Below are 57,671 nucleotides of genomic sequence, written 5' to 3' on the forward strand. Positions count from 1 at the left end.
TATAGCGCCAAGGGGTATCATGCGCAAGTATGCAGGCATTGGAAGCGTTGGACAATCCTGCTTGCCGCGATAGCGACAAGCGCCCAGGCTGGCCAAGAAGCCGGCACAATCTTTTCGGTCGCGGGTGCGCTTGCGCGGATGCTTTGCGCGTTCGACCAACCCAAGCGCGAGCACTCTGCGTGCCAAAGGAGACGATCATGCTGCATGAACTTCGACACCGTTTCGCCCGCTGGGTTGCCTATCGCCAGACGCTTGCGAGCTTGAGGCGGGTCTCGGACAGCACATTGGCGGATGCCGGCATTTCTCGCGAAGAGATCCGCGAGCGTGCCCGCCACGCCAGCCTGCGTCGTTGAGATCACGGAGGCGGGCATGCAGATGAAGCTTTGGGATGGTCGCTCGGTACCGCGCATCGGGATCGGCACCTGGGCGGCGGGGGGCGCCGCACGCTGGCGTGACACGGCGACCTTTTACGGCGAGGTCGACGACATCAGGTCGCAAACTGCGCTGGCCATGGCCTATGACATCGGCGCGCGGGTGTTCGACACGGCTGCCGCCTATGGCGCCGGCAATGCCGAGCTGATCCTCGGGCGGGCGTTGAAGGGCAAGGACGAAGCCGTCATCATCACCAAGGTCGGCTATTTCGGCGATCCCGAAACGCGCAAGATCGCTCCCGAGGATGCCTCGGCTGCCGCGATCCGGGCATCGATCGACAATTCGCGGCAGCGCCTGCAGCGCGATTGCATCGACGTCGCGCTGCTGCATATCAACGAGTATCCGATCGAGCGAGCCGGCGAGGTGTTCGATACGCTCGGCCTGCTGCAGCAGGAGGGCAAGATCGGCGGCTTCGGCTGGAGCACCGATCATCCCGAACGGCTCGCCGCCTATGCGCCGCGCGTGGGTTTCATCGCCGTGGAGAACGACTTCAATGTGTTTACCCCGGCCAACGAGCTGATGGCCGTTGCGGCGCGCGAGAACCTCGTCTCGTTCAGCCGGCTGCCACTTGCAATGGGGCTGCTCACCGGCAAATACACGCCGGGCTTGAAGGTGCCGGCAAATGACGTGCGCGGTGGGAACGCCGAATGGATGGTTTTCTTCAGGGATGGCGCCGCCAACCCGCACTATCTGTCAAGGCTCGAGGCAATCCGCGACCTGCTCACCTCGGGCGGACGCACGCTTGCGCAAGGCGCGCTCGGCTGGATCCTCGCCAAGTCGGCGATCGCCTTGCCGATCCCCGGCTTTACGCGGCCCGAGCAGGTCGAGGACAATCTCGGTGTGCTGGAAAAAGGGCCGCTGCCGGCAGCGGTGATGGCTGAGATCGACGGCGTGCTGAATATTGCCGAGACCGCCTAATGTGGCGAATCCGAAATCCGCATCACGTCGGCAGCAGAACCATAAACGCAATCCCGTTTCGTTCGAACTGGCTGACCGTGCTCTCGACCGATTTCGTGAACCGGCTGGGCGGTGCTGCGAAACTGTCGCAAGCGCTCGGCAAGCGCTGCCCCATGCACGAATATCCCGGAGGCGTCATCCTGCAGGCAGGTGATAAGCCTCAGCTCGGCGACGTCAACCGGGGCATCGTGCTGGATGAATACCGGCGTGTTGCATCCGCCGTGAAGCGGCTTCGCTTCGAGGATTACGCGATCGGCCTTTTCCCGGTGCCCCAGCCCTTGGATGCCCGGGACGAAACCGTGAAGTGGATACGGCGGTTCGATTAGCCCCAAGCTGCGCGAGGTTATCGTTTCCAACTGCCTCTGACGCTATGCCTTGACGGGCCGCGAAGCGGCAGGGATCCATCACTATTCAGTCAGCCTGCCACTGCGGTGCCCAAGCGCCTGCCTGGCCGCGTACATGGTCGGCGAGCGCTTGCCGGGAAGGTTTGCCTCAAGAACAAGCTGTTCGACAAAGCCTTGGTTCATTTCGAACTCGACACACTCATCGAGTTTGTCTACGATCCAGAGCACATATTTGTCCCGGGTCTTTGAGTTATACTTTTCTGAATATCCGCAATCATCTTCCGGTATCGGACATGGAACTGTCGGAAGAAGCATGATCTTCGGCTTGGGAAGATCATAGCAATGGCCCTCGTACGAGTATCCAACAATTATTCCACACGAAACCCCTCTATCTTTACTAAGGCGTAAGGACATTATCGAAACATATCCAAATGCCTGCTTGGTGTCTATCAATATTTGACTACGGTATAATATAGGCGGAAATCCTATTTCTGTACCGTACTTTTCTATTATCCTTCGATAAATTTCTTCCTCACTTAGTTTATTATCTTTCCTTAGTCTCTTTACCTCTAAATCGGCGTCATTGCTATGCGGGTTGTCAGATTTGAGAGTTGTTTTAACTGTGACATTCCCGCCGACAATCTTTGATTCTCTTGGCTCGCCGGTGCTAAGAACCGATGTATCTTGAATTATTCCATAAAGTCTAACCTGCGTTGCATTATAGGCACCACCTGGGAAAGTCAGCGTGGGCCGGTGATGACAGTCGCTCATGTTAATCCTCCTCGCTTTGACAGTTCAGTTCATGAAATTTCTCGCCACATGAAGTTTTCTTCGAACTTAGCGCCCAGCGCCGGCGAGATGCGGCTGCCGGCTTCGGCAACGGCCATCGCGGCATTCTCAAATGTCAGATCGTCGGCGTCGAGGCTGGACCAGGTCCGGGCAAGGGTCAGCGCCACATCGTCGCGCGCCCGGGTCAGCGCGCTCTTGAACAGGAACGGCCTGGCACGGAAGGCCAGTGCCGTGAAATCCGAGATGCGGTGCAGGGCGGCCTCGTCGATATCCCTGATGTCGATAGCGAGAAGCCGCTCGTCAGCCAGTCCATCACCCACGAGATTCGCGTGATAGGCGTCGACGATCGTGTCGAACACGGCGCCAGTAAAGGGCCGCGACCTGTCATGGATTTCGTCGGTGACGTCAGACATGCGGCGCGAATTGCTGGCGAGGCGAATCTGCCGATCACCGATCAGTTCGGCGATGCGGTTGAGTTCGTTCAGGATGAGCAGATTGCCCTCGCAGTGGCGGAGCAGCCGGTCGAGACCGCTGTCGAAATGCAGGAAGGACAGAAGCGACGTTATGTCGGCGCTTGCCTCATGGAACGACGCGAAGTCGCCGGTCCTCAAGCCGTTTGCCGGCACCCCAAAAAGGGAAAACAGAATTGCGTGGCCGACCTCATGGGCAATCGTATCGAAGTTGAGGGCATAGGGATAAGTTCGACCGTCGGGCGCCCTGTCCACGCCGAGTTCCAGGTAGCCGTAGCCGGACTGGGCGTTGTGCCAGTCGACCCACGGAATGATCTCCAGCCGCTCATAGGTTTCGGCGAAGTACCAGGTAATCGGCCGCCCGAGGTAGCTTTCCCAGATGTCCAGGACCCGGCTGACTGCCCCGAAGGCGTGTGCCGCCAGGAACTGACGTGAATTCAATGAAATCTGGTCGAAGTGACCGTCGTAGGCGGGTTCCGCCGGCGGGAAGATCTCGCCAACGAAGGGCGGCAGATAGGGATACTCGTAAGGTTCCTTGTCGAGGAGCGGATCGCGGACATAGATGCGATGGTCCTCCGGACCGGGGCCTAATCGGCTCGGCGGGGTCGATATCCAGACGGTCTCGGGTGTGCCGTAATCAGCAAGGTGGGGCACCTGGGGAAATAGCAGGAATCGCGTGCCGACTGAGCGACCTTGGTCGCTGGATCGATCGAGCGTCCCCAGTAGCTCAGCCCCTCTCATTTTAATACATTAGCAAAATGGCATACGTATTGTAAATTGAGATTGAGAACTCTCGCCCTGATGCTTTCAAACCTCTAACCCGGCGTCGTCGAGATCCTTGAAGAAAGCCGCCGTCAATTGGAAATCCGGCAGGGGTACGGACTCCTTGAATAGACCGTGATGCAACAGCCGGAGCGCATCACGCGCATCCTGCTTCTTTTGCTGAACGAAAGCTGCCGAGAGGATCTCCTGATATTTCTCGACAACGAGATCACCTTCACATGACAAGGCGTCGCCGACCATGCGGGCGAGCGTGCGCTCGCGAAAGTTGAGAGCTTGCGCGGCGCGCTCCAGCCTGGTCCTGTATTCATCCGAAACGATGCCTCGACGGCTGGCCCTGCGAACCGTCATGCGAAGATCGATCAGCGCGTGGGTTATGGGCGCGTAGTTTACCTGCCATGGTCCGTGCAGCACGGCCACTGCATCGTCAGGCGCGAGCGCGAAACGACGATACCACCGGTAGATCAGCCCCACTCCCTGCATGTATGGAAAAAGGTCCGCGGCGCGAAGGGCCCCCATGCTCGCCGCGCCTATTACCGGAATACCTTTCGCTATTGCCCAAAGGATTTCCTTGTGCCTGACCGCCGGCTCAGACTGAAAGCCGCCGTCGATGATGACTATCGCACTCGGATCAAATTGCTGCACAGCCGCGATGATCGAACCCTGCACAGCCGGCGGAAGGCAGATCGCCTCCGCCACTTCCTGAACTTCGCCCTGTGACAGGGTGGGACCGGCAAAGACCAGCTTGGGACGCATCTGCCTAGCCATGCAACAGCGGCGTCAAGGCCGGTATGACGATCCTGACGACCGACAGGTCGCCGAGCGGTCTTGTATCGAGCTGAACCCTGTACACTGTATCGATCCCTGCGCCCTCGATCTGCGCGAGAAGAGCGGACATCCTATTTTCCGCGCTGGTGCAATTCTGCCTGGCAATCGCATGGAAATGTACGTCGCGAGGGCCGTCGGACAGGAGGCGTCGGTGCGCCGCAATTTTTTGCCAATCCGGATATTTAGGATAGAACGCGCGTGTCAGGTCATCACGGGCGCCGGAGATCGCCGTCAGTCGCGACTGCGCCGCCTCGTAGATTGCGTGAACGATCGCGGACGCGGCATCGAAACCTGCTGCCGAGCCTTCTGCCGGATGGTGAAGAATTGCCGTTTCCGGCGGCCGATCCTCCATGAGATGGCACCAGATCACCGGCAGTCCCAGCGGTGAGGGGGCGTGCCAAAGCCCCACCAGCAGGCCTTTGGCTTCCAGGCTTTCGAGAAGGCTCGCCACTGTCGGATCGTCGATCGTTCTCGGGTCAATTCGATGGCGCTGGAAAAAGCCGTGGATTCGCTCCGACCGCGTGAGTGCGTCGCGCTCGATGCATTCCATTATCCCGTGCAGGATAGAGTCCGTTTCCTCGAAGGAGGCCGCCAGGCCGGACGTCGATGAAGCGAAGATTTGCTCATGGGGCAATGGCGGGAACACGTAGGCAGTGTGTACAAGCTCGAATGGGACCCAATCCTGCAGACCACCCTTGAGAATATTCTCGGCATGGATCCAAGCTATCTCCCTGCTGCGCCAGCCTGGGTCGACACCAGGCTGGAGATGAGCTTCGAATCTTTCAGGAGGAATATTCAGGGAGTCTGCGGAAGCCGCGATGGGGTCGTAGTGCGCCAAGCGCTCGGCAAAGTAGGACTCCGCGGTCTCAAGAATGGCCGACACCGCAGCTTCGGTTCTCGTCGGCCCCTTGCCTTGCGAAACGGAATTCAAAAGGGAGAAAGGCCTGACCGCCTGAACCACGGGTATGTCGAGCACGTCGAGACCTGTGATGTCCGCAATCCGCGTGATGCCCAAGAGTTCGCGCATCGTCATTAGTCGCATGAGCGCTTCGTGCGGCGGAGGACCCGAGCGCTCGTATCGTTCCAGCATGGAGGCTTCCTGATCTCCCGGTCGCGCGGACTAGTGACGCAGGCTCGGTTCTCGATTGACGAACAACGCCGCGCCTTGCTCGATGGTTGATTTCGCCAGGCCGACGCGCTTGCGGTACTGCCGGGATAGATCCTCTGATACGCCCCATGTCCTGAGCATCTCGTACGCATTGAGCAGGATTGGAACCGCGTTCTGCTCATCGGCGATGGCCAGGCTTTTGGAGAGCGCGGCAACAACATCCATGGCTGAGGAACCGCTAAGCAGAAGGAGATGGGCCTTTCGCCGATAAAGTTCGGCGAGCCAAGAAAGACTGCCGCCTGCTTCGGCTTCCGCAGCCGCGGAAGAGACAAGCGTAAGCGCCTCCTCAGTCTCGCCTGTCCGGGCCAGAAGCTCCGCCAGCATGCCGTAGTAGACAGGATAGTCTTCCGGTGTCTGGAGTTCGCCGTGGATGGCGAGACCCTGCTTGATCTGGTCCCTGCCTTGCTCTACCCGAGCCGCATTTCCTTCGCACCAGCCTTCGAGAATTTGCGCCAAGGCGGCAAGGGAGGGCAGATGGTGGCGTTTGGTCAATTCGCGGATATCGGCGATGACGCCCCGGAGCGCCGAGAAATCGCGGCGATAGCAATCAAGCATCGCCTCGTTGATGTAGACATGGGCGATGCTGCCAACATGCGCCGTTTGCATTGCCCAGCGCCTGGCTTCAGCCAATGACCGAACTGCGCTTGCGGCCCGGCCGGTAAACCATTGAGAGAGCCCCCTGTGCGACAGGCCGCAAACCCTGGCGTCATGACCGCCGAACAGAGTGGCATTCCCTGGCCTTTGGCCCGTACCATAAAGCGCAAGTCCTTCGTCGACCGCCGTTATGCAGTTCTTGTGATGCCCAAGATTGAATTCGATTGCCCAAACACAATGTCTGGCCTGAAACTGCACTTCGGGGTCGTCGACTTCCCTCAGGTCGGCGAGGACGGTCCGAGCGCGTTCCCCGTCGATGGTGGGGCCGGTGAACCACCAACCCCAGTAGATCGGAAACCACTTCGCGCGCTCGGCGAGTGGCCGCCGCCTGGCGATCTCTACCCCGTCCTCGTAAAGTTTGCGTGCCGGCAGCGAGTTTGGACCTTCCGTGGCTGTAAGTATCGGCCCGAGCGGCATCATCGCGGCGAGGCGCAAAACATCCTGCTTGTCCGGCCTTCTCACGTGCTGGCAAAGGATCATGGCATGGTCGAGAACCTGTCTCGCCTCGGCCATTGCAGAGCGGGCGTAACTTTCCCGGCCGGCTGCGATGTACTGATCGATCGCTTCCTCGATAAGGCCGGCGCGTTCAGCATGTTCCGCCAGTTCAGCCGTACCTATCCACGGGCCTAGATTTCGGTCGCGGCCGACCGCGGAGAAAAGCGACTGATGGAGGGCCTGTCGTCTCCTCCGCAGCAATGCATTGTAGATTGTCTCCCGGATCAGGGCATGACGAAATCCATAGTCGGGCTCGCCGGAAGGCCTGATCCGGATCAGGAATCCCGCCTCGCTGAGGGCGTCCAGTGCATTCCCGAGGGTCTCGTCGCTGTATTCCGGCAACAGCTTCCGGAGCAATTCCAGATTGAAACGATTGCCGGCGACGGCGGCCGCTCGTGCCACATCCTTTGCAGGGCCCAAGGCTTCCAACCTAGCTTCAAGGATCCCTTCAAACACCGATATTCGGCTTGATGAGCCGGCTGGCGCAAGGCGATCCGTTATGGAGGCTGCATTCTCGGCGATCCATTGGCAGATTTCCTCGATGAAAAGAGGCACGCCCCCGGTTACTTCCTCCACCATGGTAATGAGTTCCGAACGCGCGGCTGACCCGATTTCCGGCCGCATCGCCATGACCGCCTGTCGCGTTTCCTCGCGATCGAGCGGCTTCAGAATAATATGCGGCAAGTCCTGGAACCCTGAATAAATCTCAGACCCGGGTCGCGCAGTCATTATGAGAAGCACGGGCACCCGATGAATGAAGAGTGCAAGCTCCGCCAGCAATTGCCTCGACGTCAGGTCGATCCAGTGTATGTCTTCGACCACGAGGATGAGTGGTCCGCGTTCGCATATGGCTTCGATGCTTCTGCGAGCTGCCCAGATCGCTTTCTCCCGGATGACCTTGAGATCAGCCTCCTTCAGAGCGGGATTCGATCCTTCAGCCCCAAGCAGAAACGAGAAGATGTCGACCACTTCGTTATCGTGCACGCTTTGATTTGCGAAGACCTCCGCTACGTCTGAAGTCTCCAGCCGACCGTCTTTGCCAGCCAGGTCACCCCGAACATTTTGCAGCAGGGGATAAAGAGCCGAGTGGGAGCCGCCGGGCTGACATTGAAAAAGCAGCAATTTTGCCCGCTGAAAGCGTGTCCTCTTGCGGACTTCATAAAGCAGGCGGGACTTGCCGATACCGGCCTCGCCTTGAACTAAAATGGCGCTGCCCTTGCCTGCGACGGCATCATGCCAACATGCCGCGATGGTGGCCAGTTCGTCCCCGCGGCCTATAAACGTGTTGTTCAAGCGCCCGAAGGCGAAGAAGCGGTCAACGTCCCGCTTGTGGCTGATGGCACGCCAAGTCCGCTCCGGCTCCGCGAAACCTTTAACAACGTGAATGCCGCCAAAACTGAAAACGTGGGACCGTCGCGCCAGATTTCGGGTCTCGTCGGACACCAATACTGCATCCGGCTGGGCCATAGCCTGGAGCCGCGTCGCCATGGCCAAAGCAGGGCCGGTGACGCTGGCATCCGCCAGGTTACCGCCATCCCCGTGAACGAGGATCATGGATGTAGCAATCCCGACCCGAACATGCAGGTCCGTATGGTCTTTCTCCAGCCCGACCCGCTTGCACGCTTCAATGATTTCGAGTCCTGCCCGGATCGCTTGCGAAGCCGCGTCCTTTGCCTCCATCTCTGTTGGAAAAAGTGCGACACCGCCGTCGCCGGCCTCGCTCACGATAACGCCCGAGTACAATGCGATTGCCTGTCTTGCCTCACGCCGAAAGGCCGACATCAGTTCTTCATGGTCCTCGATATCCAGAACTGCGAGCAGGTCGGTTGATCCGACCAGATCATAACAGAGAGCTGTCATAACGCGCCGCTCGCTGCGAACTTCGGACACACCACTGTCGTCCTTGCTCGAAACGCCCTTGGCAAGGGCCACGATTGGAGGCTGTACCCGAGGCTCTTCCGACATGCTGCAGTGCCTTGGCTGGCGGGGTGGGAGCGATACTATCAAATGCGCTAATATTCACCAGAGCGCTCGGACGACCCCGCATCTGATCATAAGCGATACTTCGGATGATGTGCGTCACGGAAGGAGGTCTGACCTGTGCCCACGAAAAAGGCAATTAAATCAACTATTTTACGACGCCCTCAGGGCCCAGGGCTCTAAGCTCCGGAAGGCCGTCCGTCGGTTCCGCTTCCTGATTGGCCTTCCGCGTTCGCCAAACCGACCTCCAGGCGCTCCATCAGCGCCCGATAGCGCGGATGATCGCGCAGAGGGTTCATATCCACGTCCTGCGCCATCCAGTGCACTTGCTGCAATCCAAGCTGCGGCACGCAGTGCTCCAGCGTGTCGATCGCCTTTTCGACAGCGCCGATCGCCGCCAGGAAACACGCGACATTGTAGTGGCTGTTATAGTCCTCCGGGTCGATCGTGATCGCGCGCCCGGCCCACTGGAGGGCGCGTTCCTCGAGGCCGAGATTGTGGAGGATGTAACAACCATAGGCATAGGCTGCCCCATCGTCCGGATAGAGCTGCATGGCTTTCTCGATGCGGGTCAGCACCTCCCTTGAAAGCCTGTGGGCTTCCTCCTCGTCGCCCAGGGTCTTGCGGCAATCCCACAGCATGCACATCGCACCATAGCTGTTGCGATCAACCTCCGCCGCCTTCTCATAGGCGGCCGCGGCCTCTGCAAACTTGCGCTCCATGCGCAGCACGTCGCCCAAGGTCCTGTGCGCCTCGTAGAGATCGGGATCGAGCGCGATTGCTCGCCGGCAGGAGGCGCTTGCGAGTTCGATTTGCTCCTTCTGGAAATGCGCCATCGCGTCGGCCACGTGAGCTTCCGCCAGTGTCGCGTCCAAGGCCAGCGCGCGCTGCGCCTCGGCGCTCAAGGTGACAAGGTCTGCGCTGGGATCTCCGGATCTCAGCAACATGCCTTCAGCCAGCGCCAGCCCGGCCCGGGCCAGCGCGTATTCGGGATCGATCTCGAGCGCCCGCTGGTAGAGGCGTCGGGCGGAAAGGTGATTGCGACGGCCCAGGCGCAAGAAATGCTGCCGCCCCATCAGGTAATATTGATAGGCTTCGACGTTCTCGGTCGTGCGCTTGCCGATGGCAGCGTGCTCGGCCGGCATCAGCCGGATCTTCAGGGCATCGACGATGGCCCGCGCGATCTCGTCCTGGAGCGCAAATATGTCGTTGAGATCACGGTCGTAGCGCTCGGCCCACACATGATGCCCACTCATCCCGTCGATCAGCTGCGCGGTGATGCGAACGCGGCTACCCGCCTTGCGCACGCTGCCTTCCAGCACATGCGAAACGCGCAATTGCCGCGCCGCTTCGCTGACGTCCATCGACTTGCCTTTGAGGGCAAAGGTCGTGTTGCGTGCGGTGACTGCCAGCGCCCCGACCTTGCTGAGGTCCGTAATGATGTCCTCGGTGATGCCGTCAGAGAAGTATTCCTGCTCCGGGTCGCCGCTCATGTTGGTGAAGGGCAGCACGGCGATCGATGGTCGGTTGCGAAACGGGAGAGCATCCTTGGCCGACGGCACGGCTGAGCTGGCGGGGGACTGCTCAACGGACACGACACGGTAAGCGCGTACCGGCTCCGCAATGTTGTGGACCCGTTGCTCGCCGATATCCGCATAGCCGTATTCAAGCTTGCCTTTTACTTGATCGTAGATGGCGCGCCCGATGCAAACACCGCCAGGCTCCGCGAGCTTTTCAAGCCGGGCCGCGATGTTCACACCGTCTCCGTATATCGTGTCGTCTTCGACGATCACGTCGCCGAGGTTTACGCCCATACGGAACGCCATACGCCGGCTTTCGGGGAGCCCGGCGTTCTCGCCTCCCAGCTCGCGCTGCAGCTCGACCGCACACTCCACGGCGTTAACCGCGCTCCCAAACTCGACCAGCAGGCTGTCCCCGGCCGAGCCGACGATGCGTCCACGGAACCGAGCGATTTTGGGCTCGAACACTTCAGCGCGGAGCCGTCTCAGCCGGCGCAGCGTTCCCGACTCGTCGGCTGTCATCAGCCGCGAGTAACCTGCCACGTCGGCAGCCAAGATCGCCGCAAGCCTGCGGTGCTCTTCTCGCAAGGGACGGACCTCCTGCCAGTTGGAACAATCTTAGCCTAAGAAACGGCGCGAGCGAGCCCCTGTTCGGATGCTTGAAAGCCGAAATTGGCGTTGAGGAGCATATCCTAGCCTTTTCACACGGCCAGCAGTCGAGCCAATGATGCTGCCGCTTGCGTGCCGGCCAGGCCGAGGTCACGGACGCTGCTCATGTGATTGGCCGCTGCAAGGCTCGTGCGCGAGACGGTCAGTCCCTGCTTTTCGAGATTTTCAGCGAATGTCGCGGCCTGGTCGTGGAAAGGCCGCGTCTCATGGGCTCCGACGGAGAGCTCAACCTCCACCGATGGATCGAAGCGATGGTCGATCGGGGAAAATTGCTCGACTTCTTCGTCGGTGATCGCGATCTCGGCGGCGAGAAACGAGTCCTGCAACGGCTTCAGATCGTAAATTCCCCCAAGCAGAAAAGTGCCTTTGATGCCCGATGGTCGGCTGCCGTCGTTGAAAAGCATCGTCGCAAGATGGGCACCGGCAGAATGGCCGCTAACGGTCAGCTGGCCGGGATCGCCGCCGTGGTTTGCGATGTGGTCATGCACCCATTGCCTGGCGCGGCGCACCTCGTCGACAATCGTAGCCAGCCTCACCGCGGGCATCAGCGCGTAGCCGACGATTATCGCGATCGCTCCTGCACTCGTGACGGTCTCGGCGATATAGGAATAATCGTTCTTCGAAAACATGCGCCAATAGCCGCCGTGAATGAACATGTGCACCGGCAGGCGGTCCCGTTTGCCTTCCGGGAAGAACAGGTCGACGGTTTCGGCGCTGTCCCGCCCATAGGCGACATCGGCGACCATCGGGACTTTTGCCTGGGTTTCCGCGCTTCTGCGGCGGATCTCGGCAACGATGTCGTCGAACTCGACGACATGATCACGGGTGCGGAACGGATCTTTCGCCATCTGTCTGCTCAGATCGTCACGGCGATGTACTTCGCCTCCATGAACTCGGCTATGCCATGTTTCTGGCCGCCTTCGCGACCCAGCCCGCTTTGCTTGACGCCGCCGAAGGGCGCCGCCGGATCCGACATCAGGCCGCGATTGAGCGCGATCATGCCGGACTCTATCTTCGACGCCACACGCATGCCCTTGGCCAGGTCGCGCGTGTAGATATAGGCGGCCAGGCCGTATTCGGTATCGTTCGCCCTTGCGATTGCTTCCGCCTCGTTTTCGAAGCGGCTGATAGGAGCCACGGGGCCGAATATCTCCTCATGCGCCATTGCCGCGTCAGCCGGCACGTCGCGAAGCACAGTCGGCGGATAGAAGTAGCCTCTGCCTTCAGAGGCAGCTCCGCCGCACAGAAGCTTCGCACCGCGGGCGACTGCGTCCTGGACGAGCCGATCGATCTTGTCGACAGCCTTCCTGGTGATCATCGGCCCGCATTCGGTTTCTGAGTCCGTGCCCGGGCCGATATTGAGCGCCGCCATGCGTTTGCGCAGTCCTTCCGCGAAAGCGTCATGGATGCCCGCCTGCACGTAGAGCCGATTGGCGGCCGTGCAGGCCTCGCCGGCATTGCGCATCTTGGCGATCATGGCGCCATCGAGGGCGGCCTCCAGATCGGCGTCGTCGAAGACGATGAACGGCGCATTGCCGCCAAGCTCCATCGAACAGGAGATGACGTGTTTTGCTGCTTCGGCAAGAAGCACCCGGCCAACGCCGGTCGAGCCGGTGAACGAAAGCTTCCGCACCCGCGCATCAGCCAGCATAGCCGCGGTCAGCGGCCCTGGTTTCGAGGTGGTGATGACGTTGACGACGCCAGGCGGCACGCCGGCCTCTTCGTAGAGAGCGGCAAGCGCGTAGGCCGTCAGCGGCGTCTCGCTGGCGGGCTTCAGGATCACCGTGCAGCCGGCTGCGAGCGCCGGCGCGATCTTGCGTGTCGCCATTGCCGCCGGGAAGTTCCACGGCGTTATCAGAACGCAGACGCCGATAGGCTGGTAGTCGACCACGATGCGGTTTGCGCCCGACGGCGCAAGGCCGAACTCGCCGCCGATACGAACCGCTTCCTCGGCGTTCCAGCGGAAGAACTCAGCCGCATAGGCGACTTCGCCGCGCGCATCGCGCAGGGCCTTCCCGTTCTCCAGGGAAATCAACGCAGCCAAGATCTCCGCACGTTCGGTCATGAGCTCGAAGCAGCGCCTCAGGATCTCGGATCGCCTGCGCGGCGCGGCCTCGCGCCAACTCGTCGCTGCCTCGGCCGCCGCCTCGACCGCGGCTGCGGCGTCGGCGAGCGTGGCGTCGGGAACCGCCGCGATCACGGCCTCGGTCGAAGGATCGACCACTTCGATGACAGAGCCGTCGGATGAGGGTCGCCATATCCCGCCGATGTAGAGCCCATGCGAAAACGCAGCGTATTCAGACATGTCAGAATCCTGGTCGATCAGGTCTATCGAAATGTTCATGGGGTTCAGGCTCCATCCCTCACATCGTCGCGGCGGCCATGTCGCCGTCATAAGCAGCCCTGACCAGGCGCCGCATCGCGGCCGAGTCGAACGGGCGGGGATTGTTCTTGATCAGTCGGTCGATGCCGAGCGCCTGCTCGGCCGTCCAGTCGATCTTGTCCTCGGGAAGGCCGAGGTCGGCCAGCGTGGGTGTAATGCCGATGGCCTTGAAGAGTCGCGCAACTTCCTTGATCGTGGCATCCGCCAGCTGATCGGCGTTGCGATCCTGGCGTGGCACGCCGAGGGCGCCGCCGAGTTCGGCAATCTCTCGCGTTGCGGCCGCAAGATTGTAGCTCATCACATACGGAAGCATCGTCGCGACGCCCAGTCCGTGCGGCGTGTGGGTGAGCGCGCCGACCGGATACTGCACGGCGTGGGCAGCGGCGGTCCCCGCGGTGCCGAAGGCGCAGCCTGCGGCCAACGCCCCCATCATGACATCTGCGCGCGCGTTCTCGTTCGACCCGTCACGATAGGCCGCCTCGAGGCTGCGGCCCAAAAGCCTGATTGCCAGCAGGGCGAAATGATCGCTCAGCGCGTTCTTTCCGATGAAGACATGTCGCTGCGGCAGATCGGCATCGGCACCGCGTTTTGCCGCAGTGAACGCTTCGATCGCATGCGTCAGCGCGTCGGCACCGGCGATGGCTGTCAGGGAGGGCGGGCAGCTCGCCGTCAGGTCCGGATCGCAAAGCGCAACCGCGGCAATGAGATGCGGGCTGGAGATGCCGACCTTGAGCGTCCGCTCCGGGTCCGAGATCACGGCGACCGGGGTCACTTCGGAGCCGGTGCCGGCCGTGGTCGGCACCGCTATCAACGGTAGGGTAGGGCCCGGCACCTTGAATTCACCATAGTAGTCCTGGAGCTTGCCGCCATGGCTGAGCAAAAGCGCGGCGCATTTGGCCATGTCGAGGCAACTGCCGCCCCCAACGCCGATCACCACATCCGGCTTGAAGCTCCTTGCCTCCGCGATGCAGGCGCCGACGCTGTCGCGCGGCACGTCGGGCAAGGTCCGATCGTAGACGAGCGTGGCGACCCGGGCAGCTTCCAATCCAGCGAGGATTTCGGTGAACTCGGACGTCCTGGCCAAGCGTTCGTCGGTGCAGATGAATGCGCGCCGGCCATGGCGGCCGGCAACCGCGGGCAGGGCGTGGCGCTGGCCTTTGCCGAAGAGAATTTCGCGCGGCAGCCGCGCGGCTGCAAACAAGGTCATGGACTGCGGCCTTTCGAAAAAGGTGGCTGGCTGAGCTTTCGTTCGTTGCAGAGCCTCACCCAGCTGAGAGAGGCCCGGTTTCCCAGAACTTCGCTTTCGTGCCGATCTGAGCCGGTAAGGCGCCGCTGGCGTTACAAGGTGTTAGCTCATCCATATCCTCTATAAAATCGTATAGGATATAGTATTGTATCGGCCGAACCATCGTGTTAAGGCTTGCTCCTGTCAAGAGGCAAAACGATGCAAGACACCGGTCTGACCGTTGCCAACGCAGCCCGTCCGGGCGGCCGCATCCAGCGGGCCAACAGTCTGGCCGGGGATGTCTATGAGGCGATCTTCGCGCAGTTGATGTCGCTGAGGATTCCCCCGGGATCGCGGATCACCGTCGACAATCTGGTCAGGGAATTCGACGTCTCCCACACGCCTATCCGCGAAGCCCTCGGCAGGCTGGAAGGTGAAGGGCTGGTGGTGAAGACGCATCTGATCGGCTACCGCGCCGCCCCGCAGATCACCCGACGCCGGTTCGACGAGCTCTACGAGTTGCGCCTTCTGTTGGAACCCGCCGCTGCGGCCAAGGCCACGGCAACCCTGGATGAGGAGCGCCTCGCGATCCTGCGGGAAGCGGCCGGCGTCATGGTGCGGGGGGTAGGAAGAGATGAGCGCCTGCGCTATTCCAACTTCGCGCGGCAGGATGCGATCTTTCACGACAAGATCATGGAGTTCGCTCAGAATGAACTCATCCGCGAGACGCTGAGCCACCAGCACACCCACTTTCACATCTTCCGCCTGATGTACCACTCGCGGGTCACCGAAGAGGCGCTGGATGAGCACGAGGCCATTCTCGCTGCCTTCGCGGCGGGCGATGCGGGCGCCGCCGGGAAGGCGATGCGCGTGCATATCGAGAATTCGCGGGACCGGCTCCTGCCGGCCTTCGAGTGATCTTCATGCCCATTTCCGCTCGCCTTGATAGGAACCGCGATGTTGCGCCGGCCTGCCGGTTGCGCCCGTGCGGCGCGCCGAAGGCGTTTCCAGGCAGTGCGGAATCGGCGCCTTGGCATCTCCAGAATCGAAAGGAAAAGTCATGCCAGCCAAGAAGATATTGATGCTGACCGGTGAGTTCACCGAGGAATACGAGATCTTCGTATACCAGCAGGCGATGGAGGCAGTCGGCCACACCGTCCACGTCGTCTGCCCGGACAAGAACGCCGGCGACCTGATCAAGACCTCGCTCCACGACTTCGAGGGCGACCAGACCTACACCGAGAAGCTCGGTCATTACGCGCTGATCAACAAGACGTTCTCCGACGCGGAGAAGCAGCTCGACCAGTACGACGCCGTCTATTGCGCCGGCGGCCGCGGACCAGAGTACATCCGCACCGACAAGCGCATTCAAGCGATGGTGCGCCATTTCCACGAAACCAGGAAGCCGATCTTCACGATCTGCCACGGCGTGCAGATCCTGATCGCGGTCGACGGCGTCGTACGCGGAAAAAAGGTCGGCGCGCTCGCGGCCTGCGAGCCGGAAGTGACGCTCGCCGGCGGCACCTACATCGACTTGTCGCCAACCGAGGCCTATGTCGACGGCACAATGGTTTCGGCCAAAGGCTGGACCGCTCTTGCAGCCTTCATCCGGGAATGCCTGAAGGTGCTCGGCACGGAAATCCGGCACGGCTAGAAAAGAGGTCGTGAGTGCTTGGACCGGATCTCATTCCTGGAACCCATCAATCCAAGCACGGCACCCCGGTCGAGACGCTCTTCACGTCAGATCCGGATCGACAGGTGAAGAGTGTCTTAGATGGCTGGAAATGGTGGTCCGCTCCAGCTTTGATGCCGTCACGGCCTTGTCGAGCGCCGGCGCCAGGAAATATCCCGGGGAAGGAGACGCCGGCGTCTTCGACTGGACAATCCTTCCTTCGCTACGCCACGCGAACCACTTCACCGGCCGCAGCTCCTGAAGCATGTCGCGACGCAGCGGATTCAGGCGACGCGCTTTAAGCCATTGATTTCAAGCATGTCGTTATCCCGAAACCGGCCCCACTTCGGGAGACATGCTCTAAATATTTGTTTTTACGCATTCCGGACGGAAAACCGTTACACACTTTTCCTGGAATTGCTCTAGAGCGTTTCAGGTTTTGACGGAAGCGTATCCGGCGTTGTTGAAGTAGTTTGAGCATTCGTCGGGTTCTATGGTGGCGACGAGGTGTCCGATGTGTCGCCAGGTGTCGTCGATGGTTCGCTTCTGGGCAGTTCGCATCCAGTGCTTGATCTTGGCGAAGGCCTGCTCGATCGGGTTGAGATCTGGCGAGTATGGCGGCAGGTACCAGAGCCTGGCGCCTGCGGCGCGGATCATCTGCCGGATGGCTGCCGACTTGTGGGAGCCGAGATTGTCCATGACGACGATGTCGCCCGGCTCAAGCACTGGCACGAGCTGCTGCTCGACATAGGCGCGGAAACACTGGCCGTTGATCGGCCCGTCGAAGACGCAAGGTGCAGTCAGCCGGTCGCAGCGCAGCGCGCCGAGGAAGGTCAGCGTGCGCCAGTGGCCGTATGGAGCCAAGCCGCGCAGGCGTTTGCCCTTCGGCCCCCAACCGCGCAGCGGCGCCATGTTGGTCTTGATCCAGGTTTCGTCGATGAAGACCAACTGCCGTGGGTCGAGACCGGACTGCCAGGAACGCCAGCGTTGTCGCCGTCGCGCGATGTCAGCGCGGGCTTGCTCAAGGGCCAACAGAGTTTTTTTTGAACCGCAAACCCTCGCGCCGCAGGAACTGCCACACCGTATCGTGCGATACCTTCACACCGCGCGCCGCAAGTTCGTCCTTTAGCCGATGCAGCGACAGATGCGGCGTCTGATTGATCCTCTCCACGATGAAGGCCCGGTGCGGCTCCAGAACCCGCTTGCGATGGCCGCCCATCTTGCCGGGCGCGACCGACCCACTCGCTCGATAGCGCTGCGACCACTTCACCGCCGACGACACCGCTATGCCAAAACGAGCCGCAACCGTGCGGCAGCTCTCACCAGCCGCGATCGCCACAACAACACGCTCACGAAGATCATTCGAAAGAGGTCGCGTCATCCGATGCTGGCCTCCGATCCAGCCAGCATCTTGAATCACAAAATCAGCCTCTCCGGAATCCCTCTTCGATTCTGTCAAAAGCTGAACCGCTCTAGGTCTTTGTGAGTTCCAATTGGCGAACCGGACCATGGTCACAGGAGCTTTTTCCGATCGGCGGCACGGTGCGCCCGCAAGCCAGGTAAGTTCCAGAAATCAGGAACACCATCAGCGTTGAATCGAGAATGTCGTGGCCGACAAGGATGCCACTCAGCCCACCAACAAGGTACACTATGACGGTGACGACGATCATCGTCGCCCCGAACCGCTCCAGCGGATCGGCACTGAAACGCAGCACTCTTGTCGCGTTCCAGATCGCGACGACGAAGATCGCCGCCAGTGCAGTTGCGCCTAAAAGTCCAGCCTGCACCAACGCAGTCAGAAAGCCGTTGTGAAAATGGTTGAAACCTTGGCTCAGCCCAAAGTGCTTCTTGAATCCCTGCCTTGAAAGCCCTCGACTCGCGGAAATGCCGTGGCCGAAAAGCGGGGCCTCGCGAAATGCCTCGAGCCCTATGTCCCAGAGCCCAACGCGCAGTCCGAGCGGGGTGGAATGATCGCCTTTGATGACAAGGGCATCCCAGTCGTCAAAAAGGACATGAGTGCGATCCACGATGATCGGGGACGTCATTGCGGCGGTCAGCAGGCTCGCGGCTCCGGCCACCACCAGAAACCGCCTCATATTCGCCCGAGCGAACCTTTGGCGATTGATTGCGAGCACGGCAACAACCGCGATCAACAGGGCCACCCAAATCATGCGCGAGCCCGAATAGAGGGTCGCCACGACGCCGGCGAGCGCGGCGACGATGAGTGGTCCCCAGGCTTTCTCCAACCCCGACAGGGCGCCTGCAAGGCATATCACCACGGCAAGACAGGTGACCGTCGCAAACACGATCGGATTTCCGGCTCCGCCTTCGGCCCGGAGCATGCCGATCCAGTAATATTGGACGACGGCCAGCACCAGCGCGCCCGCACAGGCCGCCGCGCTGGCGAGCACGGCAATGCGCGCAAGGGCCGCCTTATCGGTGATGCTCCAGGTCGAATAAGAGATCGGGAACAACAACAAGGTGATCAGCGGCAGGAAATACGCAACGTCGACCCGCAGCGTACCATTGACGATCGACGCCAAAACCATCGCCGCGCAGTAGGCATAGACTGCAATGGTCATGGCAACCATCGGCCGGTCGATGTTCAAGCGGCGTCGCCCGGCGGCCAGCAGCACCACCGACCAGAGGGCGCCGCCATGAAAAATGAAGCTCACCACCGATCCGAGCACCGGCGGCGAAAAGAAACAGACCATCGAGAAGTAGAGGTTGATCTTTTCGGCCGTGGGGTGGCGCCGGAGCGATGTAAACGGATTCAATGCCTTGCTTTGCAATCTCTTAGGTTGCGTGCAGATCGATTCAATGATCCCCGCTTACCCTGGCCCCTGTCCCGGAGCCGGTATAGCCTCTAGTTCCGGCATCCGATAGTGCGATTCCATTGCGCTCGCCATCTGGCCGCAACGGGCGGACAGTGCAAAAATGAAACCGTTTGAGCTTGCGCTTGCTCAAGCCGCGGCAGCAGCCGAGGCTCCCTGGTGCGCTTCCCGCCATGATTGGAACATCAGCACGTCCCAAAGCAGATACTGGTTGTTGCGGTGTCCGGAAAGATGCTCGGACCAGGCGCGCCGGATCGGCTTCGACCGGAAAAAGCCATCCTCCTGCAATCGGCGCTCGTCCAGCAGCGCCTCCGCCCAGTCGCGGAGGGCTCCGCGCAACCAGGCATCTATAGGCACGCCGAAGCCCATCTTTGGACGTTCGACAAGCGCCTGAGGAACATGTCTGTAGAGCAGTTGCCTGAGCGGCCACTTGGTTTGCCCGCCGGTCCGCAGAACGGAAAGCGGCAACGAAAGGGCAAAGCTTACAAGGCGATGGTCGAGAAGCGGCACGCGGGTTTCAAGGCCGATGGCCATTGCCGCGCGGTCGACCTTTACCAGAATGTCATCCGGCAGATAGCTCATCGTGTCGAGATACATCATCCGCTCGACGTTGCCCGGTAAATCCGGAAGGGGTTCAAGCCCCGTCAGCATCGTCGGCGGCTCAGCCGCACCGAGAACGATATCCGCGGGCTCCCAGTGCGAGCAAAGGCGACGATAAACATCGTCTAAGCTTCGCAGCGAAAGGACCGAGGCGGCCTTGTGGATCTTGTCGCCCACACGCTGGCGGCGCATGCGCCGCGGCAAGAGCGGCATGATCCCGCCTGCGACATTGTCATAGAGACCCGCGGACGGCAGCTTGGCCAAGCTTGCCGACACAAGGCGCAACCCGATCGGGACGCGGGAAAGCCTGTTCCAGAAAGCATCGGCAAGCGCGTAACGCGTGTAGCCCGAAAACAGCTCGTCTCCGCCGTCGCCCGACAGCGCGACCTTGACACTGCCACGCGCCAACTTGGACACCAGGAACGTCGGGATCTGCGAGGAGTCCGAGAAAGGCTCGCAATAGATGCCGGGCAGCTGCGGCACGACGTCGAGCGCGTCGCGCTCGCTAAGATAAAGTTCGGTATGATCGGTGCCGAGTCGGCGCGCCACCTGCTGGGCGTGGTGCGCCTCGTTGTAGCCTGCCTCGTTGAATCCGATCGTGAACGTCCGCACCGGCCGCGAGCTGATCGACTGCATGACCGCCACGATCGCCGAGGAATCGATGCCGCCCGAGAGGAAGGCGCCGAGCGGCACGTCGGCGATCATCTGCCCTTCGAGCGCCTGGCGAAGATGACGCTCGAGGCCGTCGACCGCCTCTTCGGGGCTCCCTTGAAAAGGATCACGCCGGCCCCGTTCGGCGACTTCCCTGGCGCTCCAATAGCTCTCGACGCGCGGCTCGCGCATGGGGTCGGAAAGGACGAGAAACTCACCGGGCCTTAGTTTGCGGATGCCCTGATAGATGCTGTAAGGCGCGGGGATGTAGTTGTGGCGCATCAACAACGCCAGCGCATTGCGGTCGATCTCCGGGCGCCAGTTGGGGAGCGGGCTGAATGCCTTGATCTCGGAGGCGAAAGCGAACGCCTTGCCGACACGCCCGTAGTACAAGGGTTTTTCCCCCAGGCGATCGCGGCCGAGGACGAGCGTTCTCTCCAGCCGGTCCCACAAGCCGAAAGCGAACATGCCGACGGCCAGTTCGAGGGCCTTTTTCAGGCCCAGCTCTTCGATCGCAGCCAGCAAGACCTCGGTGTCGGAATGCCCGCGCCAGGCATGAAGGCCATGCTTGCGATCGAGGAGCGTGCGCATCTCGGCGTGGTTGTAAATTTCTCCGTTGAAGACAATGACGTAGCGACCACCATGCGAGGTCATCGGCTGCGCGCCTGCCGACGACAGATCGATGATCGCCAGTCGGCGCTGGCTGAGAGCGACGCCGGCCTCGGCATCGGTCCAGACGCCGTCTCCATCCGGACCGCGATGCCGGATCATGTCGGCCATGCGGCGCACGGTGGAGGCGCCGCTGCCCGTCGCCGCCGCTCCTCCTACAATGCCGACGATACCGCACATACGGCGTCACTGCTCCATGATGGCCAGCCCGAGATTTGCTCTCTATGCCGCGAGATCAGATAGAGGAAAACCAAGTATCTATAAATCGATTCGCTCGAAACACCATTCACCGCAGCCGGTGCCGAAAAGACCAATTCCAGGCGTTACATTGAAGCGCTGCTTCATGCGAAACCCAAGTTTTCCGACGGTGGTCTCCAACTCGTCGGCCGAAGTGGATTGATAGGGATATCCACCGAGCCAATCGTCGACATCTGCCAGGAACTCCATGCCGCGGCGCGCGCGATATTTCTTTACAAAAGAGATCGGGTCCCCGTGACGCAACGTTCTCGCCAGGATGTAGGCGGGAACAAAGAGAGCCTTTACGGGAGCGCGCAGCCACCGATGGGAGGAGTACAGCCGTTTTTCGACGGTCCACAGTCCGCAAAGAGGTGTCTTCAGGTAGATCGCAAGGCCAAACCGTCCCCCGCGGCCGACGAAACCGGTCGCGTTGCGGATCGCTGCCCACATGTCCCCGGTGTGATGCAGGACGCCCCAGGAATAGACGATGTCGAACGTCCCTGATGGAAGCGATCCCTTGTCGAGGATATCGGCTCGCTCCACGCTCCATTCGGCTTCCGGCGCGAACCGGGAAAGGACGGCTTTTGTCGTTTCGACGCAGTCGGTGTCGTAGTCCAGCGCCAGGACCTTGGCCGCTCCAAGCCGAAGGGCGGCCGCCGAGTGCAAACCCGACCCGCAGCCGATATCCAGAAAGGTCTTGTCCTTCACATCGCCGACGAGGCGGCGAAGGTCCTGGCAGGCGCGGTCCAGGTGCTCCTGCTCGAAGCGCGCGGCGAGCTCCGACCAGTTGCGGCCGAAATCATAGCGCGCGTTCATGGACCTTCACCTGCCGTGCCGCCGAAGCTGCCGATCATACCCGATAGAATTCCCGATACCATTTCACGAAGCGCGGGACCCCGATCTCGATCGGGATCTTCGGTTTGAATCCAGTCGCCTCCTCGAGCGAGCTGACATCGGCGGACGTCGACGGAACGTCGCCCGGCTGGATCGGCATCAGGTTGCGGTTTGCCTTGCGCCCGAGCGCGTCTTCCAGCACCTCGATCAGCCGGTTCAGTTGAACGGGCGAATTGCCGCCGATGTTGTGGATCCTGAACGGCGCGTTGCTGGTTGCCGGATCCGGCGCGGCGCTTTTCCAATCCGGGTTGGGCGTCGCGGGCTGCCGCATGACGCGGACAATGCCTTCAACAATGTCGTCGATATAAGTGAAATCCCGCTGCATATTGCCATAGTTGAAGACGTCGATCGGCTCACCGGCGAGGATGGCCCTGGCGAAGATGAACAGAGCCATGTCCGGCCGTCCCCAGGGACCATAGACGGTGAAGAAACGCAGTCCCGTCGTCGGCAGTGCGAACAGATGGCTGTAGGTGTGCGCCATAAGCTCGTTGGCCTTCTTGCTTGCCGCATAGAGGCTGAGCGGATGGTCAGCCGAATCGTGAACGGAGAACGGCATTCGTGTACTGCCGCCATAGATCGAACTGGAGGAGGCATAGACCAGATGGCCAACCGAGGCGTGCCGGCATCCTTCGAGGACATTGAGAAAGCCGCTGAGATTGCTTTCCACATAGGCGTGCGGATTGGTCAGCGAATAGCGCACGCCGGCTTGAGCCGCGAGATTGACGACGATCTCCGGCGCGGTCGACAGAAGCAGCGCCGAAATACGGTCGCGCTCCGTGAGATCGACATGCTCGAACCGAAAGTTCGGGAACCTGTTCAGCCGGTCGAGCCGCGCCCGCTTCAGGGTGACGTCGTAGTACTCATTCATGGAATCCAATCCAACGACCTGCCGGCCGTCGGAGAGCAGTCTCTCGCAGAGATGAAAACCGATGAAACCGGCCGCGCCGGTGATCAGAATTGGCCTGCTTGATGTCACGGCTTATCCCCAGCGTCGATTTCTGGCCGAGCCCTCACAGGCTCCAATATTTTATCGTGCCAGGAATTTCATTCGGCTTGAAGGCAGACTTGATGTCGAACAGCGTTCCACCTGGTCTGATCATCTCAAAAATGCGGGACTTCCCACCCTCGAGATAATGCTTGTGAGGAACCGCCAGAACAAGCGCCTGCAGATCTTTTATTTCCTCGATCGGCAGGATTGTTTCGCCATGGTCGCGTCGAGCGGTTTCGGCATCGGCAAGCGGGTCGTGGACTTTGGGGACAATGCCGAATTGCCGCAGTTCCCTGACCATGTCGAAGACGCGGCTGTTGCGCAAATCCGGCACGTCCTCCTTGAAGGTCAGCCCGAGAACGCCGATGGAAGCTCCTTTGACGGGCATGTCCGAGCGGATCAGCTGCTTGACGACCTGTTGGGCAACGAATGCTCCCATGCCGTCGTTGATGCGACGGCCGGCCAGGATGATCTGCGGGTGGTATCCCTCAGCCTCAGCCTTGGCGGTCAGATAGTATGGATCGACGCTGATGCAGTGGCCACCCACGAAACCCGGCTTGAAGGGAAGAAAGTTCCACTTTGTCGACGCGGCATCGAGAACATCCTGGGTCCGGATGTCGAGCCGCTCGAAGATCATTGCCAATTCATTCATCAGTGCGATGTTGAGATCGCGCTGGGTGTTCTCGATCACTTTCGCTGCCTCGGCCACCTTGATCGAGGGGGCGCGGTAGACACCGGCATCGATGATGCGACCATAGGTATCCGCCACGCGCTCCAGCGTCTCGGTGTTCTCGCCGGAGACGACTTTGACGATCCGTTGCAGCGAGTGTTCCCGATCGCCAGGGTTGGCTCGTTCGGGCGAATAGCCAAGCGTGAAGTCATCAGGGTGCCTAAGGCCCGAAATCCGCTCGATGATCGGCCCGCAGAAATCTTCCGTCACGCCTGGATAGACCGTCGATTCGAAAACGACGACCGCGCCCTTCTCGACCGCTTCCCCGACAAGTTCGGAGGCCAACCGCAGGGGCGCGAGATCGGGGGCGCGGTTGTTGTCGATAGGGGTCGGCACGGCGACAATGAAGAACGTCGCGCCTTTCAACATCTGTCGGTCGGCGGTGAGGACGATCGACGTTTCCTTGAGCGACGTTGCGTCGACCTCTCCCGTGCGATCGATGCCGTCGCGCAGTTCGTTGATGCGACGTTCGCTGATGTCAAACGCAATCGTTCCCGGGAAAACCTTTCCAAACGCGACAGCTACCGGCAAGCCGACATAGCCTAATCCGATTACAGCAATGCGTTCGGACATCCGCGGATTTCCTCAGGTCATCGATCAGTCGAGGCGCTTTTATGGCAGGCGGAGTTTCAATTCAACGATGCGCCGTTGCGAAGGCAGAAGTCTCCACTCAAAAATGGTCCGCGACCATGCTTGCGCCGCTCATGCGCTCTCATGCCGATCGATGTTGTGGATAACATGCGTCAGCATTGGGTTTCGGGCGTCGAAAACCTACAAGGGGCGAATGGCCTGAAGCGATCAGCCCAAGAATTGAACGCATGAACCGTATCGTCGTTGTTGTCAGCGAACCAAGGTCCCTTGCAACCACGCGGGGGCATTTTCTTCTTGCGCTGCGCCTTGCAGGATACGAAGTTCACGCCCTGGCCCCATTCGATGCGATGACCGTTCGTTGGCTGACAGAAAACGGCATCCGGTTCCATCCATTGCCGATGGAGCGCGCCGCTGTTGCGCCGCTCGGCGACACGCTTTTGGCCTTTCGGCTCTACAGGAAGATACGAAAACTCAAGCCTCGGATCGTGCTGAGCTGCGCGATCAAGCCAATCGTCTACGGCGTACCCGCGGCATTGATCGCACGGGTGCCGCGCCGGCACGCGCTTGTCACCGGTCTCGGCTATGCGTTCACGGACCGGCACAGATCGCTGCGCTGGCGGGCCGTCAACGCCGTGGCTCGGCTGCTTTATGCCGCCAGCCTGCGTGCGGCCACCACGGCCACCTTCCAGAATGACGACGACCGCGATGATTTCCGTCGACTGGGGCTTCTCGGACGGACACCAGCCAACGTCGTCAACGGTTCAGGGGTCGACCTGGAGCGCTTCCAGGTGGCGCCTCTCCCGCACAAGCCGCGATTTCTGATGATCGCGCGCCTGCTTCGCGACAAAGGCCTCGCGGAATATCTGGCCGCAGCGAGACTGGTGAAGGCGGTCCGGCCGGACGCTCGTTTCGACCTGGTCGGTGACACGGATCCCAACCCCGCGGGATTTCCGGTTTCGGAGGTTGAAGCAGCCGTGGCGGACGGAACGATTCACTATCACGGGGCCGTCGAAGACGTTCGCGGGGTGATCGCCGATTCGCGTGTTTACGTGCTTCCGTCCTACCGTGAGGGCACCTCGCGCTCGGTTCTGGAGGCGATGGCGATGGGCCGCCCGGTGATCACGACGGATGCGCCGGGTTGCCGCGCGCCGATTGTTCCCGGGGTGAACGGCCTGCTGGTGCCGGTCGGCGCCACGGCCCCCCTGGCGGAGGCGATGATCCGCCTGATCGATAACCCGGACGAGGCCGAGCGCATGGCCAAGAACAGCCGGAGGATCGCCGAAGAGCGCTATGACATTCGGAAGGTGACCGCTCATATGATGGAAATCGTCGAAGCCGGGCCGCGGGCCGCAGAATGACGGTTCCGGAGAATTCAGGGGTGAAGCGATACGAATTCGGAGCCAACTGGGCTGCGTTCATCGACAGGCACTACACGCCTGAACGCCGCCGGATGTCGACCGACAAGCTCTTATCATTCCTGGGCAAAGAGAGCCTTGAAGGAATGGATTTTCTCGATATCGGCAGCGGCAGCGGGCTGCACTCGCTTGCCGCGTTCGACGCAAAAGCGAAGCGGATCCATTCCTTCGACTTTGATCCGCTTTCGGTCAGGACGACCGGAAAACTGCGCCAATTGGCGGGTGAGCCGCCGAACTGGATCGTTGAGAAGGGCGACGTGCTCGACGTCGATTATCTCCAGAGGCTGGGCACATGGGGCCTGGTGTATTCCTGGGGCGTGCTCCACCACACCGGCGCGATGTGGCAGGCGATCGAAAATGCGGCGCAAAGGGTAGCGCCCGGCGGGCTCTTGTTCATTGCGCTCTATTCGTCGAATGTCGTGAAGCCTTCCGCGGAATTCTGGCTGGATGTGAAGCGTCGGTATAATGCCGCCGGTCCGAGCAAGAGACGCTGGATGGAATACTGGTACATCTGGCGCTTCGGGCTTGGCCGCAATCCGCTTCAACTGCCGCAGCTCTTGAAGCAGATCTATGACAAGAAAAAAGGTCGCGGCATGAGCTACATGACCGACGTCCGCGACTGGCTGGGCGGCTGGCCGATGGAGTTCGCCGACGACCAGGCGGTGGTCGATTTCCTGAAGGAGCGATTCGATTTCGAGCTCGTCAGGATGTCCACGGGTGAAGCCTGCACGGAGTTTCTTTTCCGCAACCCGAACAATCCGACACCGGTTCGACGCGAGGCATTTTAAGCGATCTGCCCGCCGGTTCTCGTCCAGATATGCGGCTGACCGTTTTCGAGTGTCACGATCTCGTCGCAGTTTTCGACCGTCGTGAGCCGGTGCGCGATGATCAGTACCGTGAGCCCGGCGGGCAGTTCCCGGATCGCCTCCATGACTGCGGCCTCGGTTTCCATGTCGAGCGCGCTTGTCGCTTCGTCGAAGACGAGCACCGAAGCCTGTTTATACAGCGCCCGAGCGATGCCGATACGCTGGCGCTGGCCGCCCGACAGACGGACGCCACGCTCGCCAACCCGTGCCTCATACCCCTGAGGCAGACTTTCGATGAACTCAGCCAAAGCGGCCTGCTGCGCCGCGTTGCGAACGCGATCATGGTTGATGTCGGCGGGGTCGATGCCAAAGGCAATATTCTCGGCGATCGAGGCGTCGCTCAGGAAGATACTTTGCGGCACATGGGCGATCTGTCTTTGCCAGGCACGCCGCGTGGTTCCATCCAATAGTTGTCCATCGATCTCGATTGCTCCGCTGGTCGGCTCGAGCAGGCCCATTATCAGATCGACCGTCGTGCTCTTTCCGCTACCTGTCTTGCCGACAAACCCGACCTTGGTTCCTTTCGCGACCGTGAGATTGAACCGTTCTAGTATAGGCGCCTGGTCAGACGCGTAACGGAACGATACATCGCTGAGCACAATTGCTCGTTGGAAAGCGAGTTGCTTGGCCGGACGCTGATTCCAATCCGGGGCAAGCGGCGCCTCGAGCGTTTTGAGCACAATTTCGGCGCCAGCCAAGTTGCTGAGTATAAGCGCCCAATTCCCGTAGACGAGTTGCATTGACGGAAGCAGGCGCTGCGCGCCGAGAACGAACGTTCCCAGCATCGGGAGTACCTGCCCGGCATTGTTCGACCGGGTGATCAGGAAATATGCGAGCGCCGCGATGATCACCATGCCCGCGGCTTCGATCGCGAAACGCGGAGCGCCTGCCGCGAGCGCGTTCGCGGCGTTCGCACGCTGCAAGTGCTTGTCGAGTTCGCTGTAGCGCGAGAGAAAATAGGATTGGGTGTCGTTGATGATGACGTCGCGGATGCCGCCCAGTCCCTCTTGCACCGAACGGATGCCTTCCGCCTGCACGCTGGCAATGATGCGCGCATTCCTCTTGAGATGCTTGCGGATGACAAGCGACATGGCGAGGTAGACCGCCCCAAAGCCTGCGAAGATGACGAAGGTGATGAAGGAACTTAGAACGAAAAGAGCGATGACGATGAAGACGCCGATGATTATGCCGCTGATTGATTGCAGCAGCGGCAGCATGACGCCTGCGGTAATCGCCTGGACCTGCCGAAGCGCGGCCAGCACGGAACTGGAATTGCGCGAAACGTGGTAGCTATAGGGCTGGTGGAGCACCCGATCGTAGACCTTCACCCCCAATTCATGTCCTAGCGAGAAAACGTAGGAATTCGTAGCCCAGGTGAGGGCTATGCGCACGGCCCCGGCTATGACTGCGACCACCGAAAACAGAACCGTCAAAGCGAGAAGGCTGTCGGAAGAGCCGGCCAGCCTAAAACCGGCGAGCTGGCGCGCAAGGAACGACTGGCCGCCGATCGCCTCGGGATTGGCGATGCGCGCAAGGAACGGCAGCAAGGCACCGAGCGTCGCGGCTTCGGCGAGCGCGCCGAACATCATCAGGACCAACAGGCCGAGCAGTTGCCGTTGCCGGCGCTTCGATACCTGCCGCCACAGGCGTCGAAGTGTGTCGATGGTGCTGTCCGGGGTTCGTTTTCCGTTCAATGCCAAGTCGATGTCCGTATTCAGGACGCCCAATGGACATGTTCGGCGATCCGCGACAAGCCACAACCGACGCCGATTGACAATTTTATCACGGAAGCCCGAAGGTGGTCCGTCCACAATTTCCGCCATGGACGAGGGCTGGGCCTGTCGCGGGTGATATGCTTCAGGCATGAATGACGCCATTGAGATTCGGGATCAAAGGCCGCGCGTGAGCTTATTTGCGACATTGCTGCGTTCGCTAGGCCTGTTCTTGGCGGGTGCCGGAACAGCCTTCCTGCTCTTTGTCTCGGCCTACCCTCTCGGATTGATCAAGGCTTACCCCGCACCGCCCGATGCGGCAACGGAGGGACCGCTTGGGTTCGAGCAGCGGGTTGAAGATGTCGACGACCTCTACCGTGGCCCCGATGAACCAATGCAGGCATATCTCGATCGCCTGACCAAAGCTGTAGCGGGCGGGGTGGTGCACTATTGGACAGAAGGTGACAGCTGGACTGCGGCCGATACGCGCTACACGAGGATCAGTGTTTTCGACAATTACCTGCTCTGGATGCTCAGCTTTCAGCCGCAATATCGGGAAAACCTGCAAAACTATGAATTCGTGACCCCGCGCAAGGCGCTTGATCGCGGCTACGGGTTCTGTTCCCAGGTTTCGAAGATTGTCTATTCCGTTCTCGCCGATCAGGGAATCGACGCCACCATATACAGCGTGCCCGAGCACACGGTCGTTGAGTCGAATGGCAATGTTCTCGATTCCGACTACGGCGTCTTCGTTCCGCACTCTCTTGTCGAGATACAACAGGATTCGTCGATCATCGATTCCTATTACGCGCAGTTCGGATCGATGTTGCCGCTGCTGAAAAAGGCCTATGGCCAGTCCTGGCAGCAGCTTGGCACTGCGCAAGACTTCGACGAAGTGCGCGCCTACGAGGCGAAGTTCGAGCGTCTGAAATGGGGTCCGCCGCTGATGGTTCTGGCAATGGGTGCATTGCTCGCCGCGGCTGGCATCCTCCTTCAGCGTCGTGAACAGGCAAGGCTTACGCCACGGCCGGTTCCGAGGTGACTCGCTAACTCAATCTTTGCTTGCTCGTGGCCCTTTGTCGATTCACATGATCCAATCAAGACTTCCGCTTGCAGGCGGCCGACGCCTTGTGGCAAGCCGGACCATAAGAATAGGCGGCGGAGCGGATGACGCTGCGAGAAGAACTTCCGATGACTAACGTTGAAAGCCAACAGCTCGCTGTCGTGTCATCGACAGCATTGATGAGAGGTCGTCGCCGCGGCGTGCTCTTTGTTATCGGGACACTCGATCTCGGCGGCACCGAGAGCCAGCTTGTACTGCTCGCCCGGGAATTGAAGAAGCGAGGCTGGAAAGTCGCAGTCTTTGCGCTTTCGCGGGGTGGCGTTCTGGCACAGACACTGGATGGCGTCGGGATCCCAGTATTGTACGGGCTTCATCGGCCGAATCCCTCACCTTCGCTGCCGACATCGGCCAAGACGGACGCCAAGCCGAGCGTTGCTCCAAAGACGCGCCCAAGCGTTAAGGCGATGCTGGTTCTCGGCGCCGCGGTCGCGTCGCTTGTTGCTCGCATCGCTTGGACCCGGCCGCGTGTGGTTCACGCCTTCCTGCCTTTGACCAACTTTCTCGGCGCCCTGTCGGGACGGTTCGCGTTGGCACCGCTCGTCATCACCTCGCGGCGCGGTCTCGGTAACCATCAGGAGCGATGGCCGCGGCTGAAGCGTATGGACCGGATCGCCAATTGGCTTTCGCATGTGGTGGTCGCGAACTCGCATGCCGTCGCGGCCGATATGGCGGCTCGGGACGGCTACGATATTAAACAAGTAAAGGTAATCCCGAACGGTCTTGATCTCAGTCGACTCGATGATATCGGCCATCGTCGGGACGGAACCCGTCGTCAGCTCGGTCTCGAGCCAGGCGACATCGGCATCGTCATAGTCGCCAATCTTATTCCGTATAAGGGACACAGCGACCTCATCGAAGCATTCGCTCGCGCTAGCCAAAGCCGGCCGAATCTGAGGTTGTTCATAGCAGGACAAGATCGGGGAATCGGGCCAGGCTTGACAGAGCAAGGCCAACGGCTCGGCGTTGGGCTGAAAGTACGGCTTTTGGGGATGCAGAATGATGTCCCGGGCCTGCTCGCTGGCATGGATGTTGGCGTGATCGCTTCCCATGAGGAGGGCTTTTGCAATGCGTTGATGGAAAAGCTCGCGGCAGGTCTTCCTGTCGTCGCCACCAATGTCGGCGGAAATCCGGAAGCCGTCTCCGGCATGCCGGGTTGTGTATTGGTGGAGCCTCGCGACCCGGCTGATCTCGCCCGTGGGCTTCTAACCGTCCTTGACCGATTGCCGGAGCAAGCAGGCGACCGGGAATTTCGGCAACGGACCATGCGGGAGCGCTATTCGATTGGGGCCATGGTCGATGCCTATGAACGCCTCTATCTGGCGGACGATTGAATGAGCGGGATTGCTCATTCGGAACGTTCGGCGAATTCACCGCATTCGCTGCGTGCGATCCTGACGAATATTTCCGCCTGGCTCTGCGCGTTCACCGTCGTCATCTATCAGTCCTGGTTCATGCCATACTTTCTGCCGTTCTTTACAGGGCGAGACGAGTTCGCGAGGCTGGTTTTTCATACGCTCTATGGCGGCATTCTGTTTGTTGTGATTGCCGTTCTTGCGGCGCGCCGGGATGTGCTTGGCGCTGTCCTCCCGCTGGCGATCGCTGCTGTCATGGCGGTCGCCCCGGTTGCGCTCCATCCGATCGGGATCGTCGCCGAGTGCTATCTTATCACCCTTTTCCTTGGTGGCGCCGCGATTGTCTTCATGCTTGCCTCCACCCCCGCGATGGTGTTGCGCATATCCGCATCGATCACAGTGCTCAGCGCGGTGACGTGCTTCCTCGACCTCTTGTTCGCCAACGGCTTTACCAATACCCCCGGCCGGGCTGCCGGCCTGGCGATCAATCCCAATGTCGCGGCGGCTGGCCTTCTGCTCGGGGCTGCGGCAAGCTACCGCGCCGTCTCGCAAAAATGGCGTGCAAGCTTCCTGGTCCTTATAGGCGCGGCGCTTCTAGCCACACTGTCCCGCTCGACCTTTCTTGCCGCCTTCGGCACCGTGGCTGTGCCGGTCGTCATTCGTATTTGGCAGCAATTTCGCAGTGATCGTCGTTTTCAGATCGATCTCAACGGCTGGGGCCGAGCGGCCGTCGTCGCATTTGCGCTGCTGGGTGTCATCGGCATCGCGCTGGCCACAAATGCTTATTTTCGCCTAGCCATGAACGAATCCTTTGCTGGCGTATTGTCGGTTGGCAGGGCGCTGGACGAGGCATCGGAGGCTGTCGATGCATCTCGGGATCGATACCCCTCTGCTGCAGTTCCGGTTGTGCCATCGCCTGCGGAGGTTTCGGTAAATCAACCGGCTCCGCCAGATTCGCCCGGGGGTATTGAGCCGCCGCCGGCAAAATCTGCGATCAGTTCAACGCCTCATCCCGAGACCGACAGGCCCGCGGGCAGCGCTGCGTTATCTCTGCAGTCCGACACTCCGCCTTCGTCAGCGGCCAGCCAATCCGCCAACGTTGCCAAGATGCGGGCGCTCGGCGAGCGCCTGGCGGATGAGGGCAAGAGAAATTCGATCTCGGCAAGAGCTCTCTTTCTCGAGCGTGGTCTGCTCGCTTATCGCGAAGGCGGCTTCTTTGGTCGTGGACTTGAAGAGGCGCAAGCCCTTGTGCCCCACAACACCTTCCTTCTCTTCGCAATCGCCTTCGGTCATCTCGGCTGGTTGATCCCGATCGGCCTCGTGGGCTTCGCTTTCTGCTTCGCCCGCAACCCCGGCGATCTTGGCCTTGGTATAGCAATCGTGGGGGTCATGCTGACGTCCCATGACATCTTGCTTACACCCAGCCTCTTTCTACCGGTCGCCCTGGGAATTGGCGGCATGCTTGCCGAGCGGAGAGCGTCCGCTCGAAAGTTGTCAACGGCAAGGAACAGTGAGTCCTGGAGCTTTGCTTTTGGAACAGCCACAGGCGTCGCGGCATTTGCCGCCGGCTGCGCTGCGATACTGCTCGTCACGCCGCCGCTGGCTGGCGGGCGGCTGCTGAACGGGACCATGTTAGCGGTGCGCGGCGGATACGAGACGCCGCTTCCGCGGTCACAATTTCCGGGCCTTTTCCAGTTTGACGACCTCCCCGGCGGTTCCTCGTCGCAAGCATCCCATCTGCGCGAGGACAGGACACCGCTTCAGCGGGTAGACTGGTCCTCGCATGGTTGGCCCGCCGTCCGGCAGGGCGAATATACATTTCGCCGGCGAGACGCGGTGCTGTTCGCTGCCACGGATTCGAGCGACCCTCGCAACAATGGGCGAACCTACGAGATCGCTGTTCCACTTTCGGTCAGTGCACTCTGTTTCATTCTTCTAGGCGCAATCATTGCGTGGTTGATAGCGACGGTGATTTCGATTCGTGGGTCGCATCGAGTGGATGGTTCGTAGGGCGAACATTGTGCTCGGATCCATTAACAGGCACCCCACGAAGCAACCCGGCCTTTAATCGCTGGCGGCAGCCGATATTCGGCTTTGAGTATTGCCAACAGCAAGAACTGGGTAAAGACCCATCATCCGGGCTAGGACATCATTGGTGGCGGGCGCCAAGTTTCTGCGTAGGTGCGATCCATCGCGGTAGATGAACTCACCGTTGACGTAGGTAGTGCAGTGATCATTTGGGCACATCCCAGAGCCGGGATCGACGAAGAACAAGTTGTTCTCTGCTGCCAACGACTTGAGGGCCGCAGTTATCGGGCCGCGCACCGATGTGATCCATTTGTTGTTCATCTCGGTTGAGCATCGGCGCCTAATAAGGTTGCTTTCCTTGTTAACTGCGCAAGAAGTCAGATCCTCGGCAGGTCCCGGCGTCGGAGCAACAAGGGCGATTCGTCGATTGGCCGCGGCTATTTTCGGCAAAAGCGTTTCCAAGCCCTCGCGCAGCAATGAGACCTTATCGGCCCGGTGCCCGTCGACAGCAACGAGATCGGTGAATTGCAACCCGGACCAAGCCCCGGCTAAAACCACAACATCTATATCAGGCCGCCGCCGCAGCATGTCGACCGCCGCTTTCCGCATTGACGCGCAGCGGTCCTTATAGTTGGGCACCTCGGGAAATTTGCGATAGATGTTCTCACCTAGCGCCGCTGGGCATGGTTCGTACAGAAAGAATGCCGTGTCTTTTCGCTGACCGACAATATCGAGCAGCGGCGCAAGATGGTCCGCATGGCTGTCGCCCCACAATATGCCGTGATGCTTGGCCGTTCCCCATGGAGCACCGAAGGCGCAGTAGGTAACGCCCAGTTCGGGGATGTTGACTGTCTGCGGGCATGGCCAGTCCCACATGATATCCAAGCTGCGCATTGACAGCGCACCTTTCGAAACCCTCTCAGCAAAGCCACCTGCATCTGATATCGCATTTCCACTCCAACTGATGATCAGCGCAGTGGCCACTCCAACCGGAATAGCTTTTAGCGGGATCGCGCGAAGGCGGCGGACTGGCTCCTCGACAAACCGCCAGGATAGGCTGGCAACGACGATGCTGAGCGTGATCAGTGCTGCCGCTTCTACTGACGTCGGAATCGCGCCGCCAGCGTAGTGTCGGAAGAACACCAGAATTGGCCAGTGCCAAAGATAGAGACTGTAAGAGATCTTGCCGATGAACCGCATCGGCACGCTCGACAACGCGACCGTGATGGCAGAGGGCGATCGGGGCCAGATAAGCAAGGCGGCGCCGATTACCGGTGCGAGAGCATTCGTGCCCGGAAATGGATCGGAAGGCGACAGGTGAATGGCGCTTAGGCCGATCAGGAACAGGCCGATAAAGCCTAGCCCGTCGACAACTGGTCGGCGCGTAATAACAGGCGCAAAGACGAGCAGGCCGCCGAGAGCCAGTTCCCAGGCCCGGCTGAAGGGGGCGTAGAACGCCTGTTTGGGATCCACCGCCACCAAATGGAGGGCGATCGAGAAACTGGCCAACACTACGATGCCGATGACGGCGGCGATAAGCAGCCGGCGGCCCCCGGCCAGTCTATTCGCAGTCAGGAGCAAAACCGGCCACACCAGATAGAACTGCTCTTCGACCCCGAGCGACCAGAGGTGGAGCAGCGGCAGAAGTGTTGCCTCGCGATCGAAATAGCCCGTGTTCCAGAGGAAGTAATAGTTTCCCAATCCGAACGAGGAATATGCCGCGCTACGCCCCAAGCTGGCATAGTCGCCGGGCAGCAGCAGAAACCAGCCCGCAGCGAGCGAGAAGCAGATCATCGCCAACATTGCCGGCAGTATTCGGCGGATGCGTCTCCCGTAGAATTCAATCAGGGATAGTCCGCCCTCTGCCGTCAGAAGTCGCGTGATCAAGTAACCAGAGATGACGAAGAAGATATCGACGCCGACGAATCCTCCCGGGAAACCGGGCACGCCGAAATGGAAAAGAATGACCGCGATCACCGCGATCGCGCGCAAGCCGTCGACGTCGGGCCGATAGTCGAACTTCACCACTCTCCCCGGAGATACCCGCTGCGTCTCGTAGCCTGTCTACACCCCAAGAGTCGATCGTGGACTTCGATATGAGCTCGACAACTTGTGGACACGACGACAACTCGGCCCGTCCATTCAAGAATTAGCATGTTCTTACGGTTAAAACCGTCAGAAACATGGGGATACCCTCACAATTTGTTTCGCGCTAGAACGGCAAAAACCTACACAGTGGGGGCATGCGGCAGAATCAGGTCCCAGTCGCAGCAGCGTGTGGTTCTTGTCAACTGTAGGTTGTGGCGTTGTTCGTTGGTGATATCGGGGACGACGAAAACTCGCTCGCTTGATAGAAAACGAGTTGTTCAGCGTGTTCTTGACTGTATAGAAAGGCTGTCCCGTGTGTTGCGAGGCCACGGGTCATTCTGGAGGTGGCAAGTTGGACAACCATAGCGCGGACATGGTTGAATTCGACCCGCGAACACATGTTCTGGTCACAGGCGGCGCAGGCTTTGTCGGGTCGGCATTGGTCGATCTGCTGCTTGCTCGCAATTGCAGTGTAACCGTTATCGACGACCTTTCGAACGGCTCGCTGCGCAATCTTCCGGCCGGCGATCCCCGCCTGACGATCCGTACCTTCAGGGTTGGCGATCCGGCGTTCAACGCGGCCGTCCACGACGAGGTCGGTCAGGCCGACGCCGTGTTCCATCTGGCGAGCCCGATCGGCGTTCAGCGCGCCCATAAGGAACGCTTTGCCGTCACCAGCGGCATCCTCGAGTCGGGCAGCGCGATCGTCGAGGCATGCCGGCTGCACCGGCGCCCGCTGCTTTATACGTCAAGCTCGGAAGTTTACGGCTCAGGCCGTGACCGTCCGATCAGCGAGGCCGATCCGGTGATGACGGATCTGCGGCCGCGATGGGGCTATGCCGCGGCCAAGGCGGCAATCGAGCATCTGGTCGCCGGGCTGTTTTTCGATTTCGGCATCCCGACCTGGATCGTGCGGCCATTCAACATGGCCGGGCCGCGGCAGCGTGCGGCAACCGGCCTGGTGTTGCCGGTCTTCGTCAACGCAGCCTTGCGCGGAGAGCCGCTCGTTGTGCACGACGATGGCGAGCAGAGGCGGGCATTCCTGCATGTTGCCGACGCCGCCGAGGGCTTGCTGCTCGCTATGCAGTGCCGATCCTTGCGGGGGCGGCCGGTCAATCTGGGCGGCAGCGAGGCGGTGCAGATCGGCAACCTTGCAAAGATGGTGGTTGAAGCGGCCAGGACGACCGCGCCGATCGTCATGAAACCCTCCAATGCCGTCTATGGCGAGAGGTTCGCGGTAACCTACGATCGCGTGCCTGACACAAATCTTTTGACCAGCATGACTGGCTGGCGCCCGGTGCGAAGCACGAGGCAGACGATTGCCGACTGCATTGAGCATATGCGTACCGAACGAGTGATGGCTTGACACTTGAACTATTGGTCCCGTTCATCGGGGCCCTGCTTATCGCAGTTCCCTGCGTGTGGCTGTTTGCGCGCCTGGCCGAGCGCATCGGGGCAGTCTCCAAGGTCAAGAGCGACCGTTGGCACACATCGGGCGAGATTCCGCGATTGGCGGGCCCCGCCTTTCTGATTGCCATGTCCCCGTGGCTTCCGATCGATCATATCGTCCTACTGTCCGTTTTCTGCCTGGTCGGGGCTCTCGACGACGTCCGATCCCTTTCGCCCGGTCACAAGGCGGCGGCGCTGGCCGCTGCAGCAATCCTTGCCGGCGTCGTAACAGGCGTGTGGTGGGTGCCGATCGTCATTTGGATAGCCTGCAATGCGGTCAACATGCTCGATCACGCTGACGGTCTGGCCGCGAGCGCGATCGCAGCCGCCTTTCTCGGTCTCGGCGGCAATGCTGGCCTGGCCGCCGCGGGCGCGTGCGCCGGATTTCTTTGTTTCAACTATCCGCCCGCACGTGTCTTCATGGGCGACAGCGGCAGTCTTCTGCTCGGCGCGGCAATCGTGCTTCAGGCTTCCGAGCGCGGTTTCGGCTCCTCACTGGCGTGGCTTGCTATCCCGCTGATCGACGCAATATTCGTCATCATCCGCCGCTTGCGGCTTGGACGGCGCCCCTGGATCGGCGGCACCGACCACCTCGGCCACACTCTGCTGCGGGTCGGCGTAAGCGCCAGGACCCTGCCAGTCCTCTACGGAACAATGGCACTCGCGATAGGCTTGGCATTCACCGCGTGGCAGAGTTCATAGACCTGGCTGGGCAGGCGGCGCCCTGCCGCCTTCCGCCGGCGAGACTGTCAACGGCCATGCCTGCCCGGGCATCGGCGATCGTGTGGGGAAAACGAGCCGTTTTCGTGCACGGCCGAGAGCGCCCGCGCCTTCGCAATGCGTCACTATCGGGCGGCAGGCAGGCGTCTGAAGCGGGATCTTGTTCGAATTGCCGCCGAAAAAAGGAACCCCGGCCGCAGCGGTTGGGTGGGGGATGCTGGCAGCCGAGGTCAACGGGTTTCCCAAAGCGTGTCGCGCTGAAACGGCTTCAGGCGAAACGCTTTAAGTCTTTGTTTTGATGCATGTTGTTCTCCCAAGACCGCTGCGCAGTTTTGAGGCACATGCATTGGAATTGTGGCGCCATTTCCTCCAAACCGCAAACCTCCGCTTCGAGGCCGAGCCAGGCTCATGCGCAGCTTTGGGATGCTTAACCACCAAGTTGCAATTTAAGGTTGTCATCCTTTCGGCTATATTAGCCACCTAAGATATAATTACCAAATTGTTAACCGGGATTAATGCACCTTTTCCACAGCATCGTAGTATGCATTTGAGGCTGGATTACCTCGATGGAGCGGGGATGCCATACGTCCGTGGGTTGGGCCGGCGTATGCACTACTCCTTGAATCTATTCCTCAGTTAAACGGCCAGTTGCCCGACACACGGTAAATGAGCGTATCAGTTCATGCCTCTGACAAGCCTTGCGAGGGCGCCAAGACAAAAAGGGGGAGCGGGCTAAGTCGGCGGCGGAGAGGAGTAAATAAGGCGATGGGACATCCTCAAATTTCCGATTCCTGGAAGGAATCGACAGGGTCGTTGCAGAACGGGCATCTGACGGACATGAACGGGCTCGGCACAGCCGATCTCGACGACGGACATCCGACCGAAGGCCTGGTCGTCATTGTCGACAAGCGAGCACTCGAGCGGGAATGTCTTGCTCGGGGCCTTATCGAACACAATCCCGCTTTGCGCGTCAGCGCCGTGGGATCTCTTGACGAGATCCACCATGTCGCCGGCGCGCCCGAGGCTTCCGCGATCCTCGTCATTCTCGGGGCCAGAAAGGTTACCGACCAAAGCGTTCGGGCGGAACTTGTGCACCTCATCTCCGAGGTAGGCGCGGTACCCGTGATCGTCGTGGTGGATTCCGACGAGCCAGGGGAAATTCTTGCGGCCCTCGAATGCGGCGCCCGCGGCTACATTCCCACGAGCGTGAAGGTGAAGGTCGCTGCCGAGGCCATCGGTCTCGCTCGTGCCGGAGGAATCTTCGTGCCCGCCAGCTGCGTGCTGGCGCTTCGCGAGATCATCCATTCGACCGCAAACGGTGCCCGTCCGCTTGCCGGCATGTTCACGCTGCGCGAGGCCGCGGTCGTGGAGGCGCTCAGGAAAGGCAAGGCCAACAAGATCATTGCCTATGAGCTCAACCTCTGCGAGAGCACCGTCAAGGTCCATATCCGCAACATCATGAAAAAGCTGAAAGCTACGAACCGCACGGAGGTAGCCTACAAGCTTAGACAGATGATGCTTTGAAGGCTGCCCGGACCTAGACTTGCGCCAAGCGAACGTCCGGCGCCAATGCCTCGACGTGGAGGCGGATTTCCTTCAGATCCGCCGCCATGTCTCGGGTTCGGAAGTCTGGACAGCCCTCCGGGCCCATGAAGCGGATACGCTCGGGCCGATGTTTCAGGCACGTTGCCGGTCGAGCATTTCGGATCCTGCCTTCACGAGAAATCCAACGCTGTCTCCGCCCAATTCCGCATCGCGATACGCGGCTTCGGCGGCCTTCAGGCCACCCGTCAGTCTGCGGATCACCGGAGCCGGTCCGAGTGTCTCGAGCGGCAGGCCCAGCTCGCCGCGGTTGGGGCGCTTCGGCGGCCAAACCCTGAGGCCGAAATAGGTGGCGGCCGAGCGGTCGATCCCGCCGCTGAACTGCACCAGCAGTGTCTGGCGCGATTTCCTGGCAATACGGCCCAGGCTGTTGATGTCCATTGGTGGTTTGGCGGAGGGCCGCATCGCGACGACGATCACCTGCCATGCGTCGTCGGTCAGGAGCACCGGATGCGAAAAAACACCGACTCTTGCTCCATGCTCGGCGAGCATATGCTCAAGGAATGGCGCGCAGGGCGTGTCGCAGACGATGGCGAATCTCGAGGCGCGCTGGTCAACGCCAGCGTCGTCGAGCAAGACCCGGCACAGCCGCGCGAATTCCGGCAGCAGGCCTATGGCCGGGTGGCCGAGATTTGGAGCGGCAACCTTGATGCCGGCCTCGTCACAGGCGTCGAAATCCAACACGCCTGGCCGAAGCTCCCAAGGTTCAGCCATCAGCGAAACAACCGCATGAGAGGGCAGGAGTTCGATGAGCGATCTCGAGATCGGCCCGAGCTGGGGACCATTCGTGATGATGTCGACGTCCTGCCATTCGCGGCTTTCGATTTGGTTAGTCACTTCCACGCGTTCGGCGACCTTGGCGTATGCGGCAAATGCCAACGTCGCATCCTCGGCTGCGGCAAGGTTCGGATTTCTGGAGGATACGCGAGTGAGCGCAACGACACGGTCGGCGTTGGCGAGCGCCGCTGCTGCCGCGGCCGCCGCTTGGTATCCTGTCGCAGCACCGACCACCACGGTGAGGCCGGAGAGATCGAGACCGAGCAAAGCTATCTGCTTGCGGACGACAGCAAGTGTTTCCGAGCGGTCGAGCTCGGGGACATGGCGAGCGGCCGGTCTTGCGGAAAAATCACCGGACCAGGGCTTCAGAACGGGCGCCACGTTGCGTGCTCTCCACTATCAGGCAGGCTGGTAATCCGTTGACGCGGAAGACCTGTCTCGTCGGATCTCGCCCGGACGCGACGCCGCATGCTTTTCATGCGTTGCATTGCCAGACGGTTGCCGGCCAGCGCGTTCGGCAAGAGTGGCCCGAGACATTCTCTCAGCATCCTCGCCACGAGAGTTGGGGCCTGAATTCAGTCGGCGCTCTTGACCGCCTGTGGCCGGAACCAATTCGTCGATCACGCAATACAGTCGAACTTGCCCGGACCGCTACTGCAGAAAACGGGTGCCCGGTGATACGCCGTTTGATCAGAAGGCTTATCGACACCGCGCCGGAAACGCGCGGATCAGGCTAAGGGGGTAACCGGCGCCGGATACGGCGCTACCTCCTTTGCGGTTCTTGCCGGGAATGACCTGCCGCTGTGAAAGTTGAGTGTTGAAACCAGCCGTATTCCTTGGCGAAGCTCATGACAATCAGCGCATTCGACATGAACCGCAGGCCCGGCATCCGCGTCGGACAAAACCCTCGTCCGCTTGGGGGGCGGCCCAAGAGGATCATGGACGTGACCGTCGCATCGATCGCGCTTGTCCTTGCCGCTCCGATCATGCTTGTGGTTGCCCTCTTGATACTGGTGACCGACGGTGGACCGGCGATATTCTCCCACACCCGGGTCGGCTTCAACGGCAGGCGTTTCGCCTGCTACAAGTTCAGGACCATGGTCGCCAACTCCCAGCAGGTTCTGGCCGATTATCTTGCGAGCAATCCCGAAGCCGCCAAGGAGTGGGAGCAGAATTTGAAATTCAGGAACGATCCGCGCATCACATTCCTGGGGCACATCCTCAGGAAGTCGAGCCTGGATGAGCTGCCTCAGCTGATCAACGTGCTGCGCGGCGACATGAGTTGCGTCGGCCCTCGACCGGTCGTCCCGGACGAACTGCAACGCTACGGCGCCTGCGCGCTCGATTACCTTCGAACCCGGCCCGGGCTGACCGGCGCGTGGCAGGTGACGGGCAGAGACGCAATAGACTATCCCAGCCGTGTCTCCATCGACAGCCGCTACGTGCGAAACTGGTCCATATGGGCCGATGTCGTCATTCTCATTCGGACGGTCTTCGCCGTGATGAGATTCGATCATGCGTCCTGACCGGCGAGACGGCAGCGAACCTTGGGCGGCACGGCCGCGTCGGACAGGTCCATCGCCGGCGACGAAATGGCAGCCGCGGTCGATCATTGTCCGTGGGTCATGGCGCGACGCCACACAACGCCAAGGAAGACGCCGAGCAGGTAGGCGCACTGCAGCGTGACGACGAAAAGCAGGATCGAAAGCAGACGGTTCCAATCGAACAAGCTGCCGATGCCGCCTGCAACCGCGCTGACCACGACAATCACCGCGGTCATGACGATGAGCGCCGGTGCCCGAACACGAAATCCGAGCAAAATGCCGATCACGCCGACAGTGGCAAGGCCCCAAAGCACGGCGATCTCCTCTGGTGCGGAAGACTCGGGTGCGCCGCGCCCAAGTCTCCCACATCTGCGAATCCGTACCAACACCCAATCCCGCCGTGCTGCCTGACCGGCTGCCGACTTGCCAGCTGGGACTGGCCGTACCTCCGCCGCTTGCACAAAAGGCGTAGGACGCCTTGACCCAATGCCCCCGTTTCGCTCATTTCCTTGTCCACCCGCTGCGCCTACGCTGCTCATTGAAATAGGTATGCGGAGTATTTCACCCGCGGTGCGGCAGCCTGCCTTGAATCCGGCATTGGCGCAGTTGCTGCGTGGCATTTTCGGCGTGATGTCCATCGATGCTGCAGACATCCATTCTTTTGCTTATCGTTTCGATATGGTTCCCCGGCGCCACTCGGATAGCCGGCACCGACGGCTCGCTTTCCTTCTTGCTGGCCTTGTTCTGCGCCGTGCTGAGCATCGTCCCCTACGCCGAAACGACAAGACGCCTTCATCGGACTGACGCGGCCTTGGCGGCGGCAGTGCTGACGATGTCCGCTTTCATCATGATTTTGTCCCTGATGTCGGCGCTCTACGCAGACAATCCGATCAGGACCATGCGCGCGGTCTTCGCGCAGGTGTTCGGTTTCGCCGTTATTCCAACGATTGCGGTGATCGCCGCGCGGCCCAGGGGGTTCGAGGCGATCGACAGGATTGGGATGGCCATGGTCATCATGGTTGCCGTTACATCCTGCCTTGTCGCCGTTGGACTGGGCGACGCTCGCTTCGCCGATCGGGCGGAAGGCTACTTCAAGCACGCGAACCAGCTCGGAATTGCCTTGTCGGCCGGTCTGCCGCTTGTCGCTGCGAAGCTGGTCGCTTCCCGAAGGCACCGAATCCTCCTCTCGGGTTGCCTGCTCGCGGGGCTTCTGGGTCTGGTCAAATCGGGGTCCAAGACGAATTTCGTCCTTGGCGTCGCAGGTCTCGCTACGTTCTTCGGGCTATACAGTATCTATCTGGTGATAAGGAAGCAGCGGCCAGTAACGGTGATCGCGGGGATGGTTGCCGCCCCGATATTGTTCCAAGCCAGCTTGGCGACGTTGGAGTTCCTAAATCCGCGAGCCTACAGGCTGCTGACACTTCAGCTTTCCGGCGGTGAGGCGCATTCGATCGTGTCGCGGCAACGACTGTGGTCCATATCGATCGATCTCGGCCTGACGCATCCGTTCATGGGCGTGGGGGCAGGGCAGTGGGTGGAAGACATCGCTCCGCACAGCCATAACCTGTTCATCGACTATTTCAGGACGCTGGGAGTGCCCGGCGTCGGGTTGGTATTGATTGTCGTCGTGCTGGTCGTGGCATATCTGGTCTGCGCCATTCTCCACACATTGGTCGACAAAGGGAGGGGCGAGCAGGCGACCGAAGTGAATGTGATGGTGCTCGGAACGTCGGTTGCCGTGTGGAATTACCTCGTAGCGAACCAGATGAGCGATTCCTTCGGTCCGTCGACCGCGGCTTTCTTCTGGCTGCCGCTGGCTCTGCTCCTGGTGTACCGCGGCATGCAGCGATCGTCGCAGATCAGATCTAACGAGAATCCAAAGGTGTACGCCGGGACTGCATCGCAGCTCTTCGGACACGGAAAAACAAAACAGCTTCTTCCCAGATCAGGATGATGCTTCCTGAATCGCCATCCTGATCCAGCTCTTGCTGGAGCATGATCTTCTGCGAAACCGGTTCCCGCTTTTTGCTTCCGCCGACCTTCGGTTCGGGATCATGCCCTAGCCGTTGATCTTCCCAGTTTATCCTTACCACCTTAATCCGATGACTTCGCAAAACGTTCGCGACCTGGCGGGAGGCCTTCCGCCAAGCCCCGAAGCACGCGTGCTTCAAACGGACATTCGATTTGTGGAATTCTTCGGTCTTCCCGGGGTCGGAAAGACAACCACGTCCAGCCTGTTGGCGAGCGGCTTGCGACGGTGCGGCCCGCTGGTCGGTGATGTGCGTATCTCGCCCGAGACAAGAACTTTTATCGCCCGGCAAATCCATAGGGTCGGTATCGTTGCCCCAAGATTTAAGGATCGTGAGTTCCGTTCACTGTTCATGCGAATAGCCCGCTTTGCCATCGAAAGCGGACAATCATCGATTGTCGATGTCGTCAAGGTTATCTGGAACATGTCGGTTCTGCTGGCCTATGTCCAGAACGAGAGGGAGCGGAAAAATACTATCACTATTATGGACCAGGGGCTGCTGCAGGGCTTCTGGTCTGTATTGCTGAAAAGCAAGCATCGGGCAACGTCCGAGAAGTGGTTCGATATCCTGGCTGCTATTGGCATCGATGACATGCTCTTTGTCCATCTGCGCGCCGAGACCGGCATGGCCCGGGATCGGCTTCTGAAAAGGAGTGATCGGTCCTCGCGGATGCAAAGGACATCTGCCGATCGCGACCTTGATCTCTGGTCGGCTGCGGACCGAACCTGCCGCGAGTTGGCCGCCGATCTTGAGAGGGAAATGGGCGCGGAGGATCACGTCGGCATACTGGCGTCAGTCGACGTGGAAAGGCTTGCATCGCCCGAAGACGTGGCTGAAAGGGCGCTTGAGGCGGTGCTTTTGGGCTGTCTCGAACGACATCGGCGATACGACGACTCCGCCGATCGATGAGCACGTCCGTCAACCATTGGGCATGAGGATGGACCGCCGATCACTGATCAGCCTTGCCGGTTTGTATCCGGTGTTTGCTCTGCTGCCAGGCTTCTGCCGGGCCGAAGGCGGACAGACGCCGGGGGGCAAGCAGCTCATTCTGGCAGGCGAGCATGGCTACGAGCAGCAATCCATCCGGAATCTCGAAGCCGGAGCGACAATCGACGCTCGGAATGCTTCCTTCATAGTTGCCAACAGCAGAAACACCGATCCCGGCGCGATGATGGGTTGCGACGAGGGGACCTTGCCGGTCAATCGCTATCCGGTCGTCATCCGCAACTGCCCCGGCGTTCACTTCATCGGCGGGCGCTTCGATGGCCAGGTACCGCTAACCTCCGATTGGCGGGATACCTACTGCAACAGCGCGGCCTTGCTTGTCAGGGACGGAACCGCCAATGCGACAATTGAAGGGGTCCGTGTGCGTCGCTGCTGGGACGCCATCCGTTTCGCCGAGCAGGCCGATGGCTTTCGCCTGAAAGGGTGCTGGTTCAGCGAAGTCAGGGATGACGCGGTCGAGAACGACTACCTCCTCAGCGGCATCGTCGAAGATTGCCTGTTCGATGGGTGCTTCTCGGGGATCAGCGTGGACCCGGCGTCGAGCGACGACCGGGACGGAACCGGGCAAACCGTGCTGATCGACCGAACCCTCATCCGTATGCACGCCTTTCTTTCGAAGGGCGAAATCACGCATCAGGCACCGATCAAGGCTGTCGATCGGTCGCCCAGGCTGAGGATCACGGGATCGGTTTTTGCATTGGCTTCGGCAAACATGCGCGGGTTCCGTCGCCTGGAAAGAACCTGGCGGCTGGCCATCGAAAGCCGGGACAACGTGTTGCTGTGGTTGCCCGATGAGCCAATCCCGTCTGCATTGCCGATGCCGCCGTCCGGTTTCAGGGTTCTGACGGGGGCCGACGCGCGCGAATACTGGAACAAGGCGCATATCCAGTGGGTCGCCGCGCATCAGAACGTGGCCCGGTTCTCCGACGAAGCGCTGTGAGAAGCTGCACTCGCCGGTCGTTCCGTTCCTCAAAGCATGTCGCGTGGAAAAGGTTCACGCGGCCTGCCTTAAGTCTTTGATTTCAAGCATGGTCCCGAAACCGGTCCCACTTTCGGGAGGCATGTTTTGGAAATGCTTTGCAGCTTGAACCGTCGCCGCGTTTCGGCAGACGGGGAGGGGTTATCCCGATGAATCAGCACGAGGCGTTTGACAGAACGGCGGCGCCAGGCCCCGCCGCGGGCTGCCGCGCGACGTTTGTGACCCAAGGACGGCTGGCACGCGTCAGGGGGCAAAATATCCTGTTCAGTCCATCCCAGCAGGCCGTTTTTGCCGTCAACGATACTGCCGCCGAGATCTGGCGCTCGCTGGAAGCAGGCATGCCGCCGGAGGCCATCTCGGGCGAGATGGCGCGCGGCGGCGTCGATAGACTCGAGGCAGACAAGCATGTCGAGGCCGCGCTGAGGGATTGGCAACGGCTAAGCCTGATACGGCCTCACGCGCCGTTGTCTGCGTCGGATCAGGAGCCTGTGAGCCAGACTGTCGCCATTGCGGGCCTTACCATACGCATCGACTACCCGGCAGCCTGCGCGTTTCCCGCGATGGCCGTATTTCGGCATCTCGAGGTGCGAGGAGGAACTGCCGACGTCCTGCTCCAGCTAGTCGAGCACGAAGGGCGGGTCCACCTGTTCCGGGATGGCGACTGGATTGTCTCTTGCGCGCCCGACGAGCTGCCCGTCATGCTGAAAGGGCAATTGCTGATCGAGGTCCTCGATCGCGGCGCCTATGAACTTGCCCTGCACGCGGCCGCGCTTGTCAGAAATGAACGCGTCGTGCTTCTTTGCGGCAAGCCGGGCGCGGGCAAGACAACGCTGACCCTGGCGCTGGTCCATGCAGGGTTCGGTTTCGCTTCCGATGATGTCACGCTGCTGGACGCTCGAGGGCATGGCGTTGGTCTGCCGTTTGCCCCGGCCGTCAAGGCGGGAGCATGGCCGCTTGTGGCCGAGCACTACCCCGGTCTCGATGCTGTCCCGGTCTGTCGCCGACCGGACCGCAGGCGTGTCCGGTTTGCGGTGCCCAGCAAGGTCGCGCCGCCTTCTCCGATACCGATCGGCTGCGTGATCCAGCTTCGTCGAGGTCGCGACGCGAAAGCTTGCCTGGAGCCGGTCGATCCGGCCGGCGCATTGCGCGTCCTGCTCAACGGCGCGTTCGCACCAGGCCGGGAGTTGAGCGGCGCCGCCTTCGACGCACTGACCCAGGTAATCGGATCGGCGGGCACCTATTGCCTGACCTATTCGAAGCTCGACGACGCAGTGGAGCTGATCACGAAGGCATGCCGATGATGCGCAGGGGCAACGCGCTCGAGGCGTTGATCGCCGGACTTCGCGGCAGCCCGGCCGACAGGGCCGACTGGCATGCTGTGATTGCCCTGGCCAATCGCACCCTGCTCACGCCGGACCTGTTCTCGTCCCTCGCGCGCTCCGGCCAGATCCACCGATTGCCGCAGGACGTGCACGAGTACCTTCGGTTCGTTCACGACTGCAATCGGGAGCGGAACCTGCGCTTGCGTGCCCAGCTGCTTGAAGCTGTCGCGGCCCTCAATCGCTGCGGCATCGTTCCGGTACTGCTCAAGGGCGCCGTTCCTTTGTTCCTTTCGCCGGCCGACGGGGCTCCCAGCAGGATGACAAGCGACCTCGATCTGGCCGTGGAACCGGCTGAAGAGGCGACCGCCCAAGCCTGCCTTGAAGAACTCGGCTACGTCGAGGTGGCGGGTGACCGAGGCATGGTTCGCCAGCAGGACGCCGGAATGCTGGAGCTGCGGGCGCGCCGGGCAAACGACTTTGAACCCCCTGTGCTTGTCCAGCGCGACGGTTTGCGGGTGAATATTCCTCCCGCCCAGTCCCGAGCCCTGCACTGGATCCTGCACGACCTTTTTAAGGAGGGGGACTACTGGCGCGGACGGATTGATCTCAGGCATCTTCATGACCTGGCACAATTGGCGGAGAGCGACGACGTGGACTGGCGGGCGCTGCAGGCATCGATGTCGGATCGAAGCGCCCGCAATGCGCTCGACACCCAGCTGCTGGCCCTGCATCACTTCTTCGGAACCAGGATTCCGGCAAGATGCGCGCGGCGCCCGATCGTCCGTTTCCAGCACTGGAGGCGCATCTTCACGGCAAACCATCCGATCATCGGGGCTCCGTTGCGGCTAGCCGGCAATTTGATGTGGGGAACACGGCGGCTTTCATGTGCCGACGGCTTGGCGCGAGGTGGCTCGATCGATCTCGCGCGGCGCATCGCCCGCATGCTCCTAAGCCCCGGCACGAAAATCTAAGCCTTTTGGTGAACTAGTACCCATGTATCGGGAAGCATAAAGTAAATTCCGTGAGATTTCGAAACGCCTATGGGGAGGTTTTTCCATGCCAACCGAAAGCACAAAACGCTCGGAACGGACGCAGGAAACTCTCGTCTCTGAGGCTCAGGCGCGCCGGGACTTTCTCAAGAAGGCGGGGCGTTTTGCGGCGGTGACTCCACCGGCCATAACGCTTCTGCTCGGCACGAGCTTGAACTCCAGGGCGATCGCCAAATCGGGAGGAACACGCCCGGGCAATGGCTGGGGGACACGAACCACATCCACATTGGCCCTCCCGGCCAGACGTAAGCTTGATCCTCAGGGTCGCTGAAAGCAGCGTTTTGAGGACATAAGGTTCTAGTCCTTCACTTTGACAGCCCGGACCGCCCGCCGAGGACGGTCCGGGCATTTGTTTGTCGGCGGCGGGGCAGCCTGGCGCGCCTGGATGGACGCGCCGAACGAGGCCTTCCTTCGGCCGGGCAAAATCGCTCCCTGTCAGGTTCAGGCGATCAGCCAATCGTTCAAATGGAATTCATAGATTTTGCCGTCGTTCTCGGTCGGGTGCGAGTCATTGTCCACGCCGCGATCAACGACATAGAGGCTCATATCATGGCTCGGGTCGTCGCTGCTTGGCGCCAGCGCCAATCCCGCCGGCTTTTTCGCGTGTGCGGCCGAGATGTCGAGCGTGCCCAGCAGGTCCCCGGTCGGCGTCACCATTGCCACGGAGTTGCGTGACACGATGACATAAAGCAGATCGTGGACCGGATCATACGCAAGGCCCCCGTCGGACGGGGTTCCGAGCGATTGTACGGAAAAACTCGTCACGACATCATCGCCGCCCGTGCTTGGCACGCCGTCGAATTTGCCGTTCTGGCCCGGAGCGATGGTGTAAATCCTATGGGTTGAGCCATCCTCGAGATAGAGCACTCCGCGGTTTGTGTCGTAGGCAAGACTCTCCGAATCCGAACTGCCGAACGCGGCGGTCTTGAACGAGGTCACCTTGTCGTCGGACGTATTGTAAAGCCCGTCCGGTCCGGGATCGAGCTCGTAGACGCTCTTCGTGCCGGTGTCGTCCGAGAAGAAGAGATGATGGTTCGTCGGATTGTAAGCGACCCCGGCCGGCTCATCGGAGAAATTGATGGTGGTGAGGGTACCCGCCAGGGTGCCGTTCAGATTCATCTGGTAGAGATTCTTGCCGGTGAAAATGGACATCTCGTCGACTTCGCTGTCTGCAACAAGCAGCGTGCCGAGATGAGAGATATAGACGATATCCGTGGGATCGGGGCTCGGCGGCGACCACTGCGAGGTCAGGATGGTATGAGCCAAGGTCACGGATGTCGGCAGCTGGCCGCTGCCACCGGTGACGTCAACCGTGAAGGTGTGCGTGGCGATACTGCCATCTGACGATTTGGCTGTGACGTGGAGATTGATTGACGGCTCGTTTTGGGCATCGAGCGTGCCGGTGCTCGATCGCGTGATGACGCCGGTGCTGGAATTGACAGCAAATCGCGGGTCATCGATGGTGGTGTAGGTCACCGTCGAGCCGGCATCGGGATCCGAGGCCGAAGCGGTGATGCCGACGGCAGTGCCGGCGGCGGCGTTCTGGGAGATTTGGTTGGCCGCGGTGTTGGCATCCGGCGGCGTGTTGAACGCGACCGGTTCCGGGCTGTCGAGGACAGCGAGGGTGAAAATCTTGGTAGCGGTGCTGCCGTCCGACGAGGTTGCCTTCACCGTCAGGTTGATCGACGGCTGGGTCTCGAAGTCGAGGGTGCCGACGGACGATCGCGTGATGACGCCGGTGCTGGAATCGATGGCAAAGCGCGCATCGTTGATGATGCTGTAGCTGACGGTCGATCCATCGGGATCCGAAGCCGAGGCGGTGATTCGGGTCGGGTTACCGGCCGCGGCGAGCTCGGCGATCTGATTGGTGGTGGGATCGGCATCGGCAGGCGTGTTGAAGGCCACGGGATTTCCGGACCCGGGCAGGATATATTCGATGTGCAGCAGCGGCGCGCCGGCCGGATTGTATTCGTAGGAATCGGCCGTGCGCGTGCCGGTGCCGGTGATCAGGAACGCCATGTCGTTGAGCGCGGCCCAGCCCGAGCGGTCGACGATCTCCTGGACGATCGCCGAGAGGTCGGGCGTGCGCTCGGCCAAGCCTTGCTCGCCTATCGTTGTCCACGGGTCCGGCGTCCAGGCCGTCGACGCGGTCGTCCTGGGGAGCGAGGACACGTTGAAGGCAGCGGTGGTGAAAGGACTGGCATCGTCGGTGTCGTCGCCCTGGATCAGCAGCGAGGCCGCGTCGATCTTCACCTCGTTGGCCTGGAACTGGATGTAGGCGCTGGTGATGATGGCGCCTTGCGGGATGTCGATACCGGTGAAGCGGATGCCGACCGTCTGGCGGGTGCTGCTGTCATAGCCCAGCTCCAGGTCGTTGATGTTGGTTCCGATCGTACCGGAGCCCTTCTCCTCGACATCGTCGCCTGCTGTCGCCACTCTCGTTTCGAATAGTTCAGCCATGACAGGTCTCCCTTCCGCATTTCCCTCGATTGATAACGGAACCCCTATGCGCCCGACCGGGCATCACCGCCGATCCCCTGATCGAGCACGGCAGTGATGACGTTGCGCGTGAAGAACATGAAATCCATGGCCGGACGACCGGGCGAGTTGCATCCTTGGTCAGTCTGTTGCCTGCTTCATCCTTGGCCACGTAGGCACCACTGCCGCGAGCAAGCGCAGCAGCGACAGACCTTCCCGCCCAAGGAACAGCGACGGCAGGAGCCAGCACAGCAGAAGTCCCCCGGCAGACGTCAGCAATGCCGTATCGATGAGCAGTGGAAGAGGAGAGAGCTGGAAGGCGCGCAGCCATTCCACGAACGCCCAGGCGCCGCTTCCGACAACGCCTGTAAGCGCGAGGCCGGGTAAGTGCGCCAGGAAGAAATCCGCCCAAGTCATCCCGGTCACGCGGAGGCTCAACTGTCCCATGAGGAAGAAGTTGGCACCGAATGCCAGGCCGACACCGAACGCCACCCCTTCCACGCCCCAGCGTTGCCCCACGAAGGCTCCGACGAAGACACCGACGGTGAAAACAGCTTGGCGCCAGGCTCGTGCGTACACCGTTCCGGTTGCCCGCGAGACGGAGTCGCTAAGCTTGTAGCTCGTGCGGAACAGCATGCTGAACGCCAGGATCTGGAGCGGGGCGACTACACCTTCCCATCCCCGTCCGAGGATGACCCGAACCAATTCGGGCGCGACGATCGCCACCACCACGCTGGCCGGCAGGACGAGCAGGGCGCAACCGGCAACCGCGCTGCGGTAGGCGCGAGCAAGTCGCACGGGCTCTTCCTGGACCAGCGCCATGGTCGGGAACAGCACGCGATCGAGGACCTGGCCGACGATGACCGCCGGAGTTGTCATCAACTGCGACGACAAGCCGTAGACGCCGAGCGCATCGGCGCCCAGGTAGCGGCCGACGACAAGCCTGTCCACCTGAGTGGCGAGGTAGTTGCATACCCGGGCAATAGTGAAGCCGCTTCCGAAATAGAGCAGTTCGAAAATCGCGCTCCGCTCGAGCAACGGCCGCATCGGGTGCCGCTGGCCGGAGACCAGCACGATCGAGCGGAACAACTGCTGGACCAGGAGCGCTGCGACAAGCGCCCAGATGCCGAAGCCGAGCCAAGCCAGCACCGGACCGACGATCACATAACCGATCGCGAAAGCGACCGCGTCGACGACAGCGAGCCAACGGAACCGCAATGCACGCTGGGCCGAGGCCAACGCCACCATGGAGGCTCCCTGGAAAAGAAAGATGAAGCAGACCGCGCGCACGATCGGTGTGAGATCGGCGAGGCGAAGAAGGCTGGCAATTGCGGGTGCCATCGCCCATACCAGAGCAGACACGGTAAGACCGAGGAGGAGCGACAAGGTATACCCGACACGAAGGTGCCGTTCCTCGAGCACCGGCCGCTGCACGATCGCAGGCGTAATGCCAAGCCCCTGGAAAATGGCCGAAAACTTGATGACGATCAGCGCCGCAGAGTAAAGGCCGAACTCATTTGGCGAGAGCAGCCGGGCCAGCAGGAGGAGAGCGAAAAGCTCAGCAACCGCCAACGCGCCCATGGACAGGCCCGTCCAGAACATGCCCACGACACTGCGTTTCGCCAGTCCGCGTCGGATGTCGCCCACGCCAATCTCCGCTTGCTTTGTTTGCTTAGTCGACCGACCAAAAGCGGCAGCCAATGCATTTTCCCATACCGCTCAGCGGGGGGACCGAATATCCGGATGGCCGTGCTGAAACGCCAATGGAGCCCGCGTCGACGGCGAGCCATGTTCAACGAGAAGGGAAGGGATCTCGTAGCGGTAGAACGCCATCTCATCCCGGACCTCCGGGATGATGGCTGCCAATTCGCCAGGATCCAGGCGGAGCCACTTCTGCTGGCGGTCGGGATCGATCATCTCCTTCGCCGTGCGAGCGATCTCGTCGCTGCATTTCAGGCCGCAATGCTCGAAGATACGCCGCAGGACCTGCTCGGGATCCTGGACCAGATCTTCATAGCGAAACGACAGCACGCGGCCGTCGCCCAGCCTGGCGAGATCTTCCCGTGCCTTTCGATTGCCGCGCGCCCACTGGCGCGCGATGACTGTCAGCTTTTCCTGCTCCTTCAAATCCTGATCTATTCCCCTGTAGCGAGGGCCGTAGATCGACGTGTATTTCCTGCCCAGGATCCTTTTCGTCACTATCTGTTTTGCAAGGTCTCTCGCATAATAATGAATTTGCGTGACGGGAGTCATTTTCAAGAGGCGTAAGAGACCCTTGAAGGACTTTGCCCGCTGCCATTTAAGCTCCATGGAGCTTATGTAGGAGAATGGATTCCTGGTGATATAAAGAAAAATGGCTTCCGGAAAGATCTCGTGGATAAACGGGACCCGCAGGACATTGGCCGGAGTGTTTTCCATGATCTGCCGACCGTCATGCCGCGACTGATATTCGAGAAACCGGCCGCGAATGTAACGAGCGACCTTCGCGGTGGCATCGAACTCGCCGAATTCGTCATGGCGCCGCGCCGGATCGGCATAAAGCCACACAGTCTTGGGTTCGTACCAGGTAACGATGTCGGGGTGCAGCCCGATCAGTTTCTGCGCAATGGTGGTGCCCGACCGGTAGTTGCCAATCAGAAAAATCGGAGGTTTCAGTTCTGTTGCCATCTTGATAGGCCTCCCTCGCCACGGGTGAGAAGACTGCATCGACCCGCACGACAAGCTGCGGCGTGCAGCTACCGGTCCCTGAACGCGCATCATCTGGTCCGTCAAAGGCGTCAGCGGGCCTGAAGCATGGTCCTGCTTGAGAATGCGAGCCATGTGCTCATGCTATTGGCCGACGATGCCGGGCTGGGTGGCCGGATCTTGCCCCGCGGGGGAGCCTATCGTTCCGGAGTCGGGAGCGTAGAAGCCCTTGTTGGCCACAACGGAAACCTCGATCACGTCGCCGGCTCTCACTTCCGTATTTTCATCAGCGACGATGTCGTGGGCTGCCTTCTGGTCGCGTCTGAAAATCGAAATCTTCACCGAGCCCTGCAGGTCATCAAAGGTTCTCTGTTCGCCATAGGTGAAGATGAAAAGAAGCTTGTCGGCAACGTATCTTATTTGACTTTGAATTTTTCCAAGCTCGACCTGCGTGTCCTGGGTCTGGGCGATCAAGTCCATTTCATGACTTTGGTGCTTCTTTCGCAGCTCGCTTTCCGCGTTCAGCATCGCCTGCTGCGCCTGTTGCTGCTGCAATTCCGTCTGAGCCAGTTCGGCCCGATAGCTGGTATGCGCCCTTTCCGCCGTCATGACATTCGAGTTCGTCACCAAACCCTTTTCACGCAGAGACCGGGCAGACTGCAGTTCTTCCAATTGAATGTTCGCGGTCTTTTCCCGTTCTTCACGGCTGGCGGCAACCATGGCTGCTTCCTTGTTCGCCCGATCAAGCGAAGCCTCGAGGTAGGAAATGTCGTCCCGGTACGCGGCCAGCCGCGCGTCCAACTGGGCTTGTTCGGACGCGATGATGTCGGCAATCAACTTTCCGCCGAACTCGACCGGCGGATCCGGCGGCGCAACGAAGGACTTATTTTGGCTTTCCGCCTCGAGCCGGGCGAGCCGAACCTTCAGGCGATATTCTTCGATCGCCAGATTGGCGCGTGTGCTTCGCAGATCGGCTATTTCCAGGGCCGGCTCCGTGTTTCCCACGGCAGTGGCGCGAAACCCGCCTGCTATGGCTAGCGCGTGGCGAACCGTTATTCCCGGTTGAAATGGGTACGATCCAGGGTGAGCCACCGTTCCGGAGATAAAGAACGGCCGGTACTGGCCGATCTCAACCTTCACGAATGGCTTGAGGATGAGCTTCTGCTGCTGAAATGCGTGTTGAATGGCCTGTGAGAGGGCAACGGTCGTGAGGCCGCGCGCTTGGATATCGCCCAACATTGGAAGCGATATCGAGCCCCGATCATCGACCACGACCTCCAGCGGATAGGATTCCTCGCCGATCACCGACACGCGCAGGATGTCACCGGTGTCGAAGGTATATCCATCCGCACGGGAGGCGCCCGCAGCAAGCAGGACAAAGGCAAGGGCGAGACCGCCGATTGTCGCGAGGATGCGGCCGACCGCGGGTTCGCATTTGGAAAACAGCCGTCGGCACCAGTCCTTCATTGGCAAGGGCCTGGAAGGAAATTGCTGGTCGGAACGCATACGCATCGTCGGTACTCCGGTTGTCCAGCCTGCCGCCATCGGGACCGATCGACATTCGTCGGCCGGCGCGTGACAGGCGGATATCTGTTCAGTTTAAGAGGTAAGCCTTGGAATTCCGCGCATCGTCGAAGGAGCTGGACGACGGTCAAAAACCGTGCAGCCCGAAGGTTTGCCCGGCGAGGCGGTCGCGAATTCGCGCCTTGTCCGGCCTTGGCGAAACGGCGGACTCCAGCACGGATTGATAAATCTGCTCGACACTCTCGCACATGGACTCCAGGCCCCAGGACGACAGGTCAGTGCGTTTCGCGCCATCGGCCAGCCGAGCGCGATGGTGCTGGTTCTCGAGGAGATCGGCGACGGCTGCCGCGGCGGCGCCCACATCCTGGGCCGGCGTCACAATTCCGTTCACGCCATGCTGGACAACCTCTTCCACGCCGGGCAAGTGCGAGACCACACTGGCTCGACCACCCGCCAGATACTGCATCATGACGCGAGGCAATCCTTCTCGCATCGACGTCAGCACGCACACGTCCGCCAGGCTGATCAGTCGTTCGGGCTCGCTGTGGTAGCCGATCATGCGAACGTTGTTCGCGTACCGGGATCGTTCAATCGCCGATTCAACGTCCGATCGCGCCGGTCCGTCGCCGGCAAGCAGCAGTCGCACGTCCGGAATTCGGTCGACGACCTGCCCGAATGCTTCAATGAACTCGACGTGGCGTTTTCTCGGCTCCAGCGCGGCCAGCATCAGGACCACCGGCGGCTTTGGCTCCCCGGCGGCCGTCCCCAGCAGCAGATGCGGCTCTTGCGGCCACCGCGCGCTCGCGAAGCGTGCCAGATCGAAGCCGGAGTGGACGACATGGTGCTGGTCGGGGCTGCCCAAATGATTGGCGATGCAAATGTCGCGCATAGCCTGGCTGACATCGATGAAAGCGCGCGTGAACCTCGCGGCCAGGCGTTCGGCGGCGAGGAACATCAGCCTCTGCCCGCTGCCCACATGCACGAAAGGCAGGATGTGCACGCCATGTACGATGCCAGGGACATCGGCTTCCCTGGCAGCCAGGCGGCCCACGATGCCGGCTTTGCTTTGATGCGTGTGCACGATGTCGGGCCGCCAATCACGCATAAGGCGGGTGAGTCGCCCGAAGGCAGAAATGTCGCGGGACGGCGAAATCGGGTTGATGAGTTTTTCCAGGGTCACCACTCGAAGGGCTCCGGTAAGGGATGCCCGTAGCTTCGGGTCGTATTCGGCGCCATGAACCAGGAGCACTTCGTGGCCATGCCGCGCCTGAGCGAGACAGCAGGCCAACGTATTCTCCTCGGAGCCGGCCCGAAGCAGTCTGGTGAGCACATGGACGATCTTCATTTGCTTGTACCTCAGGGACATGAAATCCGGGGGTGGCGCATTCGGGAGATCGAGCGCATCGAGCGGGAGCGTCCGAGCTCCTTCCGGAGCTTTTCGGGCGCAGGCCGGGATCGCGGGAAAACTGAACGTTCGGGGATGATGCGGGGCGGATCGACCGCCTGTTTTGCCTCTCAGAGAGACAGCCAGATATGCCTGAACAGTTCGCGGCCGACCGCGTCTATGCCGGCGCTTGCGTCAACGGTTCGGATTTCCTTGTCCTGCGCCCGCAGGTCCGCCATCAGCGACAGCCGCGCATCGAACGCTTCTTTCCTGAGGTCCCCGGGCTTTCGCTGTTCGGAGACGGCAAAATCTGAAACGAGGTGCAAAACGAGGTGTGGGCGGCGTTCCGCCATCTTCCGATAGAGTCGCTGCTCAAGCCGGGCGAGGGCGGACAAGCCTGGGACCGAGAACAGGCGAGCGGGGATGGTCGGTCCGTCCAGATATCCCCTGCAGAGCGCCTGCGGCCACCTGTCGCAAATGACAATCAGGCCGCGCGTCGCCCATCGATGTGCGCGGTTCACGACTATGTATCGCTCAAACGCGATCAGGACTGCCCATAGCGCCAATGCGGCAGCGACAACTCCTCCCTTCGACCAAGCTCGGCCGGAGGCATCTTTTCCATCGTTCTGGGCCAGGGACTTCAGGCGGCGCCTATAGGGAAAGACCACGCTCTGCAGCGCCTTGCGAAGCCACCATCCATTGCCGTCGCCGGTTCCCACATAGGCTTGCGCGCACCCGAACTTCCAGCCGAATGTCTGCCTCAGCCGGCCAGCCTGAGTGCTCTTGCCCATGCCATCGGGACCTATCAGGGCGACAACGAATCCACCAGCGGCGGGCCGTCGCTTTGGTGGAAGGCGCCCCGGCATCCAGCGCTGAAGGAGCCTCAGGGAGAGATAGCAGGCCTTGCGTGCCAGATGGACCGCGGCATCGGCGATTGCGAAGCGTCCCGTGTAACCGCACATTTCGCGGATCGACCGCCGGAGCGTGGCCAAGTCGCCGCGGTGGGCGGCCAAACCCTCGGCGCTCTGCCGGAACCTGCAGCGCACCGTTTCTTTGCCGCCAAACGTGCACTCCACGACCTGCAAACCTTGCTCGTCGCACGGCAACGGCAGTCGTGTAAAATGTTGCTTCCAACCATCGTCGACGGCAATCCATTGCTTCCACGGCAGGGCCCAGGCCCGGAACGCGAAACGGGCAATCGCTATTCGAAGCTCGTCTTCGGGGGAGACCACCGGAACCGACGAGCCGTCGATACAAATCGACTCCCAGCGCGTGATCGCCGCGTAGTCGAAGGCCGGATAGCGCTTGCGAAACTCCCGGCCGACCCGGGCTCCGATGTGCATGTCGAGATGGAGATACCGGCCACGCGAGAAATCAGGCACGAACCAGTCCTCTCTGCCGGCGCAGACATTGTCGTAGCAGGAGAGGCTCACGCCGCGCCGACCGTGCAATCGGCACACGATCGAGCAGAAGGCCGGGTAGTCATGCTTGTCCAAAAGGACATCGAGATCGTCCCAGCCGGCAAATCCGTCATGCAGGGACGCGAGATCCTGAATTATCCCGTACTTCAGGCCGGCTTCATTGAATGCCCGAAACAGTTCGCCGGCAATCGGCAGTGCCGTTTCGATCGGCCTGAAAGGAGCGTCTCCGTCGGTTTGATACGCTGCCGCATCCGATTGGCTGTCCAACGCGCCCGCGCCAAGCGTCTTGGCCGACGCTGAACCATTCGCTCCCGGCGCCGACGTTTGCGCCAGGATCTCTGCCTTGGCCTCTGGCGCCCAGCGGCGATACTGTTGCGGCTGCAGACGATCCGGAAGGTCTCCGGGCCCGGCCGGACGGAAGGCTGCCGATGTGGACTTGTGTGGGGTTTGCAAGGGATTTCCCGTGATTGATCGCCGGCGAGCGTCATTCGCTCGTCGCCGCCGCAAACGTCATGGAATTGGCGTGAGATCAGTCCAACCCCTCGGTGGGCCGATGTC

At 60.9% G+C, this 57,671-nt stretch carries 44 protein-coding genes; 19 read left to right on the forward strand and 25 right to left on the reverse strand.

What is annotated here, in order from left to right:
* The first annotated feature begins 197 nt into the window (after nucleotides 1-197).
* The 3 genes from EJ067_RS27330 to EJ067_RS27340 all read left to right on the forward strand — a co-directional run bounded on the left by EJ067_RS27330 (nucleotide 198) and on the right by EJ067_RS27340 (nucleotide 1,715).
* Nucleotides 198-353, forward strand: a complete 156-nt coding sequence (locus EJ067_RS27330; protein ID WP_126088268.1) for a DUF1127 domain-containing protein — start codon at nucleotides 198-200, stop codon at nucleotides 351-353.
* A gap of 16 nt (nucleotides 354-369) precedes the next feature.
* Entirely contained in the window at nucleotides 370-1,350 is a 981-nt protein-coding gene (locus EJ067_RS27335) for an aldo/keto reductase (RefSeq protein ID WP_126088269.1), read from the forward strand.
* Between the two features lie 77 nt (nucleotides 1,351-1,427).
* Nucleotides 1,428-1,715, forward strand: a complete 288-nt coding sequence (locus tag EJ067_RS27340; protein WP_210211672.1) for a type VI immunity family protein — start codon at nucleotides 1,428-1,430, stop codon at nucleotides 1,713-1,715.
* An 81-nt stretch (nucleotides 1,716-1,796) separates the two neighbouring features.
* Here EJ067_RS27340 and EJ067_RS27345 read toward each other — a convergent pair whose 3' ends face one another.
* From EJ067_RS27345 to EJ067_RS27385, 9 genes are all read right to left on the reverse strand, one after another.
* Nucleotides 1,797-2,504: a hypothetical protein gene (locus tag EJ067_RS27345; RefSeq protein WP_126088271.1), complete on the reverse strand. Its 708-nt coding sequence runs from the start codon at nucleotides 2,502-2,504 to the stop codon at nucleotides 1,797-1,799.
* Nucleotides 2,505-2,533: 29 nt separating this feature from the next.
* Complete coding sequence (locus tag EJ067_RS27350) at nucleotides 2,534-3,646, reverse strand: hypothetical protein (protein ID WP_245468066.1); 1,113 nt, start codon at nucleotides 3,644-3,646, stop codon at nucleotides 2,534-2,536.
* A 153-nt stretch (nucleotides 3,647-3,799) separates the two neighbouring features.
* On the reverse strand, nucleotides 3,800-4,528 hold the full coding sequence (locus tag EJ067_RS27355) for a TfuA-like protein (RefSeq protein WP_189510136.1): 729 nt from the start codon (nucleotides 4,526-4,528) through the stop codon (nucleotides 3,800-3,802).
* Nucleotides 4,529-4,532: 4 nt separating this feature from the next.
* On the reverse strand, nucleotides 4,533-5,690 hold the full coding sequence (locus tag EJ067_RS27360) for a YcaO-like family protein (protein WP_126088274.1): 1,158 nt from the start codon (nucleotides 5,688-5,690) through the stop codon (nucleotides 4,533-4,535).
* Nucleotides 5,691-5,720: 30 nt separating this feature from the next.
* Nucleotides 5,721-8,882, reverse strand: coding sequence for an AAA family ATPase (locus tag EJ067_RS27365; RefSeq protein WP_126088275.1), 3,162 nt, complete (start codon nucleotides 8,880-8,882; stop codon nucleotides 5,721-5,723).
* Between the two features lie 194 nt (nucleotides 8,883-9,076).
* The gene (locus EJ067_RS27370; RefSeq protein WP_245468067.1) at nucleotides 9,077-11,005 is read right to left on the reverse strand and encodes an adenylate/guanylate cyclase domain-containing protein; all 1,929 of its coding nucleotides are present in this window, start codon (nucleotides 11,003-11,005) and stop codon (nucleotides 9,077-9,079) included.
* Nucleotides 11,006-11,118: 113 nt separating this feature from the next.
* Nucleotides 11,119-11,934 (reverse strand): alpha/beta hydrolase, encoded by an 816-nt coding sequence (locus EJ067_RS27375; protein ID WP_126088276.1) that lies wholly within the window; start codon nucleotides 11,932-11,934, stop codon nucleotides 11,119-11,121.
* An 8-nt stretch (nucleotides 11,935-11,942) separates the two neighbouring features.
* The gene (locus tag EJ067_RS27380; protein ID WP_245468068.1) at nucleotides 11,943-13,391 is read right to left on the reverse strand and encodes an NAD-dependent succinate-semialdehyde dehydrogenase; all 1,449 of its coding nucleotides are present in this window, start codon (nucleotides 13,389-13,391) and stop codon (nucleotides 11,943-11,945) included.
* Nucleotides 13,392-13,449: 58 nt separating this feature from the next.
* Complete coding sequence (locus EJ067_RS27385; protein ID WP_126088278.1) at nucleotides 13,450-14,676, reverse strand: iron-containing alcohol dehydrogenase; 1,227 nt, start codon at nucleotides 14,674-14,676, stop codon at nucleotides 13,450-13,452.
* Between the two features lie 237 nt (nucleotides 14,677-14,913).
* Between EJ067_RS27385 and EJ067_RS27390 the strand changes: the two genes are divergently transcribed.
* Nucleotides 14,914-15,612 (forward strand): GntR family transcriptional regulator, encoded by a 699-nt coding sequence (locus EJ067_RS27390; RefSeq protein WP_126088279.1) that lies wholly within the window; start codon nucleotides 14,914-14,916, stop codon nucleotides 15,610-15,612.
* Between the two features lie 142 nt (nucleotides 15,613-15,754).
* On the forward strand, nucleotides 15,755-16,348 hold the full coding sequence (locus EJ067_RS27395) for a DJ-1/PfpI family protein (RefSeq protein WP_126088280.1): 594 nt from the start codon (nucleotides 15,755-15,757) through the stop codon (nucleotides 16,346-16,348).
* A 450-nt stretch (nucleotides 16,349-16,798) separates the two neighbouring features.
* Here the strand turns inward: EJ067_RS27395 and EJ067_RS27400 are convergent.
* The 6 genes from EJ067_RS27400 to EJ067_RS27425 all read right to left on the reverse strand — a co-directional run bounded on the left by EJ067_RS27400 (nucleotide 16,799) and on the right by EJ067_RS27425 (nucleotide 24,542).
* Nucleotides 16,799-17,747 (reverse strand): IS630 family transposase gene (locus EJ067_RS27400; protein WP_126086483.1). Its coding sequence is split into 2 segments (ribosomal slippage): nucleotides 16,799-17,410 and nucleotides 17,412-17,747, totalling 948 coding nucleotides; the frame shifts between segments, so codons are not numbered across the junction.
* Nucleotides 17,748-17,838: 91 nt separating this feature from the next.
* The gene (locus EJ067_RS27405) at nucleotides 17,839-19,143 is read right to left on the reverse strand and encodes an O-antigen ligase (RefSeq protein WP_126089766.1); all 1,305 of its coding nucleotides are present in this window, start codon (nucleotides 19,141-19,143) and stop codon (nucleotides 17,839-17,841) included.
* Between the two features lie 186 nt (nucleotides 19,144-19,329).
* Nucleotides 19,330-21,300: an asparagine synthase (glutamine-hydrolyzing) gene (asnB, locus tag EJ067_RS27410; protein WP_126088281.1), complete on the reverse strand. Its 1,971-nt coding sequence runs from the start codon at nucleotides 21,298-21,300 to the stop codon at nucleotides 19,330-19,332.
* Nucleotides 21,301-21,378: 78 nt separating this feature from the next.
* Nucleotides 21,379-22,173, reverse strand: coding sequence for a class I SAM-dependent methyltransferase (locus EJ067_RS27415; protein WP_126088282.1), 795 nt, complete (start codon nucleotides 22,171-22,173; stop codon nucleotides 21,379-21,381).
* Nucleotides 22,174-22,207: 34 nt separating this feature from the next.
* On the reverse strand, nucleotides 22,208-23,227 hold the full coding sequence (locus EJ067_RS27420; RefSeq protein WP_126088283.1) for an NAD-dependent epimerase: 1,020 nt from the start codon (nucleotides 23,225-23,227) through the stop codon (nucleotides 22,208-22,210).
* A 34-nt stretch (nucleotides 23,228-23,261) separates the two neighbouring features.
* Nucleotides 23,262-24,542 carry a nucleotide sugar dehydrogenase gene (locus tag EJ067_RS27425; protein ID WP_126088284.1) on the reverse strand — a complete coding sequence of 427 codons (1,281 nt, stop codon included), beginning with the start codon at nucleotides 24,540-24,542 and terminating at the stop codon, nucleotides 23,262-23,264.
* 245 nt (nucleotides 24,543-24,787) lie between these two features.
* Here EJ067_RS27425 and EJ067_RS27430 point away from each other — a divergent pair, with 245 nt between their 5' ends.
* Nucleotides 24,788-25,918: a glycosyltransferase family 4 protein gene (locus EJ067_RS27430; protein ID WP_126088285.1), complete on the forward strand. Its 1,131-nt coding sequence runs from the start codon at nucleotides 24,788-24,790 to the stop codon at nucleotides 25,916-25,918.
* 20 nt (nucleotides 25,919-25,938) lie between these two features.
* Nucleotides 25,939-26,763 carry a class I SAM-dependent methyltransferase gene (locus EJ067_RS27435; RefSeq protein WP_189510138.1) on the forward strand — a complete coding sequence of 275 codons (825 nt, stop codon included), beginning with the start codon at nucleotides 25,939-25,941 and terminating at the stop codon, nucleotides 26,761-26,763.
* Here EJ067_RS27435 and EJ067_RS27440 read toward each other — a convergent pair.
* Nucleotides 26,760-28,568: an ABC transporter ATP-binding protein gene (locus tag EJ067_RS27440; RefSeq protein ID WP_245468069.1), complete on the reverse strand. Its 1,809-nt coding sequence runs from the start codon at nucleotides 28,566-28,568 to the stop codon at nucleotides 26,760-26,762. The genes EJ067_RS27435 and EJ067_RS27440 overlap by 4 nt on opposite strands.
* 136 nt (nucleotides 28,569-28,704) lie before the next feature.
* Between EJ067_RS27440 and EJ067_RS27445 the strand changes: the two genes are divergently transcribed.
* From EJ067_RS27445 to EJ067_RS27455, 3 genes are all read left to right on the forward strand, one after another.
* On the forward strand, nucleotides 28,705-29,595 hold the full coding sequence (locus tag EJ067_RS27445; RefSeq protein ID WP_126088287.1) for a hypothetical protein: 891 nt from the start codon (nucleotides 28,705-28,707) through the stop codon (nucleotides 29,593-29,595).
* Nucleotides 29,596-29,744: 149 nt separating this feature from the next.
* On the forward strand, nucleotides 29,745-31,007 hold the full coding sequence (locus EJ067_RS27450; RefSeq protein WP_189510140.1) for a glycosyltransferase: 1,263 nt from the start codon (nucleotides 29,745-29,747) through the stop codon (nucleotides 31,005-31,007).
* Nucleotides 31,008-33,038 (forward strand): O-antigen ligase family protein, encoded by a 2,031-nt coding sequence (locus tag EJ067_RS27455; RefSeq protein WP_126088289.1) that lies wholly within the window; start codon nucleotides 31,008-31,010, stop codon nucleotides 33,036-33,038.
* A 54-nt stretch (nucleotides 33,039-33,092) separates the two neighbouring features.
* Here EJ067_RS27455 and EJ067_RS27460 read toward each other — a convergent pair whose 3' ends face one another.
* Nucleotides 33,093-35,081, reverse strand: coding sequence for an acyltransferase family protein (locus EJ067_RS27460; protein ID WP_189510142.1), 1,989 nt, complete (start codon nucleotides 35,079-35,081; stop codon nucleotides 33,093-33,095).
* A gap of 415 nt (nucleotides 35,082-35,496) precedes the next feature.
* Between EJ067_RS27460 and EJ067_RS27465 the strand changes: the two genes are divergently transcribed.
* The 3 genes from EJ067_RS27465 (at nucleotide 35,497) to EJ067_RS27475 (ending at nucleotide 38,837) form a co-directional block, all read left to right on the forward strand.
* Nucleotides 35,497-36,510, forward strand: a complete 1,014-nt coding sequence (locus EJ067_RS27465; protein WP_126088291.1) for an NAD-dependent epimerase/dehydratase family protein — start codon at nucleotides 35,497-35,499, stop codon at nucleotides 36,508-36,510.
* Nucleotides 36,507-37,295 (forward strand): undecaprenyl/decaprenyl-phosphate alpha-N-acetylglucosaminyl 1-phosphate transferase, encoded by a 789-nt coding sequence (locus tag EJ067_RS27470; RefSeq protein ID WP_245468070.1) that lies wholly within the window; start codon nucleotides 36,507-36,509, stop codon nucleotides 37,293-37,295. The genes EJ067_RS27465 and EJ067_RS27470 overlap by 4 nt, the downstream gene beginning before the upstream one ends.
* 783 nt (nucleotides 37,296-38,078) lie before the next feature.
* On the forward strand, nucleotides 38,079-38,837 hold the full coding sequence (locus EJ067_RS27475) for a response regulator transcription factor (RefSeq protein ID WP_126088292.1): 759 nt from the start codon (nucleotides 38,079-38,081) through the stop codon (nucleotides 38,835-38,837).
* Nucleotides 38,838-38,990: 153 nt separating this feature from the next.
* Here EJ067_RS27475 and EJ067_RS27480 read toward each other — a convergent pair whose 3' ends face one another.
* Entirely contained in the window at nucleotides 38,991-39,959 is a 969-nt protein-coding gene (locus tag EJ067_RS27480) for a hypothetical protein (protein ID WP_126088293.1), read from the reverse strand.
* 569 nt (nucleotides 39,960-40,528) lie between these two features.
* Here EJ067_RS27480 and EJ067_RS27485 point away from each other — a divergent pair.
* On the forward strand, nucleotides 40,529-41,218 hold the full coding sequence (locus EJ067_RS27485; RefSeq protein WP_348639497.1) for a sugar transferase: 690 nt from the start codon (nucleotides 40,529-40,531) through the stop codon (nucleotides 41,216-41,218).
* An 83-nt stretch (nucleotides 41,219-41,301) separates the two neighbouring features.
* On the opposite strand, the gene EJ067_RS27490 is transcribed toward EJ067_RS27485, so the two are convergent.
* Nucleotides 41,302-41,550 (reverse strand): hypothetical protein, encoded by a 249-nt coding sequence (locus tag EJ067_RS27490; protein WP_126088294.1) that lies wholly within the window; start codon nucleotides 41,548-41,550, stop codon nucleotides 41,302-41,304.
* 326 nt (nucleotides 41,551-41,876) lie between these two features.
* On the opposite strand from EJ067_RS27490, the gene EJ067_RS27495 reads away from it, so the two are divergent.
* From EJ067_RS27495 to EJ067_RS27515, 5 genes are all read left to right on the forward strand, one after another.
* On the forward strand, nucleotides 41,877-43,190 hold the full coding sequence (locus tag EJ067_RS27495; protein WP_126088295.1) for an O-antigen ligase family protein: 1,314 nt from the start codon (nucleotides 41,877-41,879) through the stop codon (nucleotides 43,188-43,190).
* 232 nt (nucleotides 43,191-43,422) lie between these two features.
* A complete protein-coding gene (locus tag EJ067_RS27500; RefSeq protein WP_189510144.1) occupies nucleotides 43,423-44,175 on the forward strand; it encodes an AAA family ATPase in 753 nt (250 codons plus the stop codon).
* A 28-nt stretch (nucleotides 44,176-44,203) separates the two neighbouring features.
* Entirely contained in the window at nucleotides 44,204-45,211 is a 1,008-nt protein-coding gene (locus tag EJ067_RS27505) for a hypothetical protein (protein ID WP_126088297.1), read from the forward strand.
* Nucleotides 45,212-45,399: 188 nt separating this feature from the next.
* Nucleotides 45,400-46,551: a PqqD family peptide modification chaperone gene (locus EJ067_RS27510; RefSeq protein WP_126088298.1), complete on the forward strand. Its 1,152-nt coding sequence runs from the start codon at nucleotides 45,400-45,402 to the stop codon at nucleotides 46,549-46,551.
* A complete protein-coding gene (locus EJ067_RS27515) occupies nucleotides 46,542-47,543 on the forward strand; it encodes a nucleotidyltransferase family protein (protein ID WP_245468071.1) in 1,002 nt (333 codons plus the stop codon). Before EJ067_RS27510 ends, EJ067_RS27515 begins: the two co-directional genes overlap by 10 nt.
* Before the next feature lie 519 nt (nucleotides 47,544-48,062).
* Here EJ067_RS27515 and EJ067_RS27525 read toward each other — a convergent pair.
* The 6 genes from EJ067_RS27525 to EJ067_RS27550 all read right to left on the reverse strand — a co-directional run bounded on the left by EJ067_RS27525 (nucleotide 48,063) and on the right by EJ067_RS27550 (nucleotide 57,566).
* Complete coding sequence (locus tag EJ067_RS27525) at nucleotides 48,063-50,081, reverse strand: cadherin domain-containing protein (protein ID WP_126088300.1); 2,019 nt, start codon at nucleotides 50,079-50,081, stop codon at nucleotides 48,063-48,065.
* A gap of 159 nt (nucleotides 50,082-50,240) precedes the next feature.
* Entirely contained in the window at nucleotides 50,241-51,746 is a 1,506-nt protein-coding gene (locus EJ067_RS27530; protein ID WP_245468072.1) for a lipopolysaccharide biosynthesis protein, read from the reverse strand.
* Between the two features lie 72 nt (nucleotides 51,747-51,818).
* Complete coding sequence (locus EJ067_RS27535) at nucleotides 51,819-52,766, reverse strand: sulfotransferase (RefSeq protein WP_126088301.1); 948 nt, start codon at nucleotides 52,764-52,766, stop codon at nucleotides 51,819-51,821.
* Nucleotides 52,767-52,928: 162 nt separating this feature from the next.
* Nucleotides 52,929-54,296 (reverse strand): polysaccharide biosynthesis/export family protein, encoded by a 1,368-nt coding sequence (locus EJ067_RS27540; protein WP_245468073.1) that lies wholly within the window; start codon nucleotides 54,294-54,296, stop codon nucleotides 52,929-52,931.
* A gap of 139 nt (nucleotides 54,297-54,435) precedes the next feature.
* Entirely contained in the window at nucleotides 54,436-55,653 is a 1,218-nt protein-coding gene (locus EJ067_RS27545) for a glycosyltransferase (RefSeq protein WP_126088302.1), read from the reverse strand.
* A gap of 170 nt (nucleotides 55,654-55,823) precedes the next feature.
* On the reverse strand, nucleotides 55,824-57,566 hold the full coding sequence (locus tag EJ067_RS27550; protein WP_245468074.1) for a hypothetical protein: 1,743 nt from the start codon (nucleotides 57,564-57,566) through the stop codon (nucleotides 55,824-55,826).
* Nucleotides 57,567-57,671: the final 105 nt, after the last annotated feature.

The sequence above is a fragment of the Mesorhizobium sp. M1D.F.Ca.ET.043.01.1.1 genome, assembly GCF_003952385.1.
In the GTDB taxonomy this organism is placed as follows: Bacteria; Pseudomonadota; Alphaproteobacteria; order Rhizobiales; family Rhizobiaceae; genus Mesorhizobium.

Excerpts from the sequence above, each read along its gene's own strand:
- EJ067_RS27330 (WP_126088268.1), top strand. The coding sequence starts at position 198 with ATGCTGCATGAACTTCGACACCGTTTCGCCCGCTGGGTTGCCTATCGC.
- EJ067_RS27335 (WP_126088269.1), top strand. The coding sequence starts at position 370 with ATGCAGATGAAGCTTTGGGATGGTCGCTCGGTACCGCGCATCGGGATC.
- EJ067_RS27345 (WP_126088271.1), bottom strand. The coding sequence starts at position 2,504 with ATGAGCGACTGTCATCACCGGCCCACGCTGACTTTCCCAGGTGGTGCC.
- EJ067_RS27355 (WP_189510136.1), bottom strand. The coding sequence starts at position 4,528 with ATGCGTCCCAAGCTGGTCTTTGCCGGTCCCACCCTGTCACAGGGCGAA.
- EJ067_RS27360 (WP_126088274.1), bottom strand. The coding sequence starts at position 5,690 with ATGCTGGAACGATACGAGCGCTCGGGTCCTCCGCCGCACGAAGCGCTC.
- EJ067_RS27365 (WP_126088275.1), bottom strand. The coding sequence starts at position 8,882 with ATGTCGGAAGAGCCTCGGGTACAGCCTCCAATCGTGGCCCTTGCCAAG.
- EJ067_RS27375 (WP_126088276.1), bottom strand. The coding sequence starts at position 11,934 with ATGGCGAAAGATCCGTTCCGCACCCGTGATCATGTCGTCGAGTTCGAC.
- EJ067_RS27380 (WP_245468068.1), bottom strand. The coding sequence starts at position 13,391 with ATGTCTGAATACGCTGCGTTTTCGCATGGGCTCTACATCGGCGGGATA.
- EJ067_RS27385 (WP_126088278.1), bottom strand. The coding sequence starts at position 14,676 with ATGACCTTGTTTGCAGCCGCGCGGCTGCCGCGCGAAATTCTCTTCGGC.
- EJ067_RS27390 (WP_126088279.1), top strand. The coding sequence starts at position 14,914 with ATGCAAGACACCGGTCTGACCGTTGCCAACGCAGCCCGTCCGGGCGGC.
- EJ067_RS27395 (WP_126088280.1), top strand. The coding sequence starts at position 15,755 with ATGCCAGCCAAGAAGATATTGATGCTGACCGGTGAGTTCACCGAGGAA.
- asnB (WP_126088281.1), bottom strand. The coding sequence starts at position 21,300 with ATGTGCGGTATCGTCGGCATTGTAGGAGGAGCGGCGGCGACGGGCAGC.
- EJ067_RS27415 (WP_126088282.1), bottom strand. The coding sequence starts at position 22,173 with ATGAACGCGCGCTATGATTTCGGCCGCAACTGGTCGGAGCTCGCCGCG.
- EJ067_RS27425 (WP_126088284.1), bottom strand. The coding sequence starts at position 24,542 with ATGTCCGAACGCATTGCTGTAATCGGATTAGGCTATGTCGGCTTGCCG.
- EJ067_RS27430 (WP_126088285.1), top strand. The coding sequence starts at position 24,788 with ATGAACCGTATCGTCGTTGTTGTCAGCGAACCAAGGTCCCTTGCAACC.
- EJ067_RS27445 (WP_126088287.1), top strand. The coding sequence starts at position 28,705 with ATGAATGACGCCATTGAGATTCGGGATCAAAGGCCGCGCGTGAGCTTA.
- EJ067_RS27450 (WP_189510140.1), top strand. The coding sequence starts at position 29,745 with ATGACTAACGTTGAAAGCCAACAGCTCGCTGTCGTGTCATCGACAGCA.
- EJ067_RS27455 (WP_126088289.1), top strand. The coding sequence starts at position 31,008 with ATGAGCGGGATTGCTCATTCGGAACGTTCGGCGAATTCACCGCATTCG.
- EJ067_RS27475 (WP_126088292.1), top strand. The coding sequence starts at position 38,079 with ATGGGACATCCTCAAATTTCCGATTCCTGGAAGGAATCGACAGGGTCG.
- EJ067_RS27495 (WP_126088295.1), top strand. The coding sequence starts at position 41,877 with ATGCTGCAGACATCCATTCTTTTGCTTATCGTTTCGATATGGTTCCCC.
- EJ067_RS27505 (WP_126088297.1), top strand. The coding sequence starts at position 44,204 with ATGGACCGCCGATCACTGATCAGCCTTGCCGGTTTGTATCCGGTGTTT.
- EJ067_RS27510 (WP_126088298.1), top strand. The coding sequence starts at position 45,400 with ATGAATCAGCACGAGGCGTTTGACAGAACGGCGGCGCCAGGCCCCGCC.
- EJ067_RS27515 (WP_245468071.1), top strand. The coding sequence starts at position 46,542 with ATGCCGATGATGCGCAGGGGCAACGCGCTCGAGGCGTTGATCGCCGGA.
- EJ067_RS27525 (WP_126088300.1), bottom strand. The coding sequence starts at position 50,081 with ATGGCTGAACTATTCGAAACGAGAGTGGCGACAGCAGGCGACGATGTC.
- EJ067_RS27535 (WP_126088301.1), bottom strand. The coding sequence starts at position 52,766 with ATGGCAACAGAACTGAAACCTCCGATTTTTCTGATTGGCAACTACCGG.
- EJ067_RS27540 (WP_245468073.1), bottom strand. The coding sequence starts at position 54,296 with ATGCGTATGCGTTCCGACCAGCAATTTCCTTCCAGGCCCTTGCCAATG.
- EJ067_RS27545 (WP_126088302.1), bottom strand. The coding sequence starts at position 55,653 with ATGAAGATCGTCCATGTGCTCACCAGACTGCTTCGGGCCGGCTCCGAG.